The organism is Streptomyces sp. NPDC059957 (assembly GCF_042730015.1).
In the GTDB taxonomy this organism is placed as follows: Bacteria; Actinomycetota; Actinomycetes; order Streptomycetales; family Streptomycetaceae; genus Streptomyces.
Genome location: NZ_JBHWMB010000032.1, coordinates 1 through 54,619 on the forward strand (window position 1 = coordinate 1; position 54,619 = coordinate 54,619).

A 54,619-nucleotide genomic window follows, 5' to 3' on the forward strand; every position below is an offset into this window, starting at 1 on the left:
GCCCGCACCCCGCGCACGGCGGCCGGCGCTGCCGGCGAAGCCACCCCGCCGACGCCGGCCGAAGCCCCGGCGAACCCGTCCGAAGCGCCCCCGGCCCGCCCGGTACGCCGCTCCCGCTCGGTCGCTGACGGCTCCGCGAGCCAGGCGGAACCCCCGGCCACGAGTGCAACCCCGCCCCCGGAGGCTTCGTCCGAAGCGGCCCCGGCCCGCCCGGTGCGCCGCTCCCGCTCGGTCGCTGACGGCTCCGCGAGCCAGGCCGCCGCAGCTCTGGCCGAGGCCGAGGGCACGCCCGCGGCGGAACCCCAGGCCCCGGCCCGCCCGGTACGCGGCAGCACGGACGCCCCCTGGCACAACCCGAAGCCCGCCTTCGACACCCCTGAGACGACCCCGGCGGCTCCGGCCGAACCGGCTACGCCCGGCGAACCGGCGGCTCCCGCCGCCCCAGCCGACCAGGCGGCCCCAGCCGACCAGGCAGCTCCGGCTGACCAGGCGGCCCCGGCCACCCCGGCGGGCTCCGGCGAGCCCGCGCCCGAGCCCGCGTCCGACTCCGAGCAGGAGCCCGGGTCCAAGTCCGCCCCCAAGGCGGACCCCTCGGACACGGACCCCACCCCCAACGACCCCACCGGAGGCGCCGCGTGAACGACGTCCTCGACGTCGCCCTGCGGCTGATCGTCGTCTTCGCCGTCTTCCTCGTGCTCCCGCTCGTCGTAGGGCAGATGGAGCACAAGGTGATGGCCCACATGCAGGGCCGGCTCGGCCCCATGTACGCCGGCGGCTTCCACGGCTGGGCCCAGCTCGTCGCCGACGGAGTCAAGTTCGCGCAGAAGGAAGACATCGTCCCGGCCAACGCCGACCGCCGCGTCTTCCAGATCGCCCCCGCCGTCGCGCTCCTCCCGTACCTCTTGGTGCTCCTCGCCATCCCCATCGGCCCCGGCGAGGGCGCCATCGGCCAGGTCATCGACGCCGGGATCTTCTTCGCGCTCGCCGTCATGGGCGTCGGAGTGCTCGGCTCGCTCATGGCCGGCTGGGCCTCCGCGAACAAGTTCTCCCTCCTCGGAGGCCTCCGCACCGCCGCCCAGCTGCTCGCCTACGAGCTCCCCATGCTGCTCGCGGCGGCCTCGGTCGCCATGGCCGCCGGAACGGTGTCGCTCCCCGGCATCGTCGGCGCCTTCGAGTGGTGGTGGCTGCCCTGGCAGATCGTCGGCGGGCTCGTCTTCTTCACCGCCGGCCTCGCCGAACTCCAGCGGCCCCCCTTCGACATGCCCGTCGCCGACTCCGAGATCATCTTCGGCGCGTACACCGAGTACACCGGCCTGCGCTTCGCGCTGTTCCTGCTCGCCGAGTACGCCGGCATCGTCGTCCTGTGCGCCCTGACCACCGTCCTCTTCCTGGGCGGCTGGCACGGCCCCTTCGGCGGCGAGGACTTCGGCTGGGTCTGGACCCTGCTCAAGATCGCCGCGCTGTCCTTCGTGGTGATCTGGCTCCGCGTGAGCTACCCCAGGCTGCGCGAGGACCAGCTCCAGAAGCTCGCCTGGACCGTACTCATCCCGCTCGCGCTCGCCCAGATCGCGCTCACCGGCATCGTGAAGGTGGCGATCCAGTAAATGCCCCCCATCCCCGGCTCCGGCCTCGCCAAGGGCCTGGCCGTCACGCTGCGCACGATGACGAAGCGCTCGCACACCGCCCAGTACCCCGAGGTGCAGCCCGAACTCCCCCCGCGCTCGCGCGGGGTCATCGGCCTGTTCGAGGAGAACTGCACGGTCTGCATGCTGTGCGCGCGCGAGTGCCCCGACTGGTGCATCTACATCGACTCCCACAAGGAGACGCTCCCCGCCGCCGCCCCCGGTGGCCGTGAGCGCAGCCGCAACGTCCTCGACCGCTTCGCCATCGACTTCTCCCTCTGCATGTACTGCGGCATCTGCATCGAGGTGTGCCCCTTCGACGCGCTGTTCTGGTCGCCGGAGTTCGAGTACGCCGAGACCGACATCCACGAACTGACCCACGAGCGCGACAAGCTGCGCGAGTGGATGTGGACCGTCCCGGCCCCGCCCGCCCTGGACCCGGCAGCCGAGGAGCCCAAGGAGATCGCGGCCGCCCGCAAGGCAGTGGAGAAGGCGGAGACCGCAGCCGCGGCAGCCGCCGCCGCTGCCGCGACGCTCGACACCCCGGCCCCGGAAGGAGACGCGTGATCACCGCAGCCGCCCAAGGCAACGGCTTCCTCTCCCCGAGCGGCGTCGAGATCGCCTTCGTCCTCGTCGGCCTCGCCACCCTCGGCGCGGCCGTCGTCACGGTCACCACCAAGCAGCTCGTGCACGCCGCCCTGTGGCTGGTCGTCGCGCTCGGCGGGGTCGCCGTCGAGTACCTGCTCCTGACCGCCGAGTTCATCGCCTGGGTCCAGGTACTGATCTACCTCGGTTCCGTGGTCGTCCTCCTCCTCTTCGGGCTGATGCTCACCAAGGCCCCCATCGGCCGCTCACCGGACGCAGACTCGGGCAACCGCCCGGTCGCGCTCGGCGTCGCCCTCGTCGCGGCCGCCGCGCTCGTCTGGGTGGTCGTCGACGCCTTCCGCACCACCTGGATCGACCTCGACGGACCCGCCCAGGGCTCCACCAAGGTCTCGGGAGAGATCCTCTTCCGGCACTGGGTGCTGCCGTTCGAGGCGCTGTCCGTCCTCCTCCTCGCGGCCCTGATCGGCGCCATCGTGCTGTCCCGCAAGGACACCCCCGACAGTGCGCCCCCGGCCGCGAACCCCGCCGCGCCCGCCACCGACAAGAAGGGGCAGCGCTGATGCACCTCGCCTACCCCGCCGTGCTGGCGGCTCTCCTCTTCTGCACGGGCCTGTACGGAGTGCTCGCCCGCCGCAACGCCATCCTGGTCCTGATGTCCGTCGAGCTGATGCTCAACGCCGTCAACCTCAACCTGGTGGCCTTCGACGTCTGGCTGCGCGACACCCTGCACGCCGGCCAGGCCCTCACCCTCTTCACCATCGCCATCGCCGCCGCCGAGATCGGCATCGGCCTCGCGATCGTGCTGATGGTGTACCGCAACCGGGGCACCGCGGACGTCGACCGACTGCGCGACACCGCCGAGGGCCACGAGCCGGACGGCTGGAACCCGGCCGGCGCGAACCCGGACAGCGCGAACCCTGCGACCGGAGCCGCCGCGTGAGCACCCCGACCCTCGCCGTACTGGTCCCCCTCCTGCCCTTCCTGGGCGCGCTGGCGGGACTGCTGCTCGGCCGCACCGCCCCAGGCTTCGTCAAGCCGCTCGCCGTCCTGCCGACGCTGGCCGCCGCCGTCCTCGCCGTCCTGGTCGCCTTCCGCCAGGGCGGCGGCAAGGCGATCGACACGGCGACCGAGCTGACCCCGACCGGCTCGGTGCCCATCGAGCTCTCGCTCCACCTGGACGGCTTCGCCGTCATGGTGGCCGTCCTCGTGGGCGTCGTCGCCACCTGCGTGCAGATCTACTCGACGGCGTACCTGCGCGAGGACCCGCGCTACCCCTCCTACGCCGCCCTGGTCTCGCTGTTCACCTCCGCCATGCTGCTCGTCGTCTACTCCGGCGACCTGATGGTGCTGCTGGTCGGCTGGGAGATCATGGGCATCTGCTCGTACTTCCTGGTCGGCCACTACTGGGAGACCGAGGCGGCCCGCTCCGCCTCCCTGAAGGCCTTCCTCGTCACCAAGCTGGGCGACGTCCCCTTCCTCATCGGTCTGTTCGCGCTCGCCACCGACGCCGGGTCCTTCCGGATCACCAAGATCCTGGGCACCGTCGCCGCGGGCGGGCTCGACCACCCGACGCTCATCGCGCTGCTCCTGCTGGCCGGAGTCGCGGGCAAGTCCGCGCAGTTCCCGCTGCACACCTGGCTTCCGGACGCCATGGCGGGCCCCACCCCGGTCTCCGCGCTGATCCACGCCGCGACGATGGTCGCCGCCGGTGTCTACTTCGTGGCCCGCCTCCTCCCCGTCTTCGCGGCCTCCCGTGCCGCACTGGTGGTCCTGGCCGTCATGGCGGCCGTAACGATGGTCGGCTCCGCCCTAGCCGCCTTGGCCCAGGACGACATCAAGCGGGTGCTCGCCTACTCCACGATCGGCCAGCTCGGCTACATGACCGGGGCCCTGGCCGTCGGCGACCGCGCGGCCGCCGTCTTCCACCTCCTGTCCCACGGCGCCTTCAAGGCGCTCCTGTTCCTCGGCGCCGGCGTGATCATCCACGCCGCGGGGACCAACTCCCTCGCCGCCATGTCCCGCATGGACGGCCTGGCCAAGCGCATCCCCGACGCCTTCTGGACGATGACGATCGCGCTGCTCGCGCTCGCCGCCTTCCCGCCCTTCGCCGGCTTCTTCTCCAAGGAAGCCGTCCTCGTCGCCGCCGAGCACACCGCCGGCGGCCACTCGGAGCTCGCCCCGAGCGCGGCCGGCTGGGTGGTCCTCGTCGCCGGCGTGCTGACCGCCCTGCTCACCGCCGCCTACGCCACCCGGCTGTGGCTGATGGCCTTCCGCGGCCGGGGCGCGGCCGCCCCCGACCACGGCAAGGAGCCCGTCGCCATGACCGGCGTGCTGTGGCTGCTGGCCGTCCCGTCCGTCGGCTTCGGCCTGCTGGCCGGCCCCCTCGCCGACTTCTTCGAAGGCCGCGAGCTCACCCCGTCGCTGACGACCTCGGTCCTCGGCACCGGCGCCGCCGCCGTCGGCGCGGTGCTCACCTACGCCCTGTGGCAGCGCGCCAAGGCCCAGACCGCCCTCGCCCCGGCCGGAGCCGGCCCCGCCAAGGTGCCCGCCACCGCCGCGGTGCCCGCGTCCGTCACAGCCGCCGAGTCCGCCGCGGAGACCCCCGAAGTCGCCGAGGTCACCCACGACCACCCCGTCGTCCCGGCCGGCCCCGCCCCCGACCCCGGCCGCGCGCTCCTCGGCCCGCTCCACCGGCACGCCGCCGTCGGCTTCCACCTCGACGCCGTCTACGACCGCCTCTTCGTCCGCCCCGTCCGGGCCGCCGCAGCCCTCGTACGCTTCCTCGACCGCGAGGTCGTGGACTCGTACGTCCGTGGCGCCGGCCTCGGCCCCCGGCTGCTCGGCGGCCTCGTACGCCGCGCCCAGACCGGCAACGTGCAGAGCTACCTGAGTGCCCTGCTCGCCGGCGCCGTGGTCCTGGCGATCGCCACCGCCGTCCTCGCCAACGTCAACGCCGGATCGTGAGCCGTGAGTCAGCCGTGATTGATATCAGCCCGTCCGTGATGCAGTTCCTTCTGGCGTTCGTCGTGGCCGGACCCCTCGTCGGCGCGGTCGCCGCCCTCCTGCCGGCCCCGCCCGGACTGAAGGGCAAGAGCCCCGAACAGGCCGTACTGCGCCACGGCGTGACCGTGACCGGTGCCATCCTCGCCGCGGCGATCGTCCTCGCCGTGGGCTTCGACCACGACGCCCCGTCCCGCTTCCAGGCGACGACGGACATCAGCTGGATCCAGGCGCTGAACGTCCGGATCCACCTCGGCATCGACGGCATCTCGCTCCCCCTCCTCCTGATGACCGCGCTGCTGTTCTTCCTCTGCGCGCTCTACAGCTACTTCAAGCTCCCCGCGGGCCCCTCCGCGAAGGCGTTCGTCGCCCTGCTCCTGGTCCTGGAGTCGGGCACCCTCGCCACCTTCGCCGTCCTCGACCTGCTGCTGTTCTTCCTCGCCTTCGAGATGGTCCTCATCCCGATGTACTTCCTCATCGCCCGCTGGGGCGGTGCTCAGCGGCAGGCAGCCGCCTGGAAGTTCATCCTCTACACCCTCCTCGGCTCCGTCGTCATGCTGCTCGGCCTGCTGCTGATCGGACTGAACAGCGGCACGTTCGACATGGTGGCACTCGCCTCTGACAACGGCCGCGAACTGTCCCACACCACCCAGGTCCTGGCCGTTCTGGCCATCGGGATCGGCCTCGCCGTGAAGACCCCGATGTGGCCGCTGCACAGCTGGCTGCCGGACGCCCACACCGCCGCCCCCACCGTCGGTTCCGTCCTCCTCGCGGGCGTCCTGCTGAAGATGGGCACCTACGGGTTCGTCCGGATCCTGCTGCCCGCCACCCCCGACGGCATGGCCACCTTCGCCCCGTACCTGGGCGCCTTCGCCGCCGTGGGCATCGTCTACGGATCCCTGGCCTGCCTCGCCCTCGCCCGCAAGGGCAACAAGGGCGACCTCAAGCGCCTCATCGCGTACTCCTCCGTCGGCCACATGGGCTTCGTGCTGCTCGGCATCGCGTCCATGACCCCCACCGGCGTCAACGGCGCGCTCTTCGCCAACGTCGCGCACGGCCTGATCACCGGCCTCCTCTTCTTCCTGGTCGGCGCCCTCAAGGACCGCTACGGCACGGCCGACCTCGACACCCTCGCCGGAGCCACCGGAGCGGCCCTCTACGGCCGCGCCCCCCGCTTCGGCGCCCTCCTCGCCTTCGCCGCCATCGCCTCGCTCGGCCTCCCCGGCCTGGCCGGCTTCTGGGGCGAGATGCTGGCCCTCTTCGGCGCGTTCGACCCCGCCGACGGCCTGTCCCGGCCCGCGTTCCTCACGTACATGTCCGTCGGCGCGTTCGGCACCCTGCTCACGGCCGCCTATCTTCTGATCGTCGTACGGCGGGTGTGCATGGGCGACCCGAAGGCCGCGCGCGAAAGCGCCGCCGCCCCCGTGGTCCTCGCGGACATCCAGCGCTACGAGTACGCCGCCTGGACCCCGCTCGTCGCCCTCACCCTCCTCGCCGGCCTGTGGCCCGCGGTCCTCCTCGGCCTCACCGACCCGGCCGTCCAGAAGCTCCTCGCCGGAGGGAACTCATGACGGTCCTCAGCCCCATCACCAGCACCGCCGTCGCCGCCGCCGGCGGCCCCAACATGGTCCAGTCCGTCGACTGGCTCGCCATCGCGCCCGTCGTCATCACCGCCGCCGTCGGCCTCCTCGTCCTGGTCGCCGACCTCTTCCTGCCGGAGCGCCGCAAGCCGCTGCTCGGCTGGATCTCCGTCGCCGGACTGGCAGCCGCGACTGCCACCCTGCTACCGCTGCGCGCCGGCGACCGCAGCACCTTCTGCCTCACCGGACCCGGTACGGCCGACCCCGGCGCGTGCAGCTACGCCGCCGACCACTTCGCGCTCGTCGTCCAGTTCCTCGTCCTGGGCGGCGCACTGGTCACCGCACTGCTGTCGGTCACGGCCGTCCGCGAGGCGCGCATGCCGGCCGGCGAGTACTGGTTCCTGCTGCTCTCCTCCGCAGCCGGCGCGGCCCTGCTGCCCGCCTCCCGCGACCTCGCCACCCTGATCGTGGCCCTCGAAGTCGCCTCGCTGCCCGCCTTCGCCCTCGTCGGCATGCGGCGCGGCGACCGGCTCTCCTCCGAGGCCGCCCTCAAGTTCTTCCTGTCCTCGGTCACCGCCACCGCCGTGTCCCTGATGGGCGTCAGCTTCGTCTACGCCGCCACCGGCTCCCTGCACCTCACCCAGGTCGCCGACCGGCTCGAAAGCGTCCCCGGGCAGCTCGACACCCTCGCCATGGCCGGCGTGGCGCTCACCCTGGTCGGCTTCGCCTTCAAGACGGCCGCCGTCCCCTTCCACTTCTGGGTCCCGGACACCTACGTCGGCGCCCCGCTGCCCGTCGCCGGATACCTGTCGGTCATCGGCAAGGCCGTCGGCTTCACCGGGCTCATCCTCGTCACCGTGATCGCCTTCCCCGCGTACTCCGACGTCTGGGGCCCGGCCCTCGCCGTCCTCGCCGCGCTCACCATGACCCTCGGCAACGCGGCGGCCCTGCGCCAGTCCGCCGACCGTCCCGGCGGCGCCGTACGGCTGCTCGCCTGGTCCTCCGTGGGCCAGGCCGGCTACCTGCTGGTCCCGATCGCGGCCGCCGCCTACGCCGGCCGCGACCAGATCGGCTCCACCGTCGCCTACGCCCTCATGTACGCCGCCGTGAACCTCGGCGCCTTCGCCGTGGCCGCCCTGGTGGCCCGTACGAAGCCCCTCCACCGGCTCTGCGACTACCGGGGCCTGTACGCCGAGAGCCCGCTCGCCGCCCTCGCGATGGCCTTCTTCCTGCTCTGCCTGGCCGGCCTGCCGCCGGGCATCATCGGCCTCTTCGCGAAGGTCACCGTCTTCCGCTCGGCGGTCGACGCGGGGCTGGGCTGGCTCGCCGTGGTCATGGCCGTCAACGTCGTGATCGCGCTGTACTACTACCTGCGCTGGACCGCCCTGCTCTTCCGCGCCCCCGACGGCGACGCGGCCCACGAGGGCGCCCAGGAGGGTGCCCAGAAGGGCGCGCAGCCCCGTACGGGGACCCCCTGGCCGGTCACGGCGGCCATCGTGCTCACCGCCGCCACCGCCCTGGTCCTCTCGGGCGCCCCGCAGCTCGTGCTGCGCTTCGCGACGGGCAGCCTCTTCCCGCTGTAGAGAGCTGCGCGGAGCGCTGCGGGGAAGCATGCCGAAGGGCGGCCGGAGCCCGTTCGGGCCCCCTCAGGGCCCCCTCAGGGCCCTGTCCGAGCCGTGGCCTGCACCGCGCCCGTAACCCGTACGGCCCAACCTCCACCGCGCCCGCCGCGGACCCGCCCCCCGGTCCACCGGGGCGGCGGGGCCTGGCGCGCCCGGGGAACCTGCCGCGCTCACCTCGCGTTGACCAGGAAGGAAGGGTCCACTGGACCGTAGGCCCTCCGATCTCCAGATCCTGGACGGGTCCCCCTGCCGCACCACTTGGAGGGCGCACCGTGCACCGCCGGCACAACGGGCTGAAGACCGCCGTACTCCTCGGTGGTCTGTCGGCCCTCATCATCCTCATCGGCAGCTTCTTCGGCCGGGGCGGCCTGATCGTCGCCGTCTTCGTGGCCCTCGGCACCAACGCGTACGCGTACTGGAACAGCGACAAGCTGGCTCTACGCGCGATGCGTGCCCGCCCCGTCAGCGAGTTCGAGGCCCCCGAGCTCTACCGCATGGTGCGCGAGCTCTCCACCTCCGCGCGCCAGCCCATGCCCCGGCTCTACATCTCCCCGACAGAGGCCCCCAACGCCTTCGCCACCGGCCGCAACCCGCGCAACGCCGCGGTCTGCTGCACCGAGGGCATCCTGCGGATCCTCGACGAGCGGGAGCTGCGCGGGGTCATCGGCCACGAGCTCAGCCACGTCTACAACCGCGACATCCTCATCTCGTCGGTCGCGGGCGCCCTCGCCTCCGTGATCATGTTCCTGGTCAACTTCGCCTGGCTGATCCCCATCGGCCGCTCCAACGACGACGAGGGCCCGGGGCTCTTCGGCATGCTGCTGATCATGATCCTGGGCCCGCTGGCGGCCTCCGTGATCCAGCTCGCCATCAGCCGCTCGCGCGAGTACGAGGCGGACGCCTCCGGGGCCCAGCTCACCGGGGATCCGCTCGCCCTGGCCAGCGCCCTGCGCAAGCTGGACGCAGGAACCAAGCAGCTCCCGCTGCCGGCCGAGCCGCGACTGGAGACCGCGAGCCACATGATGATCGCCAATCCCTTCCGTCCCGGCGAGGGATTGTCCAAGATGTTTTCCACGCACCCCCCGATGGCCGAGCGCATCGCCCGGCTCGAACAGATGGCAGGACGCAGCCGGTGAAGACCATCCTGAACGTCATTTGGCTCGTCCTCAGCGGAGTCTGGCTCTTCCTGGGCTACTGCCTGGCGGGTGTGATCCTCTGCATCACCATCATCGGAATCCCCTTCGGCATCGCCTCGTTCCGCATCGCCGTGTACGCCCTGTGGCCCTTCGGGTACACCGCCGTCGAGCGCCGTGACGCGGGCGCCGCGTCCTGCGTCGGGAACGTGCTGTGGCTGGTCCTCGCGGGCTGGTGGCTGGCCCTGGGCCACATCGTCACCGGCATCGCGCTGTGCCTCACGATCATCGGCATCCCGTTCGGCATCGCCAACTTCAAGATGGTCCCGCTGTCCCTGCTCCCGCTGGGCCGTGAGATCGTCCCCACGGATGCCCCGTTCGCCTCGCGCTGAGCAGCGACGAGCCCGGATCAGGTTTCTCCACTCGTATTAAAGTTCCGGGTTGCGGACGAGTGACGCGGACGAGCGGCACGCACGACGGGCAGGGAAGAACCGATGTCGACTGAGCCCTCCGAGCCCTCTGGGCCTTCCGAGTTCTCCGAGCCCTCCGAGCTCCCCACGACCCTCTCGGTGGTCGTGCCGATGTACAACGAGGAGGACGCGCTGCCGGCCCTGGTCGGCAGGCTGCGCCCGGCACTCGACGCCATGGCCGTCCGGTACGAGGTCGTCGCCGTCGACGACGGCAGCAAGGACCGCACCGCGGAACTGCTCACCGAGTTCCAGGCCAAATGGCCCGAGCTGCGGATCGTGCGGCTGCGCGGGAACTCCGGCCACCAGGCCGCCCTCACGGCGGGCCTGCACAGCGCCTCGGGCGCGTACGTGGCCAGCATCGACGCGGACCTCCAGGACCCGCCGGAGAAGATCCCTGAGATGCTCGACCTGGCCCGCGCTGACGGCCTCGACATCGTCTACGGGGTCCGGGCCGACCGCAGCACCGACACCGGGTTCAAGCGGCACACGGCCGGCGCGTACTACTGGCTGGTGCGCCGCCTCGTCGGCAAGCAGGTGCCCGCGCAGGCGGGCGACTTCCGGCTGCTGAGCCGCGCGGCCGTCGACGCGGTCAAGGCCATGCCCGACCAGCACCAGGTGTACCGCCTGCTCGTGCCCTGGCTCGGTTTCCCCAGCGGCCAGGTCACCTACCAGCGCGAGGAGCGGGTGGCGGGCGAGACCAAGTACCCGCTGAGCAAGATGCTCCGCCTCGGCGTCGACAGCGTCATCAACTTCTCCGCCGCCCCGCTGCGCCTGGCGACCTGGCTGGGGGTGGCCAGCTTCTTCGGCTGCCTGCTGATGGTGGGCGCCACCCTGGCGATCTACCTGGAGGGCAAGACCGTCCCCGGCTGGACCTCGCTGTTCATCGTGATGCTGTTCCTCGGCGGGGTGCAGCTGATCTGCGTCGGCCTGCTCGGCGAGTACATCGGCCGCATCTACACGGCGGTGCAGCGCCGGCCCACCTTCTTCGTCGGGTACGACTCGCACGCCGCCGCGGCGCGGGACACGGAACGCCAAGCGGACTGAGACCCCGCCGTCAGCGGCTGAAAATCCCAGGTCAGGGGGATTGTCAGTGGGGGGTGTCACTCTGTGTGCATGGATGACACCGAGCAGTTGCTGAAGCAAGTAGCCGGTCGTGCGCACAGCTCCCACCAGGGGCGGTACGGGACCACCGGCGCCCCGTCCGCGCCCCTTCCGGCGCCCCTGGCCACCGCGGAACTGCGCCTGGCCGAGGCCGCCCTGGGCTTCGCCCTGCCGCCCCTCCTCGCGGCCCTCCACACCCGGGTCGCGGACGGCGGCTTCGGCCCCGAGTACGGCCTGCTGTCCGTGGAGCGCGCCGTCGCCGAATACACCGCGATGCGCGCGTCGGCCTGGCGCTGGCCCGAGGGGGTCCTGCCCATAGCCGACTTCGGCTGCGGCCTGCGCGCCTGCGTGGACTGCCGCTCGGAAACCGCCCAAGTGCTGCTGTTCGAACCGAACTCGGGCGATCCGGCCCTCGCCTGGTTCCTCGAATCACCCGCACTCGCCGACTGGCTGCGCGGCTGGCTCGACGGCAGCGCCTGGTTCAGCGAGGAATCGGGCGCGGGGGAGGAGTGGGACCTGGAGCTGACCCCCTGGGCGGACTTCAGAGCCCGGGTGTGAGCCGCCGGCGCACGCCGTAGGCCAGCGCGCCCAGCGCCAGCACCGAAGCCCCGGCGATCGTCGACGCGGCGGGCAGCGCGCAGGCCAGCACCACGCAGCCGGACAGCCCCACCGCTGCCACGGCCCGGTCCTTGACACCTGAATCGAGAGTCCACGCGGAGGCGTTCGCGATCGCGTAATAGGCGAGCACGCCGAAGGAGGAGAAGCCGATCGCGCCCCGCAGATCGGTGGTGGCCGCGAGCACCGCCACCACCGCGCCCACCGCCAGCTCGGCGTGGTGCGGCACCTGATGCCGGGGATGTACGGCGGCCAGCGCGCGCGGCAGGTGGCCGTCCCGGGCCATCGCCAGGGTGGTCCGCGACACCCCGAGTACGAGTGCCAGCAGCGAGCCCAGCGCCGCCAGGGCCGCGCCCACCCGGACGACGGGAGTCAGTCCGGGCCAGCCGGCCGCGCGCACGGCATCGGCCAGCGGAGCCGCCGACCGCCCCAGCCCGTCGGCTCCGAGCACCGACAGCGCCGCCACCGAGACCGCGGCGTACACGAGCAGGGCGATCCCCAGGGCGAGGGGCACCGCTCGCGGGATCGTGCGCTCCGGGTCACGCACCTCCTCGCCCAGGGTGGTGATCCGGGCGTAGCCCGCGAAGGCGAAGAACAGCAGCCCGGCGCCCTGGAGCAGCCCGGCGGCGGCCCAGTCCGAACCGTCGAGACGGCCGGCGTCGGCCTCGCCGGAGGACAGGCACGCCACGACGACCCCGGCCAGGACGGCCAGCACCACCGCCACGATCACCCGGGCGATCCGGGCGGACTTCTGCACCCCGCCGTAGCTCGCGGCGGTCAGTGCCACCACCGCGGCCACGGCCACCGCGTGCTGCTGCCCGGGCCACGCGTAGGCCCCGACCGTGAGGGCCATCGCCGCACAGGAGGCCGTCTTGCCGACGACGAAGCCCCAGCCGGCCAGATATCCCCAGAAGGGCCCGAGCCGTTCGCGCCCGTACACGTAGGTGCCGCCCGAGGAGGGATACCGGGCGGCCAGCCGTGCCGACGAGTGCGCGTTGCAGTAGGCCACCAGGGCGGCGACCGCGAGCGCCGCGAGGAGCGCCCCGCCCGCAGCCCGGGCCGCCGGGGCCAGTGCGGCGAAGATCCCGGCGCCGATCATCGCCCCGAGCCCGACGACGACAGCGTCGAAGACACCCAGGGTGCGCTTCATCTCGGTCGGCATGGCGCTGGCGCTGGAGCTGGAGTTCATGGCGGTCACGGCCGGAGGGTACCCGGGCTAGGTGACGCCTTCCCTGCCGGGGACGGGCGTGCGGCTGCGCTCCCAGCCGTCCAGCGCGGTCAGGCAGGCGTGGTCGAGGTGGCGCAGCCCGCTCAGGTCGAGGCGGACGGCACCGCCGCGGGGGAGCGCGTCCAGCTCGTCGAGCAGTTTGGGCAGCCGCAGGAAGCTGGCGTTCCCCAGGATCCGCACGCGCAGTTCGTCGCCCTCCCACACCGGCTCGAGGTGGACGTGGGAGGTCTCCCAGGCCGCCTTGGCGACGGCGAGCCCCAGCCCGGCGAGCACCCCCTCGAAGAGGTTCGTGGCCACGATCGCCGAGGCCGTCGCCACCAGGACGACCGCCTCGCCCCGGTGCGACCGCCACAGGGCGGCCACCGCCCGCACCGGCAGCAGCTTCCAGCCGGCGTGCAGCAGCACCCCGGCGAGCGCGGCGAGCGGGACGGACTCCAGCAGTCCGGGGACGGCCACGGCGAACAGCAGCAGCCAGCCGCCGTGCAGGATCCGCGAGGCCCGAGTGCGGGCGCCGGCCTCGACGTTGGCGGCGCTGCGGACGATGACGGCGGTCATCGGCAGAGCCCCGAGCACCCCACAGAGGGTGTTGCCGACGCCCTGGGCGACCAGTTCGCGGTCGTAGTCGGTCCGGTCCCCGTCGTGCATGCGGTCCACGGCAGCGGCGCTGAACAGCGTCTCGGCGGAGGCGATCAGCGCGAGCGCCACCACGGTCCCCACGGCCCCCACGGAGGCCAGCACTCCGAAGTCCTCCCAGTCGGGCGGGGTCACGGCCGACAGGACGCCCGTGACCCGGACCCGCTCCACGGGCAGCCGCAGCAGTACGGCCACGGCGGTCGCGGCCGCGACCCCGACGAGCGCCCCCGGTACGAGCCGCAGCCGGTCGGGCAGCCGCCGCCAGACCGCCAGGACCGCGACGGTCCCGGCCCCGAGTGCCACGGCGGTCCAGTCGGCGCGCCCGCCGAGCTCCAGGACGCCGGCCAGCTTCTCCAAGGTCCGCGCCGGGGCCTGCGCATCGGCCAGCGCGTACAGCTGACCGGCGATCAGCACGAGCCCGATGCCGGCCAGCATCCCGTGCACGACGGCCACGGAGATCGCCCGGAACCACCGCCCGAGCCGCAGCACGCCCATGCCCAGCTGCACCAGGCCGGCGGCCAGGACGAGTACGCCGAGTGCGGGCAGCCCGTAGGCCCGTACGGCCTCGTAGACGAGCACGGTGAGCCCGGCGGCCGGGCCGCTCACCTGGAGGGAACTGCCCCGGAACCAGCCGGTGACCAGCCCGCCCACCACCCCGGTGAGGATCCCGAGTTCGGCCGGCACCCCGGAGGCGACGGCCACTCCGACGCAGAGCGGTAGCGCGACCAGGGCGACCACCACGGACGCCCCGAAGTCTTCACGTAACGTGCCGGCCCCAGGCATGCGGGAACCCCCTGTCGAGGCGGTGACGGACACCCCTCACCCTGGTGGGCGCACTCCCCGCCGCCCAAGTGCACACGGAGGACGCCACGGGCGCGTACGCCGCTCACGCCCGGCACACACCCACCGAGCGCCGGTCCCGCGACACCGGCCGCAAAACCGCCCGAGACGCCGCCCGCGGTCGCCCCCGCGGAGGCACCTGCCGCACGCGCCCCCCGCCGCAACGACCGCGGCCCGGCGGTCCTCGAAGGACCGCCGGGCCGGCGTGCGGGCTGAGCCGAGGCCCAAGCCGGTGATCAGCGGTAGTTCACGTACTTACTGCTCGCGTCTCTGACCTGCACTCGACCTCGGAAAGGGGGTCTGACGTGCAGAAACCACTGTCAGTAGTTGTCATCGTTTCTCAGCGTTATCCGTCACGTTGTGCCCTCGATGTGCCCTCTCGGGCACGGGACCCACCGGGGCGCCGCCTCTCCACAGCCTGTGGAGCACGACGGCGCCGCCCGGTGGTTGCACACCGAACGGCGCCTTGATCCGACACCCCTCGTATCAGGGAGCCAGACCCATGCCAGAACGTACACGCCTGCCCGACGCGGACACCCGCGCCCTGCTCCAGCAGATCGCCGCCCGGTTGATCGCCGAGCGCCCGCAGCACCCGATGCGGGAGAGCATCCGTACCGCGCTCGTCATCACCTTCGCCGCCCGCCGGCACGGCTACGGCACCGCCCGCGCCGAGCACGCCGAGGAGCAGCTCCTCGCCTTCGCGCCGGCCGTCGAGGTGGGCACCACCCGCAAGCAGTACGCCGCCGAGCTCCGCCAGGCCGCCGGCGGTGACCAGTGACTGGCGTCCGCACCGTCACGGTGCCCACCCTCGACGGCGGACCGGTCACCATGCCCGAGCCGTCATGGTGCGCTGGCCACCCGAACGACCCCACCGGCTACCGGGTAGACCTGCACCACTCGGCGCCGGTACCCGTGCCCGAGGGGCTCATCGGCGTGGACGCCGAGCTCGTCGAGTTCCCTTTCGGCCGGCGCCCCGTGCCGCTCAGCGTCTATGTCGAGCTCGTCGCGCCCGGCGCGACGCTGGACCCGGACGGCCTGCGGGAGTTCGCCGCGGGCCTGGCCGCGCGGGCGGCGCTGCTCGTCGAGTTCGCCGACCGGCTGGCCACGCTCCGCGCCGGGGGTGCCTGGTGACTACACCGCCGAAGGCCGGCAAGCGCATGTCCGTCCGCGTGGACGACACCCTGTCCGACGACCTCGCGATCGTCATGCGGACCGGTATGACGGCGTCGGACGCGGTCCGCTTCGCGGTGGCGTTCCTGGCGCACGGGTACGCGTGGGTGTGGGAGTCCGGGCTCTACCCGGACGGCGTCCCACCTCAGCGTATGGCGGTCCGGGTGCCCCCGTATGACGGCGACCCGACGGCCCCGGCCACGCGTATGACGGACAGCCCCGGAGCGGCGTAGCCGTGCTCCTCGCCGTGTTCTTCGCCGCGGCGACGGCGGTCGGGTTCGTGGGGCTCACCCTCACGGACCCGACCCGCGCCCGCGGCCCCTACGCGCTACCCGCTCTCGGGACGTGCGCGTTCATCCTGCTGCTCGCCGCGCTCGGCGCGGCCCTCCTCCACTGAGGACCCCATGAACATCGTCACCATCGGCGGCGTCACCGTCGGCCTCGGCATCCTCGTCCACTACGTGACCGGGTGGTGGCCCGGCACGAAGCCCCTCCGCAAGGACCCGGTGAAGCACGCCGCCGCGCTTCTGCCGTTCCTCGTCTCGTGGGCCTACGGCGTGCTGACCATCCTCGGCGTCGGCGGCCTCATCGGATGGATCGCCGACACCACCTTGTGGATCTCTAATTGGCTCGGTGACGTCGCCCTCGTCTGGGGCGTCGGGGGCCAGGCTGGCCAGAACATCGCCCGGGTCACCTACCTGCCGCTCACGCAGACGGGGGGCGCCCTGGTGCTCATCTTCACCGTCGGCCTGGTGGCCGCGGTCAAGAAGTCGAAGCACGGGGCGGACATCAAGCGCGGCGCCTGGTGCGGGATCTGCCTCGGCACCTCGGCCGGAGTCGCCGGGTTCGCCGCGGTCCCGCTCGCCCAGGCCGTGAACTGGCTGGGCGGCACGGTCTACGGGGCCCTCGCGTGAGTGCACCCGACGAGGAGGAGCCGGAGCCGAGCCGCACGGCCGGCGGGTGTGTCCTCACCGTCGCCGCCGGGGTGCCCCTGGCGGCCGTGTTCGCGGTGTCCCCCGACGCGGGAGTGCTCACCGTGTGGGGCCTGGTGGTCGCGGGGTGCGGCTGGCAGTACCGACGCGGGCTGTCCGATTCGTCTGCCACTCCCCCACCGCTTCCGGATCCCCCTCTCCGAGACGAGTACGCAGGTCAGATTGTGCGCGTCGATCGGGTGGAGCGGGGCCCGGAAGGGGTTATGTGCACGGTCCACGTGGTTCGGGAGGAGGTGAACCACTCATGATCCGTGCCCTGTTGAGCCTCCTCGGCGCCGAGTACTGCGTGCCCTGCGGCTGGTGGTCCAAGCCCTACTGCGGGCACTGACCCGCCGTTCTGCAACTAGGTGCACAAGGGCCCCCGATGCGTGTGGATCGCATCGGGGGCCCAGTCATGGGGGCTGCCCTACACGGGCGGGCGGCCGGGAGTCGGGGTGGGCGGCGGCGACGGCAGCGGCGGACCGGGGTCCGGCGGCGTCTGCGGGCTTCCGGAGCCGTGCCTACCCATCTCCAGGGTCATCTTCAGTTTCCTTCCGTTGAGCTTGTAGATGCCGTACGGGGGGAACAGATCGACGCGGGCCAGGTAGCCAGCCTCCGCGCACGGGATGCACAGCAGATCGCGACCGTGAGCGTGCGCGGCGGTACGGGCCGCTTGGACCGGCCCCCGCCAACAGGCCTCGCACGTGGTGACGTCCGTGGCGGACGTGTCGAACTCCACGGTGATCACGTCCACATCTCCGGCTCCTCGGAAAGGCCGGCCCGGCGGATCGCGGCGACCGTCCGCTCGAGCCAGCCGAGCGCGATCGGCGCGGAGCCCGCCACGGTCGGGTAGTGGTGCACGAACACGCCGAGCCGGGCGCCCACGGCGTAGTAGGCCTCGGTGTTCTCGAGGAGCGCGTGGACGCCCTTGTCGACGATCTCGGAGGGCACGAGACGCTCGTCGCTCTCGGCCGCCGCGATGTAGAACTTGAGCGTCTCCACGATGACCTGCTCGGCATACACCCAGCCGAAGTCCGGCTCGTTGCGGGCGAGCGTCGCGGTGACCGTCATGAACTCGTCGGCGTCGAGAAGGGCGCGGGCGTTGCGTTCACCGGGCGCAGCGGTGAGCACGCTGCCGATGACAGCGGGCGTCGGAGGGGCTTCGCCCTTGCCGGCGCTGCACGGCGGGGGCGGGGCGGGGCTGGACATAGCGGTCTCCTTCGATGAGGGAGTGCAGGGTCAGCGGACGGCGATGTTGAGCAGGGGGCAGGCGTGGCTACAGGGACCGTCGGGCCGGCCCGTTCACTGCTCGGCCAGGAAGCGGTGGAAGTTCCGTACGGTGCGGGCCAGCGCGCGGGCGTGGTTCCAGTTACCCAGGGGGCTGTCGGTCGGGCCTTCGACGGTGAGCATGCGCCAGTCGCCCCGCGCCGCGGCCGTCGTCTCGTCGCGCGGAACGTCGTCGAGGAGGGACTCGCCGTAGCGCAGCAGGTCATCCACGAGCGAGGCGATCGTGACCTCGTCCGGCTTGTCGTTGTACGGAACGAGGGCCCTCGATACGAGGGCCTTGCCCGTATCCAGATCGGCGCGCGTGCTGGTCATGCCGGTGCTCCCTAGCGTCGTCAGCGGGTGGTCCTCAGAGCCTGACGAGGGGCCGTACGCGGCGGCCACGAATGTGCACCGATGTTCACGCAGAGACCCGATTCGGACGACCTTGCGGACGTCCTCTTGACCGCTCAACCTGCGGCCATAACTGTGGTGTTCATCCGTGCACAACCCGAGCAACGGAGGACACCATGGCGCTACGTTTCGTGGGCATCGACCCGAGCAGCAGCGACGGCGAGAGCCCTACCGTGTGGGTCGACGAGGAGCACCAGGAGCTCGTCTTCCAGGGCTGGCTTCCCAGCCCCGAGCTGGAGGCGGAGTGCGCGGCCCTGGAGCTGCCCGGCCACGGGGCCGGCATCCCGAAGGGAGAGGCCGTGGTGCGGATCCCCGCACGCATGGCGCACATGATCAGGGAGGCCTGCGATGCCCTTGAACGTCCCTAGCTGGCCCGACCTCCTCGGCGCCGCCGAGCACTCGGTCGTCCACCTGGAGACCCGCGATGCCTACGCGGTCGACTACGAGACCGGCCCGTTCGCGGACTGGCGCGCCGGACACCGCCACGACCCTGCCGACCAGGCAGCGTGGTGGCGGCCCTGGCTCGACCTCATCGGCTCCACCGTCGCCCGCGGGGTCACCGTGCGCCGGGCCCGCATCGTCTCCGAGCCGGTCAGCGAGTATACCCGCTTCCTGTACGACGGGACGTTCACGAACGTCGCCGCCGGCGAGGACGTTCGCTGGCTTCCCCGACGTCAGGCGAGCGACATCGCGCTCCCGGGCAACGACTTCTGGCTCATCGACGGGCGCCTCATCCGCTGGAATCACTTCTCCGGCGAAGGGGTGTCTGCCGGCGGCGAGATGAGCGAGGACCCGGCCGCGGCGAAGCTCTGCGCGGACGCCTTCGAGGCCGTATGGGCCAGGGCGACCCCGCACTCCAGCTTCGAGATCAGGTAGGCGGAGCCCAGCTCATGTCCGTGTCCCCGTCATCCGCGGCTCAGGCCGCACGCCGCAGCGTGGCCGATCGGTTGCGTGAGCTACGTGCGGAAGCGGGACTCAGCGGCGGCGAGCTGGGCGACCGCTGCGGCTGGACGCATTCCAAGTCCTCGCGCATCGACAACGCCCGTACGCCTCCCACCCCGGACGACATCCGCCGGTGGTGCGAGGCGTGCGGCGCGGTCGGCCAGGCCCGCGACATCATCGCGCAGTCGCAGAACGCCGAGTCCCTGTACACGGAGTGGCGCCGCCGGTCCCGGAGCGGCCTGAAGCAGCTGCAGCACAGCTACGTGCCCCTGTTCCGTTCCACGCGGCTGTTCCGTGTGTACTCCGCCACGCTCCTGCCGCACTTCGTCCAGACCGAGGGCTACGCCGTCGGCCTGCTCACGGCGATCAGCGAGTTCCGGGAGATCCCCAACGACGTAGCCGAGGCAGTCGCCGCCCGCATGCAGCGGAACCTGATTCTGCGCGAGCCCGGCCGCCGGTACGTCCTCCTCGTCGAGGAGGGCGCACTACGTCACCAACTGGCGGCCGCCGACGCTATGGCCGCTCAGCTCGGCTACCTGATGACCGTGGGGGCGATGCCGTCCGTGAGCCTAGGCATCATCCCCATGGCCACCCGCGAGCGCTCCCAGTGGCCGCTGGAGACGTTCCACATGTACGACGACACCCTCGTGTCGGTGGAGCTCCTCTCGGCCCGCGTCACGGTCACGCAGCCGAGCGAGATTGCCCTCTACGAGAAGGCGTTCGCGGCGCTCCAGCAGATGGCCGTGTACGGCGCTGATGCCCGCGCACTGATCATGGAAGCCGTGGCCGCGCTGCGTTGACCGGCACGCACCTGATTTCTCAGGGCCGTGTAGCACGGAAGTGCCCGGCCCCCGGTGCGGTAGGGGCCGGGCACGGGCGCAGCCGTCAGGCGGCTGCTGGTCCGGGCGGGTTGTCGCGGCTCAACTGGGCCAGCCGTCGGGGATCCGCTGAACAGTCCTCCGCGTGGTGCATCGCGTAGCGCTCGGGGCCGATGCCCTCCATCGAGGCACCGGACAGGCAGTGGCCATCGGGGGTCACCCCTTCCTGCTCGGGCGTCACGTACAGCAGCGCCACCGTCTTGCGCTGGCCGTTGAACTCCGGCCGCGCGGTGCAGCGCTCGAAGGCCTCGCCGCCCCTCCGCCACCCGGCGACACGCGCCCCGTACAGCTCGCCGGGGATGAAGACGTTCCGGTCCCTCCGGTACGCCAGTGCCGCGGCGTTGGCCGCGGCCCGGCAGGCGGACGTCCGCGCGTCCTGCCACTCGGTGCACTCCTGCACGTGGGCCCGCCAGGCCTCCGCGGCGTCCACCTCGACGGGCGCCATCACGCGGCCCGCCGACGCAGGAGCTCCACTTGCCGCTGCCGCGCCCCCGTCTCGGCCCGCCGGCGCAGCACCGCGGCCGCCTGGCGGCCGGTCAGCCGCTTCGCCCCCGGCGCTCCCTGCCGCTCGCGGTAGCGGCGCACCGCCACCTCCAGGTTTCCGGCCTCGGCCAGCGCCCGGACCTCGTCGAGGTCCATGCCCGCCCCTGCGGCCAGGGTCATGAAGGGGTGACTGCCCATCTCTACGCTCATCGTTCGCTCCTCTGTTGGTGTGCTCGGCGGCGGCTTCACCGGCGCCTCGCTCGGGGGTGCTGCACTGAGGGCCGCACGACGGTCCCTCCGGCACTGCTGGCACGTGCGCTCTCCGGCCGGCAGAGACTTCGTTGCGGTCCAGATCAAGCGCCCGCAGGTACCCGCGCACGGGGTGTCCGGCTTCCTCGGCATGAGGCCTCCTTCAAAATCAACCGGCCCGGTGTCGTTCACTCGGGCACCGCCAAGTGCTTCATCCACTCCTCCTCGTCGCCGTCGAGCAGCACCTCCATCAGCTCCCGCAGCGCGCGAACCGCAGCCACGCCAGCGGTGCCGCCGGCCTCCGCCGTGCGAGCCAGGTTCAGCGCCATCTCCCGCTCGACGTCCGCGTTGCCGATGTCCGCGTACGCCGCGCGCACCACCCCGACGAGGGGCCCGTCCGCGACCGGCCCGGCGCCGTCGAGGTGGGCTCGGATCGCCGCCACCGCGAACGCGGACATCGAGGTCCGGTGCTCCTTCGCGACGCCCTCCAACTGGTCGCGCAACTCCTGAGGGACCCGCAGAGAGAGCGTCATCGTGGCCGCCATCACGGGGCCTCCAATCGGTCGGTGTGACATCTGAATCCGCCGGATGCAAATTCCAGAAAGCTTGGGCGTGGGCTGGGACAAGATCAATCCCAAAAAATCGGGGGCTTCCTCGCGCGCGAAGAGCGGGGAACCGGATCACGGCCACTGGGCAAGGCCTTCCTTGCGAAGGTCTGCGGCCGCGGTCGGGTCGACGAGGGCGAGCGCGTCGGCGAAGAGCACGGGCCACCACGTCGGGCCGCCGGGGGTGGTGAGGACGAACACGTCCTCGCGCTGGGCTCCTTCGGGCTGGCGGTCGATGGCTGCCATCACGTTGCGGTAGGGCACGGTCTTGGCGACGACGATGACCGCGGCCACGTCGAGGATGCGGCCGGCGAGGCGGACGGCGCCGGGGCGTTCGGTGCGGAGGACGGTGGGGCTGCCGTTGTCGACGTAGGCCATCCAGCTGGGGATGTCCTCCAGGTTCTGCATGAGGCGGCCGAGGGTGTCGGGCGGGCTGGTGATCAGGTAGTGGTCCTGTGCGTCGAGGTGCGCTGCGATGCGCTCCAGTGCGTCGGGCCGGGGGATGAGTTCGTGGGTGCTGCTGATGTTCATGAGGGGCTCCAGACGGGTTTTGTCTCGCATCTCGTCTCACGTCTCACCCTTAAGGGGGGTGAGACGAGACGAGACTTCTCGCGAGTGGTTGAGACGCGTGAGACTTTCGGGCTACGGCGACTCCCTCGCCGCTGCGGGAAGGGCGTAGATCGGCCGCTTCTCGGTGCCGATATTTCGGAGCGATCCCCTGTTGACCAGGGAGTTCAGCGCGCGGTACACCGAGGCCTTCGGTACGTCGGTCACGGCCATGAGGTTGGTCGCGGTCGCGCTCGTTGTCTCAAACGAGTCCCGCATGGCGGCGAGGATGACCTCTTCGTTCTTGGTCATCTCGTCGCCGCTGGGCGTCATGCTGCGGGCGGCGAGAACGACGGACTGTCCGACCGGCGTGAGGCGCAGCCACACCGTCTCGAAGGCGTCTTCATCCTTCTGCTTGTCGCTGTGGACCTCGACGTACTCCCCATCCTTGGTGACCTTGATGACGCTGGTGGCGGCGCCCTCGAAGGCGCTGGCGCCGCGCATGTCGAGGCCGTTCTTGCCGGAGTGGTGGACCATCAGCACGCACGCGCCGCAGGCCTGCCGGATCTGATCCGCGGCGTCCACGACCTTGGACATCTCGCCGTTGCTGTTCTCGTCCGCGCCCACGGTCACGCGGGCCTGCGTGTCGATGATGACCAGGGCCGGGGCCATCTCCTTGATGAGGGCGACGAGGGCCTGGCGGTCGATGCCGTTGAGTAGCTGCACGGCCATCGGCAGGAAGGTGACGTTCTGCATGGTCACGCGGAAGGCTTCCTCCCATGCCCTGACGCGCTTCCTGATGCCTGAGGCGCCCTCGGCGACGAGGTAGAGCACGGGGCCCGTCGAGACGCTCCGGTACTGCCAGGGCAAGCCGCTGCCGATGCAGCCAGCCCAGTCGAGGGCGACGAACGACTTAGCCGAGCCGGGCTTGCCGTACAGCCAGGCGAGGGAGTCCATGTAGAGGACGCCGTCGATGAGCGGTACGGGGTCCGCGATGCCGTCGAGGCCGGCCGAGTCGACGAGCGCGGCCCGTAGCTCGGCGAGGCGGGCCTGCATGGGGTTCTCGCTCGGTTCCTCCGGCCGCGCGCGCTCGACCGGGCTGGCGGGTGCCACGGGCTCGGTACGGGGCTCGGGCACGACCAGCCCAGAGAAGTCGTTGCGGGTGTCCGCACGGGCGACGGGCGGCCACGGGTGCCGGGGCTGTGCCATGCCGGCGCGGAGCCCTGACTCGATGGTGGCGAGCGCGCGGCCCTCGGGGTGGTTGCCCGCGCGGGCGGCCGAGAGGAGCGTCTCGCGTGCCTCGCCCTCGCTGAGCGCTCCGGCGCCCACCAGCGTGCCGAGGCTGAACGCGGCCGTGTTGATCGCGGTGTTCTGCTCGCCGTTGGCCGCACGGGTGATCGCGTCGCACTCCGCCTGCACGACCTTGCGGGTGTACGCGTCGTGCCGGTCGCTCGGGATGACGATGTTCGTCGCGGGCCCGGCCGGGACGGAGGCGCGGGCCTGGAGGGCTTCGAGGAGCCAGGCCGGCGCCATGACGGGGGGCTGTTCGTGGTCCTCCAGCGTGTAGACGACGCCGGTCGCGTGGACGGAGCCGAGGCCGATGACGTACGCGTTCCCGGCGCGCACGTCCCCGTCGAACTTGCCCTTCAAGGCGCCGAGCCCGTTGCCGAGCTTGGCCTCGGCCGGGGCCCAGTAGTAGTCATGGTGGCCCTTCGCGGTGTGCACGCGCATGGTGGGCGCGTGCACGTGGCCGAGCGCGCCGGCGGTGTCCTCCAGGGCGCGGGGCCTGTCACTGTCCATGACGAGGAGCTGCTCGCCGTTCGGGCCGGCGCAGCCGCCTACGTAGACGCCGACGTTGCGCGGCGCGCCGCTGAACAGCCGCCGCACATGCTGCTCGTCGCGACGTGTGGCCCGGGTGAACGGCTCTGCGGGGTGCTTGCCGCGGTCGGTGCAGGTGTCCGGGTCGTGGCCCTGGCCGATGCCCGCGCAGCGCTCCGCGCCGGGGTGGTCCGCGGCGAACACCACGAACTCGCGCTCGGCGAGCCACAGCGCCCCGGCGAGGGGAGTCTCGACCGAGGCGCGGGGCTCGGTGGCGTTCATGGTCAACGTGCGTTCTCCGTCTTGTCCGTCGCGACGTGCTCGGCGAGGGCGAGGACGTCGGCGACCCAGCGGCGGGCGGCGGCGCGGGTACTGATCGCGCTCGGCTGCTCTTCGAGGCTGGCTCTGATCGATCCGAGGGCGAGCTCCCGGCGGGCACGCTCGCGGCGGGCCTGGACGAGGAGCTCGTCGGTGTACGGGCACTGCGGCCAGTCGCCTCCGGGGATCCCGGAGGGCCCCGGCGCCGTGGTGGCGCCGGGGGTCCGGGGGGAGGTGCGGGAGGTCACCGACCGGCCTCGACGTTGGTGACGAGGGCCTCCACGGCGTCCAGGTGGGCCCGGAGCTCGGCGATCCGGCTGCGGGCCTCGGTGGGCGTGAGGTCCTCGTCCAGGAGGCCGATCTTGACGCCCTTGCCCCAGTCGATGATGTTGACGGGCAGGACTTCGCGGCCGTAGGCGTCCGCGCAGGTCGCCGACATGCAGGCGCTCATGTGGTCGTCGTGGTCGCCGGTCTCGACGCACCAGCCGTGTACCTCGCACGGTGCCGTCGGAGCGTTCGAGCGTTGGAGCACCGCGAGGACTTCGGCGAGGACGGCCGGGGTGTCTCCGGCTTTGCGGATCTCCCGGGCCACGGCGTCGAGGAAGGCGCAGTAGTTCTCGTCCTGGCCTTCCTTGGCTTCCTCGATGCCGCTCAGGACCCACTCGGCGTGGGGCGTCAGGGTCGGGGGCGCCGGGGGGAGGTCAGCGAGCAGGGGGTGCACCTTGCCCGTCGGGGCGGTGGCCGCGGCGAGCGCACTGGTGATGTTGGTGGCGGTCGTGGCAGTCTTCATCTTGAAGCTCCTTCACGGCCGCGCATATGGGACTGCGAATCCCGCGCGGCCGTTCGGCTGTTCTGGATTGGGACGGCGGTGCTTCGTGGCCCCCGGCGTACAGGTGTTGACGCACCTGCTGGGGGCCGTCTTCATGCGGCGATCGTCTGGTTGTCGAGCCAGGCCTCCACGTCCGCCCAACGGGCGCGGAGGTGGCGGCCGACCTTGATGAACTTCGGGCCGCTCCCGCGGCTGGACCACTGGTAGACCGTGGCGAGCGGGACGCCGCAGTACTCGGCGACGTCCTGCGCCGTGGCCAGTGGGCGGCGGGACGAGGGTGCGGTGGGACGGGCGGAAGGCTTCACACGACGCTCCTGGTCGTAGATTCGACGAACGGGCTCGCCTTATCGACGCATGCCACAGCTTGCCGCGCCCACTTGCCACTCGTCAACCCGCCGCGTACATTCGTCGTTATGACGAGTTCAACGACTGTGAGCGACGTCGTCGCCGAGCGCGTGAAGGAAGTCCGCAAGCGCCGTGGGCTAACCGCCGTTCAGCTCGCCGAGCGCTGCGCTGCCATCGGTGTTCCCGAGTTGACACCGCAATCCGTGTCTAACATCGAGACCGGGCGTCGCGACAAGGCCGGCGCCCGGCGGCGGTACGTGACCGTGGACGAGCTCGTCGCTCTTGCCGTGGCACTCGAAGTGGCCCCCGTGCACCTGCTGGTGCCGCCGCACCCGTCCCCTCGCTGGGACGGGGGGCAGCACGATCCCAACGACGAGGCTGCGTACCGGCTTACGCCCACGCGGACCGAGCCGTCGTTCATGGTCCGGCGTTTCATCAGAGGCGAGACCCCTCTGCCAGGCATGGACGAGAGGGCCTTCTACTCCGAGATCCCTCCGCAGGAGTTCGCCCCCCTGCTCGGGAAGGATGACCCTCGTGGCGCAGGTCTATGACCGGTGGCACCTCTCCCGGCCTCGCAAGGACGCGGAGCAGTGCGCCGAGCACTCCAGCAAGACCCGCGCGCTCGTGGCCAGCAAGGACCACGGCAAGGGGAAGCGCTGGCAGGTCCGTTGGCGGGACGCGGCTGGTGAGCAGCAGAAGGAGAACTTCACCAAGCGCAGCCAGGCCGACACCCGGGCCGCGACGATCGAGGCCGACCTCGCCCGCGGGCTGTACGTCGACCCGGCGGCCGGCAAGGAAGGCTTTCAGGCGGTCGGCGAGCGCTGGCGGACCGGCGCTGTGCACCGCGACAGCACAGCCGAGCGCGTGGACCGAGCGCTCAGACTGCACGTGTACCCGCTGCTGGGGAACAAGCCGATCGTCTCGATCCGGCCCTCAGAGATCCAGTCCTGGATCAAGAACCGCTCACAGGTCCTCGCGCCGACCACGCTGAAAGTCACCTACGCGTACGTCGTCACGATCTTCCACACCGCCGTGCGCGACCGGATCATCGCGATCAACCCCTGCGACGGGGTGCGCGTCCCCGACGTGCGCCGGCCCGAGGTCGTGCCGCTCCACCCGGCGGCCGTGAAGGCCCTCGTTGCGGCGGTGCCAGCGTGGTACCAGGCGCTCACCCTGCTGGCCGCCGGCGCTGGTCCCCGCCAGGGCGAGACCTTCGGGCTGGAGGTCGAGCACGTCGACTTCCTGCGGCGCGAGATGAAGATCTGTCAGCAGCTCGTAGGGCCGGACAAGGGGGAGCCGTACCTCGGTCCGCCGAAGACGCACGAGTCGTACCGGACCGTGCCGCTCGCGAAAGCGGTAGTGGATGGGCTGGCCGCCCACCTGGCGCGGTTCCCGGCCCGCGAGGTGGAGATCTGGGACCGGACCGATCCGCGGAAGCCCCACCTGCGGAAGGCCAAGCTGCTCTTCGTCAACGAGCAGCGGGAGGCGATCCGCCGGGGCGCCTGGTCGCACATCTGGGACGTCGCTACACGCAACGCCAACGTCGCCCTCGCCGCGCAGTACGAAGCCGCTCACGCGCGCTGGGTGGGCGCCGGGCGCCCGGAGGGTGAGGAGCCGTCACCGGTCGAGGTCCCTGTCGGCGCGACGATGCACGACCTGCGGCACTTCTACGCCTCGCTGCTGATCAAGCACCGCGAGAGCGTGAAGACGGTTCAGCGCCGTCTCGGCCATTCCAAGCCCTCGATCACGCTCGACATCTACACGCATCTCTGGCCCGACGAGGAGGACACAACGCGTGCCGCCGTCGAGGCGGTCCTCGGCGATGTGCCCGCGTTGTGCCTTCCAGCCAAGGCCCTGTGACCTATGCGCAGGTCAGAGGCGTTGTTCAGCGGTAGTTCACGAACTGGATCGCGAAGTCCAGGTCCTTGCCCTTGAGGAGGGCCTGGACTTCCTGGAGGTCGTCGCGGCTCTTGGAGCTGACGCGCAGCTCCTCACCCTGGACCTGGGCCTTGACGCCCTTGGGGCCCTCGTCACGGATGATCTTCGCGACCTTCTTGGCGTTCTCCTGGGAGATGCCCTCTTCGATCGTGGCGAAGATCTTGTACTCCTTGCCGGACAGCTGCGGCTCACCGGCGTCGAGCGCCTTGAGGGAGATCCCGCGCTTGACCAGCTTGGTCTCGAAGACGTCCAGGACGGCCTTGACGCGCTCCTCGGAGTTCGCCTCCATCAGGATCTTCTCGCCGGACCAGGCGATCGTGGCGCCGGTGCCCTTGAAGTCGTAGCGCTGCGAGAGCTCCTTGGCGGACTGGTTGAGGGCGTTGTCGACCTCCTGCCGCTCGACCTTCGAGACGATGTCGAAACTGGAGTCGGCCATGTGCTGTGGCTCCTTGAAGTCGGTAGTGACGGCCCCGAAGGGCGCGGCCGGACATCCCCGGACCGCTCCGCAAAGCCTAGCCACCGCGCCCACGTCCGGTGCTGATCAATCCGGTGGCGAAGCACCCCCGGTCATCGGGTATCGTTTACGTCGTTGCCACGGAGCGCCGCCGCAAGGCGGAAAGATGGCAGCGATCTTGGCGGTGTGCCCGAGTGGCCAAAGGGAGCAGACTGTAAATCTGCCGGCTCAGCCTACCCAGGTTCGAACCCTGGCGCCGCCACGCGAGTGAAACCCTCGCCCATTGCAGAAATGCGATGGGCGGGGGTTTTCTCGTACACCCGGAACCGGGACGCCCCACGGAAAACCACTGGGCGGCGAAGCGGACAAGGGCGCATGCTGTCCGCATGATCAGTATCAGCATCAGCGGCCGAAAGGGCCATGGCGCGTAAGGCGCCCTCGCAGGTCCGGTCGGACCTGCCACGCCGGACGTCCCGAGAGGGCGACCGAGCCGTCGTTCCGGGCGTCTCCTCCCGCACCCTTGTGGAAATCGCCCGCGTCGAACGCCACCGGTACGAGCCGGGCGCTGCCTACCGGGCACTGTCCGCCTGGCGCGCGACGGTGTACGGCAGAGGACCGTCGTGGATCCTCTACCCGAGCTGGGACGACGACTACCCCTGCTGCCAACCCATATGGGGCGGCGATCACCGGGAGACCTTGGAGGTCTTCTGCCTCTCCCTGCCCCGTCACGCCGTGCGGGAGCTGCGGGCCGTACTCGCGCCGCTCGACGCGCGGTTCCTCGCCCGGACGCTCCCCGATCCGTACGCCCCGCCGGGGGATCCGTGGTGGCGGCGTCGGCTGGAAAGGGCCTGAGGGGCCTGACGGAGAGGGCACGGGCGCGGGGTGAGCCCATCGGGCGGATCGTGCGTACCGATGTGGGGCCCCGGTCGTTCATCCGGCGTGAAATGGACTTTTGACACACGCGGAAAGGTCGGCGGCGGGGTGCTCCTCGCCCTGCTCGGAGCGGGGATCCCGGCCCTGGTCGGAGCGGCGCTGGACAGTGATGTGGGGCATCCCTACCAGGAGACCCGGCTCTACTTCGGCACCGAGCGGCCGGACGGCCGGCCGCCGGTCGGGGAGCGGGAGTTCATGGGGTTCCTCGAACGGGAGATCACCCCCGCCTTCCCCGAGGGGCTGACCCTCCAGGACGGGCGCGGCCAGTGGCAGCGGGACGGGAAGATCATCCGTGAGATCTCGTACGAGGTGGTGCTGCTGTACCCGGAGCAGGAGGCCGACGAGCGCGGCGCGCGCATCGAGCGGATCCGGGAGGCGTACGAGAAGCGGTTCGAGCAGGATTCCGTCGGGCGCTCCGACGACCGGCTGACCGCCGACTTCTGATCGTTCGGCTGGTCGGCTGGTCGGTCGGTGGCCGGCAGGCCGGTCGGTGGCCGGCAGGCCGGTCGGCTGACCGGGCGACCGGCGGTCCGTGGCCGGGTGTTCCCCGGCCGGCTTCCGGCCGGCCGGGGCACTGCGGGACGGCCTAGTTGCCCGCCATGTCCTTGACCGCCACCGGGACCGGGGTCGAGCCCCCGATCAGCTCCAGGGTGAGGCCCGCAGTCGCCGGGGTCTCGATCAGCTCGGCGAGCACCTCCGCCACGTCGTCGCGGGTGACCGGCCCACGGCCCGTCTGCGCCTCCAGGCGGACCAGGCCCGTACCCGCGTCGTCGATGAGCGAGCCCGGGCGCAGGATCGTCCACTCCAGGCCCAGACGGGTGCGGACGTGCTCGTCGGCCTCGCCCTTGGCGCGGAGGTAGGCGTCGAAGACCTCGTCGCCCTCGCGGCGGGTGTCCGCGCCCATCGAAGAGACCATCAGGAAGCGGCGCACCCGGGCCCGTTCGGCGGCGTCCGCGAACAGCACCGCCGCGCCCCGGTCCACCGTGTCCTTGCGCCCGGCCCCGCTGCCGGGCCCCGCGCCCGCCGCGAACACCGCGGCGTCCGCGCCCTGCAGGATGCCCGCCACGTGCTCGACGGACGCCGATTCCAGGTCGCACAGCACCGGTTCGGCGCCCGCCTCCCTGAGGTCGTCGCCCTGTGCCGGATCGCGGATGATGCCCGCGACCTCGTACCCGCGCGCGGCGAGCAGGCGCTCCAGCCGCAGCGCGATCTGACCGTGTCCACCCGCGATGACGATGCGCATGCCACGACCGTACGACGAGCCGGGCGCCCGCGCCCGGGAACATGCGGTGAACCCTCAGGGACCGGGCTCCATACGGCCCTGCCGGGGCAGGTCCAGGGCCACCGCGACGGCGGAGTCGCAGTACTCCCGTACGGCACTCGTCCGGGCTACCACCCGCCCGCGGTGGATCACGATCCGGCTGTACGCGAGGGACAGCACGCTCGCGATCCGCTCCCCCCGCACGGCGAGCAGCTCCGCCGGGAAGCCGGCCTCCACCCGCACCTCCGGCAGGCCCATCGCCTCACGGGCCGCGCCGGCGACCGAGTGGTAGGCCTCGGCTGCGCGGAGCCCGCCCTGGGAGGCCAGGAGGTACGCGGCTTCGAGCGGGTCCCCGCGCCCGACCGGGTTGCCCGCGTCGCGCAGGGCCCCGCTGCCGGCCGCCACACGGACCCCGGCGGCGCGCAGCAGCCGTACGGGGGCGGTGCGCAGGCCCCGGCGCTCCAGGGCCGCGCAGTCGCCCTGGGGGAGGCAGGTCACCCCTACGCCGGCGGCCGCCAGCTGGTCGGCGGCCCGGGTCGCCACGTCCAGCGGGAGCCGCGACAGACCGCCGCAGGGCCCGATGGAGACCCCGGGCCGCAGCCCGCCGGCCATGGCCGCGAGCCGGGACAGGCGGGCGGGGTCGTCTCCGTCGGTGTGGAGGTCGACGGGGCAGCCGTGTTCGGAGGCCAGCTCCAGTACGGCTTCGAGGAAACCGGTGGGGTCGGGGTCGAGGTCGGGGCAGCCGCCGATGACGGATGCACCCATCTTCACGGCGTCCCGCAGCATGGCCAGCCCGTCGGCCCCGGCCACCCCGGTGAGCAGCCGGGGCACGGCGACGGTGGTGAGATCGGTGAGCCCGCGCAGGGAGCGGCGGGCCTGGAGCACGGCTTCCAGGGGGCCGAGGCCGTGCACGTCGCCGATGCGCACGTGGGACCGGACGGCCGTGGCGCCGTGCCCGAGCTGGAGCAGGGCCGCCTCGGTGGCGCGCCGCTGCACCTCGTCGGGGGAGTAGGAGACGGGCCCCTCGCTGTCCGCGGTCAGGGCGGTGTCCCCGTGGGAGTGGGGCTCGGCGGGCGCGGGGAGCAGGAGGTAACCGGTGAGGTCGACGCGGGCCCCCGAGGCTGCGGGCAGGCTGCCTGCCGTCCCGACGGCCTGGATCCGGCCGCCGCCGAGGCGGACGTCGACGGCGCGGCCGTCGGTGAGGCGGGCACCGGTGAGGAGCAGGGTGCCGGCCTCGGGGGCCGGGCCCTGGCCGCCCTGGGCACCCTCGGGGCCGGGCCCCTGCCCCTGGCCATGCCCTTGGCCATGACCCTGGCCCTGGCCGCTGCCGGGGCGGTTGCGCGGGGAGTGGGACGGCTGCTGCGGCGGGCTGTCGGACATCGCGCTCCTGCGGTGGCTCGGGCGGTTCCTGGAGCCGTGGCCGCGGCCCGCGGCCCAAGATCACGCAGCGTGCTCAGAGCCTAGGGGGCCGGGGTGCCCGCTTCGCGGAAGAGGGCAATAGTCGTACCGGTGCGTCTGGGTGGGCCGTCATGTGGGCCGTGATGCGGGCCGTCATGCGGGCCGTCATGTGGGCCGTGATGCGGGCCGTGACGTGGACCTCGATGGCGAGCGCGTCCCCAGGGGCCGGAATCGAAGCCGAACAGGTGAGGGTCTCCACCGAGGGTCTCTGTCGAAGGGCTCCGCCGGAGGGCGCCGCCGGAGGGCTCCGCCGAGGTCGGGCGCGGCTTCGTGGTGACTCAGCGTGGGAATCGGGCGGGCGAGGGCGTCCGCGGGTGTGATGCCGGACACTTTTCGGGGCGAAACATGCCTGGAGGGGGTCCTGAGGCGCGTCGCGCGCCGATCAAGAAAGGTGCCGGCGGCGCTCGGAGCCCAGGCCCCGCAAAGGATTTGGGCGATCGGCGGGCAACCGTGTAATGTCTTCCTCGCTCGCCCCAATAGCTCAGTCGGTAGAGCGTCTCCATGGTAAGGAGAAGGTCTGCGGTTCGATTCCGCATTGGGGCTCTGGTGAGAGAGGTTCCCCACCCTCGGGTGGGGAGCGGATCTCATCAAAGCGGCGTAGCTCAGTCGGTAGAGCAAGCGGCTCATAATCGCTGTGTCACCGGTTCAAATCCGGTCGCCGCTACACCCAGTAGCCGATTGCGGGGTCGGTCTCCCGATCGGCTACTCTTTTATGCGTTCATCCGTCCCTAATGTCCGTCAAGGAGCACTCACGTGGCTGCCACCGACGTCCGCCCGAAGATCACGCTGGCCTGCGTGGAGTGCAAGGAGCGGAACTACATCACCAAGAAGAACCGGCGTAACAACCCGGACCGTCTTGAGATGAAGAAGCACTGCCCGCGTTGCAACTCGCACACCGCGCACCGCGAGACCCGCTAGTCCTTAGCGAAGTCTCGTTCAACAGGCACAGTCATGAGGTCGTCCCCTTCATTTAGGGGGCGGCCTTATGTCGTTTCGACAGATCGTTTTGACAGATCGTTTCAGCAAGGAGGTAGGGAGTCATGGCGCTCGACCAGTCCTTCGTGGGGCGGAGCTACCCGCCCACCGATCCGTACGAGGTCGGCCGGGAGAAGATCCGCGAATTCGCGGTCGCCGTGGGTGACGCCAATCCGGTGTACACGGATCCCGAGGCAGCCAAGGCGTTCGGTCACCAGGACGTGATCGCCCCGCCGACCTTTGTGTTTGCCATCACGTTCGCGGCGGCCGGCCTGGTCGTCGACGACCCGCAGCTGGGGCTGGACTACAGCCGCGTCGTGCACGGCGACCAGAAGTTCGCGTACACCCGTCCCGTGCGGGCCGGTGACCGGCTGACTGTGATCTCTACCATCGAGTCGATCAAGTCGCTCGCGGGCAACGACGTCATCGACATCCGCGGTGAGGTCCACGACGAGTCCGGCGAGCACGTGGTGACCGCCTGGACGAAGCTCGTCTCCCGGGCGCCCGAGCCCGCCGCCGCTCCCGCCGCCGCCGGTTCCGCTCCCGAGGAGGCCTGAGATGGCTGCCCAGATCCAGTACGACGAAGTCGAGGTCGGCACCGAGCTGCCGGGGGCGTCCTTCCCCGTCACGCGGGCGACGCTGGTGCGGTACGCGGGTGCGTCGGGCGACTTCAACCCGATCCACTGGAACGAGAAGTTCGCCACCGAGGTCGGCCTGCCCGACGTGATCGCCCACGGCATGTTCACCATGGCCGAGGCGGTCCGCGTGGTGACCGACTGGGTGGGCGACCCGGGTGCGGTCGTCGAGTACGGGGTGCGGTTCACGAAGCCGGTCGTCGTACCGAACGACGGGCAGGGCGCGCTGATCGAGGTCACGGCCAAGGTCGCGGCGAAGCTGGACGACAACCGGGTACGGGTCGACCTGACGGCCATGAGTGCCGGGCAGAAGGTGCTGGGGATGTCGCGCGCGGTGGTCGCTCTCGCGTAAGGAACCCCCGGGTGCACTACCGACAAGGCCCTGACCGCCGAGGAAACTCGCAGGTCAGGGCCTTTTTGGTGGCCGCTTCCGGTTTCGGCTTGTCAAGTTAGTGATTGAGTACTAACTTCGAAGCATGGCAAGGATGAGTGCGGATGAGCGGCGCGAGAGCGTCATCCTGGCGGCGATGGGCGAGTTCGCCCGGGGCGGGTACTACGGGACCTCCACCGAGGCGATCGCCAAGCGGGTCGGGGTGTCCCAGCCCTACCTGTTCCGCCTCTTCCCGAACAAGCAGGCCATCTTCCTGGCCGCCGCCGCGCGCTGCATGGAGGACATCCGGCTCGTCTTCGAGGAGGCCGCCAAGGACCTCCCGGTCGAGGGCGAGGAGGCGGTCGAGGTGCTCGGCGCGGCGTACATGAAGCTCATCGCCGATCAGCCCGAGAAGCTGCAGATGCAGCTTCAGACGTATGTGACCGTCGCCGCCGCCGAAGCTGCTGGGGAGCCGGAATTCGGCGAGATGGTGCGGGCTGCATGGATGGAGCTGTGGGACACCGTCCACGTACCGCTCGGGGCGGACGTGGACGCGACGAGCACCTTCCTGGCCTACGGAATGCTGATCAACACGCTGTCCGCCATGGGGTTCCCGCCCCAGCATCGGGTCTGGGACGGCTGCTACCCGGGTCTGCGGCCCCAGTAGGGCCGACGGGGACCGGTGTGCTGACCGTGTGAGTCCGCCGGCCGGGGCTGCCACCCCGGCGGTGCGGGGCTCAGCTCTGCCCGTTGAAGTTAGTGATCAATAACTAGTTTTGGGGGAATCGTGCAAGACGCCAAGCTTCGGGGGCCCGCGGTCTGGGCACTCGTCATCACCGGCGCCGCCAGCTTCATGGCAGCGCTCGACAACCTCGTCGTCACCACGGCGCTCCCGTCCATCCGAGAGGACCTCGGCGGGAAGCTGGAGGACCTGGAATGGACGGTGAACGCGTACACGCTCACCTTCGCCGTCCTGCTCATGTTCGGCGCGGCCCTCGGTGACCGGTTCGGCCGCCGGCGGCTCTTCATCGCCGGTACGGCCGTGTTCACCGTCGCCTCCGCCGCCGCGGCCATGTCGCCCGGCATCAACGAGCTCATCGCCGCCCGAGCCGTCCAGGGCGTCGGCGCGGCGATCATGATGCCGCTCTCGCTCACGCTGCTGACCTTCGCCGTCCCCGCTGCCCGGCGCGGAATGGCCCTCGGCATCTACGGAGCCGTCACCGGCCTCGCCGTCGCGAGCGGCCCCCTCATCGGCGGCAGCCTCACCGAGCACATCTCCTGGCAGTGGATCTTCTGGCTGAACGTCCCGATCGGACTGGCGCTCATGCCGCTCTCCCGGATGCGGCTCGGCGAATCCACCGCCCCGCAGGCGAAGCTCGACCTCCCGGGCACCCTGCTCATCAGTGGCGGGCTCTTCGGCATCGTCTACGGACTGGTCAACGCCAACGCGCACGGCTGGACCAGCATCTCCGTACTCACCTCGCTGCTGGTGGGGGCCGCACTCGTGGGCGGGTTCATCCACCACGGCTTCCGCAACACCAACCCGGTGCTGCCCATGCGGCTCTTCCGCGACCGGGGCTTCTTCGGCATCAACATGGCGAGCCTGCTGATGTTCGTCGGGATGTTCGGCTCGATCTTCCTGCTGAGCCAGTTCCTCCAAGGCGTCCTCGGCTACTCGCCCACCGAAGCAGGGCTGCGCATGCTCCCCTGGACCGCCATGCCCATGATCGCCGCGCCGATCTCCGGGATCCTCTCCGACCGGATCGGCAGCCGCCCCGTCGTGGTCGCCGGGCTCGCCCTCCAGGCCATCGGCCTCGGCTGGTTCGCCGTGATCCTGAGCACCGAGGTCTCCTACGCCTCCCAGCTCCCGGCGCTGATCATCAGCGGCATCGGGATGGGCCTGTTCTTCGCCCCCGCCTCCAACGCCCTCATGTCCACCGTGGCCCCCGCCGACCAGGGCAAGGCCGCCGGTGCCAACAGCGCCCTGCGCGAAGTCGGCGGAGCCCTCGGCGTCGCCGTCCTCGCCTCCGTCTTCTCCGCCCAGGGCGGCTACCAGTCCGGACGGTCCTTCACCGACGGCACCGTCCCCGCCCTCTGGATCGGCGCCGCGGCCGTCGCCGTGGCGGCCGTCCTGGCGCTGCTGCTCCCCGGCCGGGTCCAGGAGAAGGCCCGGGCCGCGGAGGCCCTGCCGATGGAGGACCGCCCGACGGAGGACCGCCCGACGGAGGACCGCCCGACGGAGGACCGCCCGACGGGGGACCGGCCCGCGGACGACCTGGGTGCGGCCCCGGCCGGCGGGCGCGCCCCCGAGAAAGTGGCCGTCTGAGCGGGTCCCGCTCGCCGGCCGGTGCCCGCGCGGCGGCCGGCGGGGGGACCGCAGCCGCCGCACCGCACGAAGTTCCGTACGGACACGTCCGCGAGAGGAAGGCCCGTCATGCCCGACATCCCCTGGTCCACGCCCACCCGGCCCGCCCCCGGCGACGAGGTCTACGTCATGGCCTCCCGCTTCGAGACCGCGAGCCTGACCGGAGCCCTGAGGTTCTTCCTCAAGTCGCCCGGCATCGTCCTCCAGATGCGCAAGGCCCCCGGAGCCCACGGGGTCGCCCTGCGGGCCCGGGTTCTGCGCCGCACCTTCCTGACCCTGTCCGCCTGGGAGGACCGGGCCGCGCTCTACCGCTTCGCGGGCAGCGAACCGCACCGTTCCAGCGCCCGGTCGGCGGCCGCCTACACGAAGGAGGCCGGGTTCGTCTTCTGGACCGTCCCGGCGAGCGAGCTCCCCATCAGCTGGGCCGAGGCGGAGCGCCGCCTCGCCGAGCAGGCACGCAAGCAGGAGCAGAAGGAGAAGGAGCGGGAGAAGGAGAAGGAGTCGTAGGCGGAGGGGGGTCGGGGCGGGCCGCAGAGGCCCCGTACGGCCCTGCTGTACGCGTACGGTCCGTGGCCCCGCCTGGTCCGGGGGACGCGGACCGTACTCTTGTCCACGTGCAGGAACTCCACGACGCCCCCCTCGCCCCGCTGACCACCTTCCGGCTCGGCGGCCCCGCCGCCCGGCTGGTCACCGCGACCACCGACGCCGAGGTCGTCGCCACCGTGCGCGCCGCGGACGAGAGCGGCACCCCGCTCCTGGTCATCGGCGGCGGCAGCAACCTGGTCATCGGCGACCAGGGCTTCGACGGCACCGCCCTGCGGATCGCGACCACCGGGTTCGCGCTCGACGGGACGCGCCTGGAGCTCGCCGCCGGTGAGAACTGGAGCGAGGCCGTCGCCCGCGTCGTCGACGCCGGGCTCGCGGGCGTCGAATGCCTCGCCGGGATCCCCGGCTCGGCCGGCGCCACCCCGATCCAGAACGTCGGGGCGTACGGCCAGGAGGTCTGCGACACGATCACCGAGGTCGTCGCCTACGACCGCACGCGCGGGGAAACGGTCACGCTCCCGGCCGCCGAGTGCGCGTTCTCGTACCGCGACAGCCTCTTCAAGCACCAGCCCGACCGGTACGTCGTCCTGCGCGTCCGGTTCGCCCTGGAGGACGCGGGCGGCCTGTCCGCACCGGTCAAGTACCCCGAGACGGCCCGCGCCCTCGGCGTCGAGGCCGGCGACCGGGTGCCCGCCGCCCAGGCCCGCGAGACCGTCCTGCGGCTGCGCGCCGGCAAGGGCATGGTCCTCGACCCCGCCGACCACGACACCTGGTCCGCCGGCTCCTTCTTCCACAACCCGATCCTCGGCGACGAGGCGTACGCCGCCTTCCTCGCCCGCGCGCAGGAGCGGCTCGGCCCCGAGACCGCCCCGCCCGCGTACCCGGCCGGAGAGGGCCGTACGAAGACCAGCGCGGCCTGGCTGATCGACAAGGCCGGCTTCACCAAGGGCTACGGCGAGGGCCCCGCCCGGATCTCCACCAAGCACACCCTCGCCCTCACCAACCGGGGCGAGGCCACCACCGAAGACCTCCTCGCCCTGGCCCGCGAGGTCGTCGCGGGCGTCCACGCGGCCTTCGGCGTCACCCTGGTCAACGAGCCGGTGACGGTCGGCGTCAGCATCTGAGGAGTCCCGGCCCGCCCATGCTCTGTCCCCTGCACGGGGCCGGTACGGACCCCACCCGGCTGGTGGGACGCACGATCGACAAGGTCGTCGCGTCCTGGCACATCAGTGACGGCGAACGCTCCGAGGCTCCCCTCGACGTCTGGCTCCTCGACAGCGACGGGGAGTCCACCCGCATCACCACCGGGTCCGACGCCTGTCTCATCGTGGAATCCGAGTCCCCGCACGAGCCCTACGACATGGGGGAGTGGGGCCGCATCGAGGTCGGCGAGGACCTCGGAGAGCACCCCTTCCTGCGCCACCTCGGCGAGACCGTGGAATCGGTCGCCGAGTTCGCGCTGCCCGCGCAGGGGCGCACCCACCTGGAGATCGGCTTCCCGGACGGCGCGCGGGTACGGGCCGACTGCCACGAGGGCGACCTGCGGCTCACGCGCTGACGTGCGCCGCCCCCCCTTACGAGGCGATCCAGTGGTCGATCCCGGACAGCAGCTTCTCCTGTACGCCGACGGGCGCCGCACTGCCGCGCACCGACTGGCGGGCCAGCTCGGCCAGCTCCGCGTCGGTGAAGGCGTGGTACCGGCGGGCGATCTCGTACTGGGCCGCGAGCCGGGACCCGAAGAGCAGCGGGTCGTCCGCACCGAGGGCCATCGGCACCCCGGCCTCGAAGAGGGTGCGCAGCGGGACGTCCTCGTGGCGCTCGTACACCCCGAGGGCGACGTTGGACGCCGGGCAGACCTCACACGTGACCTGCCGGTCGGCGAGCCGCTTGAGCAGGCGGGGATCCTCGGCGGCCCGTACGCCGTGCCCGATGCGGGCGGCGTGCAGATCGTCGAGGCAGTCGCGGACGGAGGAGGGGCCGGTGAGCTCGCCGCCGTGCGGGGCCGCGAGCAGCCCGCCCTCGCGGGCGATGGCGAAGGCCCGGTCGAAGTCGCGGGCCATGCCGCGGCGCTCGTCGTTGGAGAGCCCGAATCCGACGATGCCGCGGTCGGCGTAGCGGACGGCGAGCCGGGCCAGGGTGCGGGCGTCGAGGGGGTGCTTCATGCGGTTGGCGGCGATGACGACGCGCATGCCGAGGCCGGTCTCGCGGGAGGCGGCGTCCACGGCGTCGAGGATGATCTCGACGGCGGGGATCATCCCGCCGAGGAGGGGGGCGTAGGAGGTGGGATCCACCTGGATCTCCAGCCAGCCGCTGCCGTCCCGTACGTCCTCCTCCGCGGCCTCGCGGACCAGGCGGCGGATGTCGTCGGGCTCGCGCAGGCAGGAACGGGCGGCGTCGTAGAGCCGCTGGAAGCGGAACCAGCCGCGTTCGTCGGTGGCGCGGAGCTTCGGTGGCTCGGCGGAGGTGAGGGCGTCCGGGAGGCGGACGCCGTACTTGTCGGCGAGCTCCAGCAGGGTCGACGGACGCATCGAACCGGTGAAGTGCAGGTGGAGGTGGGCTTTCGGCAGAAGCGTGAGGTCGCGTACGTGCTCCATTTGTTGATCCTGCCGCACTTGTCACCCGATCGGCAGCCCGATTCCCTGAACGGGTCCTTGCCCGAACGTAAATCCGGGGCTGCGGGGAGCCGCTGCGCAGGGTCTGGGGCGGAGCCCCAGGCAGCTCCGGAAACGCCTGTGCGGCGGTTCCCCGGGAGGGAACCGCCGCACAGGTCGGGCTGCGAACCGCCGAAGGCTCAGGCCTTCGCCTCCGCCAGGAGCTTCTGGATGCGGGAGACGCCCTCGACCAGGTCCTCGTCGCCCAGGGCGTAGGAGAGGCGGAGGTAGCCGGGGGTGCCGAAGGCCTCGCCCGGGACGACCGCGACCTCGGCCTCGTCCAGGATCAGGGCCGCGAGTTCGACGGAGGTCTGCGGGCGCTTGCCGCGGATCTCCTTGCCGAGGACGTCCTTGACCGCCGGGTAGACGTAGAAGGCACCCTCGGGGGTCGGGCAGAAGACGCCGTCGATCTCGTTCAGCATCCGCACCATCGTCTGGCGGCGGCGGTCGAAGGCGGTGCGCATCTCGTGGACGGCGTCCAGGTTGCCGGAGACGGCGGCCAGCGCCGCGACCTGGGCCACGTTGGAGACGTTGGAGGTGGCGTGCGACTGGAGGTTGGTCGCGGCCTTGACCACGTCCTTCGGGCCGATGACCCAGCCCACGCGCCAGCCCGTCATGGCGTACGTCTTGGCGACGCCGTTGACGATGATGCACTTGTCGGCGAGCTCGGGAACGATCGCCGGGAGGGAGACGAACTTCGCGTCGCCGTAGACCAGGTGCTCGTAGATCTCGTCGGTCAGGACCCACAGGCCCTTCTCGACGGCCCAGCGGCCGATCGCCTCGGCGTCGGCCTCGGAGTAGACGGCGCCGGTCGGGTTCGACGGGGAGACGAAGAGGACGACCTTCGTGCGCTCGGTGCGGGCCGCTTCGAGCTGCTCGACGGAGACCCGGTAGCCGGTGGTCTCGTCGGCGACGACCTCGACCGGGACACCGCCCGCGAGACGGATCGACTCCGGGTACGTGGTCCAGTACGGGGCCGGGACGATGACCTCGTCACCCGGGTCCAGGATGGCCGCGAACGCCTCGTAGATCGCCTGCTTGCCGCCGTTGGTCACCAGGACCTGGGACGCGTCGACCTCGTAGCCGGAGTCGCGCAGCGTCTTCGCGGCGATGGCGGCCTTCAGCTCGGGCAGACCGCCGGCCGGGGTGTAGCGGTGGTACTTGGGGTTGCGGCAGGCCTCGACCGCGGCGTCGACGATGTAGTCCGGGGTCGGGAAGTCGGGCTCACCCGCTCCGAAACCGATCACCGGACGCCCGGCGGCCTTGAGGGCCTTGGCCTTGGCGTCGACGGCGAGGGTGGCGGACTCGGAGATGGCACCGATACGGGCGGATACGCGGCGCTCGGCGGAAGGCGTTTCAGAGGTCATGCGGCCAATCGTCCCAGACGCGAAACGAGCGCCGCACTCCGTTTCAGTTACCGGACGGACGCTCTCCGGACGATGCTGTTCGACGTCAGGGCCCGGACCACGTACACTCAACCGTCGTTGGCCCTGCCAAACGCTGCAGAGCGTGAGCACACCGTGCACTCGTCTGGATGCGGTAGGTTGGGACACGCAAAGGGTCGTAGCTCAATTGGTAGAGCACTGGTCTCCAAAACCAGCGGTTGGGGGTTCGAGTCCCTCCGGCCCTGCTCCACACTCCTTCTCGGAAGTGTGTGCGCAGGTACGTACTTAGATGCAGTGCCGTGCGGCGCAACCGGGCGCGGCTACGGCCACGACCCGGATTCAGGTGAGAGACGTGACGGACGCCCTGGGCTCCATCGACATGCCTGACGCCGAGGATGACACTCGCGAGAAGAAGGCCCGCAAGGGCGGCAAGCGCGGCAAGAAGGGCCCTCTGGGTCGTCTCGCGCTGTTCTACCGCCAGATCGTCGCGGAACTCCGCAAGGTTGTATGGCCCACTCGCAACCAGCTGACGACGTACACCTCTGTGGTGATTGTCTTCGTCGTCATCATGATCGGTCTGGTGACCGTGATTGACTATGGGTTCCAGGAAGCCATCAAGTTCGTCTTCGGCTGATCCCCGCGGAGGGCGGCGCCTTGATGGGTGCCGCCCGTTTTCGCATGTTCGACCACCTTTTGTATCCAGGAAGAAGCAGCCACCGTGTCTGACCCGAACCTGAACGTGAGCCCCGACTCCGTCGAGTCCGTCGAGGACGAGCTCGACATCGTCGAGGCTGCAGACGCTGTGGACCCGGACGAGGCCGAGCTCGCCGACGCCGAGGCGGGTGTCGCCGCCGAAGAGGCCGCGCTGCACGTCGAGGGCGAGGTCGACGCCGAAGCTGACTCCGACGACGCTGACGAGGACGCCGACGAGGCTGACGTCGCCGAAGAGGCCGAGGAAGAGGCCGACGAGGCTTCCGACGACGCCGTCGAGGCCGAGGCCGACGACGCGGAGGCCATCGATGCCGCCGACGTAGAGCCCGCCGAGCCCGTCGACCCCATCCAGGCCCTGCGCGAAGAGCTGCGCCTCCTGCCCGGCGAGTGGTACGTCATCCACACCTACGCCGGCTACGAGAAGCGCGTGAAGGCGAACCTGGAGCAGCGCGCCGTCTCGCTCAACGTCGAGGACTTCATCTACCAGGCCGAGGTGCCCGAGGAAGAGATCGTCCAGATCAAGAACGGCGAGCGCAAGAACGTCCGGCAGAACAAGCTGCCCGGTTACGTTCTCGTCCGCATGGATCTGACGAACGAGTCCTGGGGCGTCGTCCGCAACACCCCGGGTGTCACCGGCTTCGTGGGCAACGCGTACGACCCGTACCCGCTGACCCTGGACGAGATCGTCAAGATGCTCGCTCCGGAGCTGCAGGAGAAGGCCGCAAAGCTGGCAGCGGAAGAGGCCGGTCTGCCGGCGCCCGCCGTCAAGCGCGCCATCGAGGTCCTGGACTTCGAGGTCGGCGACTCGGTCACCGTCACCGACGGCCCGTTCGCGACGCTGCAGGCGACGATCAACGAGATCAACCCGGACTCGAAGAAGGTCAAGGGTCTCGTCGAGATCTTCGGCCGCGAGACCCCGGTCGAGCTCAGCTTCGACCAGATCCAGAAGAACTGATCCAGCTCGGATCGACGCCTTCTGACTCACGCTTCCGGACAGGTCAGATTGCCCCCTTGCGGGCGGTCTGACCTGCTCGGTTTTCAGCCTCGCACCGATACCCGTTATCGTGGTGCGGTATGCCTCCATCCGGATGACCGGATTGGCGGCGAAAACTCTCACTAGGACCCGGAGAGAGCAATGCCTCCCAAGAAGAAGAAGATCACGGGGCTTATCAAGCTCCAGATCAAGGCCGGTGCGGCCAACCCGGCTCCGCCGGTCGGCCCCGCGCTCGGTCAGCACGGCGTCAACATCATGGAGTTCTGCAAGGCCTACAACGCCGCGACCGAGTCGCAGCGTGGCATGGTCGTGCCGGTGGAGATCACGGTCTACGACGACCGCTCCTTCACCTTCATCACCAAGACGCCGCCGGCCGCGCGCCTCATCCTGAAGAGCGCCGGCGTGGAGAAGGGCTCTGGCGAGCCGCACAAGACGAAGGTCGCGAAGCTTACGCGTGACCAGGTCCGTGAGATCGCCACGCTCAAGATGCCTGACCTGAACGCCAACGACATCGACGCGGCCGAGAAGATCATCGCCGGCACCGCGCGTTCGATGGGCATCACGGTCGAAGGCTGATTCAGCCACCCCAGCACCACAGTGGTAGGGCCAAGCGCTGGTCCGCACCACGACTCCACACCTGAAGCCACAACACAGGAGCAGAAGTGAAGCGCAGCAAGACTCTCCGCGCTGCGGACGCCAAGGTCGACCGGGAGAAGCAGTACGCCCCGCTCGAGGCCGTCCGTCTCGCCAAGGAGACCTCCACCACGAAGTTCGACGGCACCGTCGAGGTCGCTTTCCGCCTGGGTGTAGACCCGCGCAAGGCCGACCAGATGGTCCGCGGCACCGTGAACCTCCCGCACGGCACCGGCAAGACCGCCCGGGTCCTGGTCTTCGCGACCGGTGACCGTGCTGCGGCCGCGGAAGCCGCCGGCGCCGACATTGTCGGCGACGACGAGCTCATCAACGAGATCGCCAAGGGCAACCGCCTCAACGAGTTCGACGCCGTTGTCGCCACGCCGGACCTCATGGGCAAGGTCGGCCGCCTCGGCCGCGTGCTCGGTCCCCGTGGCCTGATGCCGAACCCGAAGACCGGCACCGTCACGATGGACGTCGCGAAGGCTGTCACCGAGATCAAGGGTGGCAAGATCGAGTTCCGCGTCGACAAGCACTCGAACCTGCACTTCATCATCGGCAAGGTCTCCTTCTCCGATGAGCAGCTGGTCGAGAACTACGGCGCGGCCCTGGACGAGATCCTTCGTCTGAAGCCGTCCGCCGCGAAGGGCCGCTACATCAAGAAGGCCGCCCTCAGCACCACCATGGGCCCCGGCATCCTGCTGGACTCCAACCGCACCCGGAACCTCCTCGTCGAGGAAGACCCGGCCGCGGTCTGATCAGCCCCGGGCCTCCGGGCTCTGAGCCTCACGGCTCGCTGAACGGCCGAATCCGGGCCCTTCGTCCCCTTCCCAGGGGGCGGGGGGCCCGGATTTTTTTGTCCGTGGACGTCGCCGGCCCGGTCCGGCCCGGTCCCTAACCTGCTCGACAGCCGATCCCCACGTGGTTCACAGTGAACTGCCTGCGATGTGCAGGCAGTTCGTGATGGTTCCGCAGCGCAGTGCCAAGGGGTGGGGAATGAAGACGAAGTCCGTATGGACGCGGGCCGGTGTCTCGGTGGCCGCGGTCACCGTCATGGTCGGCGTCGCGGGATGTCAGGACGGCGCCACGAAGGCCGCGGACGAGCCCGTGGCCCAGTCTCCGGCCTCGGCGAAGCAGAGCCCCGCCGAGGCCGTCCAGGCCGCCTACAAGAAGACGGCGGCGGCGAAGTCGGCCAAGGTCCGGATGACGATGTCGCTGCCGGCGGACAGCAAGGCCGGTGGCGGCACGATGGAGATTTCCGGGGTCCAGGGGTGGGATCCGGCCGTCATGGACATCACCGTGAAGGGCTCGATGTTCAAGGAGCTCGCCGGCGCGGGCGGCGGGGAGATCCCCGACGCCATTCGCATGGTGATCGCGAACAACGTCATGTACATGGACATGGGTACCGCGAACGCCGCCCAGCTGGACGGCAAGCGCTGGCTGAAGCTGGACCTGAAGGCCGCCGCGCAGGCCGGGGGCGACGACCCCGTCGGCTTCGGCGGTATGGACGGCCTGGGCAACCTGAACCAGGACCCCGCCCAGCAGATCGCGCTGCTGCTCGACTCGAAGAACCTCAAGCACGTCGGCAGCGAGCAGGTCGAGGGCGTCAGCGCCGAGCGATACCAGGGCACGCTGAGCTTCGAGGAGATGCTCGCCGCCAACGAGTCCTCCAAGGTGCTCTCAGAGGCCGACCGCGCGAAGCTGGTCGAGAGCGTCAAGAAGGCCGGCCTCAAGGGCTACGACACGAACCTCTGGGTCAACAAGGAGGGCTACCCGGTCCGCATGACCGTCTCCATGGAGATGGCCGGCGGCAAGCTGGACCTGGACGCCCACTACTCCGACTACGGCTCGGCGGCCACCGTGCAGCCCCCGGCAGACAGCGAGACCTTCGACCTCTTCGGGATGCTGAAGGAGATGGGCGGGGCGGGCTCGGGGGCCTGACCCCGGCCGCCCGCCGGCCCAGGGCTGACCGATTTGCCTGACCGGCGAACGGTCACGTACTCTTCCGGAGAAGCCAAAGACCGCTGGTCGTTGCCGTGCCCGCAAGGGGGCGGTGGCCGAAGGATCCGCTAACCGCGGACGTCCTGCGCAGGTGTTCAAGGAAAGTTCCCGGACTCGTTCTGGTTGAGCTACGCCCTGGCGCCCGCGCCGGGGCGTTTCGTATTTACGGCGCCTTCTGAGCGGTCCTCATCACCCGGAAGGAGGCCGACGCACTATGCCGACGCCCAACAAGGCTGCCGCGGTAGCCGAGCTCACGGACCAGTTCCGCGACTCGAACGCCGCCGTGCTGACCGAGTACCGGGGTCTCACCGTCGCGCAGCTCAAGACGCTGCGTCGCTCTCTCGGTGAGAACGCCCAGTACGCCGTGGTGAAGAACACGCTGACCAAGATTGCGGCCAACCAGGCCGGGATCACCGCACTGGACGAGCACTTCGCTGGTCCCACCGCGGTCGCCTTCATCACCGGTGACCCGGTGGAGTCGGCGAAGAGCCTGCGTGACTTCGCCAAGGAAAACCCGAACCTCATCATCAAGGCGGGTGTCCTTGATGGTAAGGCGCTCACCGCCGATGAGATCAAGAAGCTTGCGGACCTCGAGTCCCGCGAGGTTCTGCTCAGCAAGCTGGCCGGCGCGTTCAAGGGCAAGCAGTCTCAGGCTGCCTCGCTCTTCCAGGCGCTGCCGTCGAAGTTCGTCCGCACTGCGGAAGCGCTTCGCGTCAAGCTCGCCGAGCAGGGCGGTGCCGAGTAATTCGGCTCGCGCACTGATCCACGCCGCCTAGTGCGTGGGTCAAAGCGGGCCGTTACGCCCGCCTCTATATACATCCGGCACCTGCCGATTTAGTGGAAGGATCGCCCATCATGGCGAAGCTCAGCCAGGAAGACCTGCTCGCTCAGTTCGAGGAGCTCACCCTCATCGAGCTCTCCGAGTTCGTGAAGGCGTTCGAGGAGAAGTTCGACGTCACCGCCGCCGCGGCCGTCGCCGTTGCCGGTCCGGGTGCCCCGGCCGCCGCTGAGGCCGTCGAGGAGCAGGACGAGTTCGACGTCATCCTCACCGGTGCCGGCGACAAGAAGATCCAGGTCATCAAGGTCGTGCGCGAGCTGACCTCCCTCGGCCTGAAGGAGGCCAAGGACCTCGTCGACGGCGCTCCGAAGCCCGTCCTCGAGAAGGTCGCCAAGGAGGCCGCTGACAAGGCTGCCGAGACCCTCAAGGCCGCCGGCGCCACCGTCGAGGTCAAGTAACACCTCTGAGGCCTCTCTGAGGCCTCAACCAAGGGCGATCACCCGTAAGGGTGGTCGCCCTTTGGCGTACCCGGAGTGCCTGATTTGCCCCCGTCTCGTTGGGGAGTAGGGTGATCTTCGTTGCTCTGCGGCAGGGTCCTTCGATGATCCGCTCGGAGCAGGGGGCCTTGACGAACGGGACGCGGCGCGCAATTCTCAGATCCGTCGCGAGATGGGCAGACTCGATCCGAGATCCGAGGCATGGATCGGGCCCGCATCGGGCATGGATCGACTACGAAGAGGGCAGTACTGTTACGCGCTCTGTATGCGAGAGCCGAACCGTTGGACGCAGTTGAAACGACATGGGGAAGGCCTGTTGCCGGTTTCCGGAAACCTGGTCTGGACATCAGTGAGCCTAGTGGCTACACTGACCCTTTGCGCTGCCTGTTAGCTGCCCCCTGCCCGTCGCCAGGGGCATGCCCACGCATGAGCACACTTGATTGAACGGCCCTGAGCTGGTCCTTTTGACCAGATGGGGGGCGCTTGTCTTCTGTGTCAGCTGGGACCGGTACGCGCGTAGTGAGTCCGAGCCCTCGGAAGGACCCCCTCTTGGCCGCCTCGCGCAACGCCTCGACCAATACGAACAACGGTGCCAGCACCGCCCCGCTGCGCATCTCCTTTGCAAAGATCAAGGAGCCCCTCGAGGTTCCGAACCTCCTGGCGCTGCAGACCGAGAGCTTTGACTGGCTGCTCGGCAACGCCGCCTGGAAGTCTCGCGTCGAGTCGGCGCTTGAGAGCGGACAGGACGTTCCCACCAAGTCCGGTCTGGAAGAGATCTTCGAGGAGATCTCGCCGATCGAGGACTTCTCCGGGTCGATGTCGCTGACGTTCCGCGACCACCGTTTCGAGCCGGCGAAGAACTCGGTCGACGAGTGCAAGGACCGCGACTTCACGTACGCGGCGCCGCTTTTCGTCACTGCCGAGTTCACGAACAACGAGACCGGAGAGATCAAGTCTCAGACGGTCTTCATGGGCGATTTCCCGCTCATGACCAACAAGGGCACCTTCGTCATCAACGGCACCGAGCGTGTCGTCGTGTCGCAGCTCGTCCGTTCCCCCGGTGTCTACTTCGACTCCTCCATCGACAAGACGTCCGACAAGGACATCTTCGCCGCCAAGATCATCCCTTCCCGGGGTGCCTGGCTCGAGATGGAGATCGACAAGCGCGACATGGTCGGTGTTCGCATCGACCGCAAGCGCAAGCAGTCCGTCACCGTCCTCCTGAAGGCTCTCGGCTGGACCACCGAGCAGATCCTCGAGGAGTTCGGCGAGTACGAGTCCATGCGCGCCACCCTGGAGAAGGACCACACCCAGGGCCAGGACGACGCGCTGCTCGACATCTACCGCAAGCTGCGTCCCGGCGAACCGCCGACCCGCGAAGCCGCTCAGACGCTGCTCGAGAACCTCTACTTCAACCCGAAGCGCTACGACCTCGCGAAGGTCGGCCGCTACAAGGTGAACAAGAAGCTCGGCGCCGATGAGCCGCTGGACGCCGGCGTGCTCACCACCGACGACGTCATCGCGACCATCAAGTACCTGGTCAAGCTGCACGCCGGTGAGACCGAGACCGTCGGTGAGTCGGGTCGTTCGATCGTCGTCGAGACCGACGACATCGACCACTTCGGCAACCGTCGTCTGCGCAACGTCGGCGAGCTCATCCAGAACCAGGTCCGTACGGGTCTGGCTCGTATGGAGCGCGTCGTCCGCGAGCGGATGACGACCCAGGACGTCGAGGCGATCACGCCGCAGACCCTGATCAACATCCGGCCGGTCGTCGCCTCCATCAAGGAGTTCTTCGGCACCAGCCAGCTGTCGCAGTTCATGGACCAGAACAACCCGCTGTCGGGTCTCACCCACAAGCGCCGTCTGTCGGCGCTTGGCCCGGGTGGTCTGTCCCGTGAGCGGGCCGGCTTCGAGGTCCGAGACGTTCACCCGTCGCACTACGGCCGCATGTGCCCGATCGAGACCCCTGAAGGCCCGAACATCGGTCTGATCGGCTCGCTCGCGTCCTACGGCCGCGTCAACGCGTTCGGTTTCGTCGAGACCCCGTACCGCAAGGTCATCGAGGGTGTCGTCACCGACGAGGTCGACTACCTGACGGCCGACGAGGAAGACCGCTTCGTCATCGCCCAGGCCAACGCCGGCCTGTCCGACGACATGCGCTTCACCGAGAACCGCGTGCTGGTTCGCCGTCGTGGTGGCGAGATCGACTACATCGCCGGCGACGACGTCGACTACATGGACGTCTCCCCGCGCCAGATGGTGTCCGTCGCCACCGCGATGATCCCCTTCCTGGAGCACGACGACGCCAACCGTGCCCTCATGGGCGCGAACATGATGCGCCAGGCCGTTCCGCTCATCAAGGCGGAGGCGCCGCTCGTCGGCACCGGCATGGAGTACCGCTGTGCGGTCGACGCCGGTGACTCGATCCGTGCGGAGAAGGACGGTGTCGTCCAGGAGGTCTCGGCCGACTACATCACCGTCGCCAACGACGACGGCACGTACACCACGTACCGCGTCGCCAAGTTCTCCCGCTCGAACCAGGGCACCTCGGTCAACCAGAAGGTCATCGTCAACGAGGGTGACCGGATCATCGAGTCCCAGGTCCTCGCCGACGGTCCTGCGACCGAAGAGGGCGAAATGGCCCTCGGCAAGAACCTGCTCGTCGCGTTCATGCCCTGGGAAGGTCACAACTACGAGGACGCGATCATCCTGTCGCAGCGCCTCGTACAGGACGACGTCCTCTCCTCGATCCACATCGAGGAGCACGAGGTCGATGCCCGTGACACCAAGCTGGGCCCCGAGGAGATCACCCGGGACATCCCGAACGTCTCCGAGGAGGTCCTGGCGGACCTCGACGAGCGCGGCATCATCCGCATCGGTGCGGACGTAGTCGCCGGCGACATCCTGGTCGGCAAGGTCACGCCCAAGGGCGAGACCGAGCTGACCCCGGAAGAGCGCCTGCTCCGCGCGATCTTCGGTGAGAAGGCCCGCGAGGTGCGTGACACCTCGCTCAAGGTTCCTCACGGTGAGATCGGCAAGGTCATCGGTGTCCGCGTCTTCGACCGCGAGGAGGGCGACGAGCTTCCCCCGGGCGTGAACCAGCTGGTCCGCGTCTACGTCGCCCAGAAGCGCAAGATCACCGACGGTGACAAGCTCGCCGGCCGCCACGGCAACAAGGGTGTCATCTCCAAGATCCTTCCGATCGAGGACATGCCCTTCCTTGAGGACGGCACGCCGGTCGACATCATCCTGAACCCGCTGGGTGTCCCGTCCCGAATGAACCCGGGACAGGTCCTGGAGATCCACCTCGGCTGGCTCGCCAGCCGCGGCTGGGACGTCTCCGGCCTCGCGGAGGAGTGGGCCGAGCGACTGAAGGTCATCGGCGCCGACCGCGTCGAGCCCGGTACCAACGTCGCCACCCCGGTGTTCGACGGTGCCCGCGAGGACGAGATCTCCGGCCTCTTCGAGCACACCATCCCGAACCGCGACGGCGACCGCCTGGTCCTCCCGTCCGGCAAGGCGCGTCTGTTCGACGGCCGCTCCGGCGAGCCGTTCCCGGAGCCGGTCTCGGTCGGCTACATGTACATCCTGAAGCTCCACCACCTGGTCGATGACAAGCTCCACGCTCGGTCGACCGGTCCGTACTCGATGATCACGCAGCAGCCGCTGGGTGGTAAGGCGCAGTTCGGTGGCCAGCGCTTCGGTGAGATGGAGGTGTGGGCGCTTGAGGCTTATGGCGCCGCTTACGCCCTCCAGGAGCTCCTGACCATCAAGTCCGATGACGTGACCGGCCGCGTGAAGGTCTACGAGGCCATCGTCAAGGGCGAGAACATCCCCGAGCCGGGCATTCCCGAGTCCTTCAAGGTGCTCATCAAGGAAATGCAGTCGCTCTGCCTCAACGTGGAGGTGCTGTCCTCGGACGGCATGTCCATCGAGATGCGCGACACCGACGAGGACGTCTTCCGCGCGGCGGAGGAGCTCGGTATCGACCTGTCCCGGCGTGAGCCGAGCAGCGTCGAAGAGGTCTGACGGGCCTGACGGGGGGCTCGCTCAAGAGCCCCCCGTCATCCCCGGGACCGTTCAGACCATGATTGAGACTCGACCCCGAAAGAGGGATTGACGCACAGTGCTCGACGTCAACTTCTTCGACGAGCTGCGGATCGGCCTTGCCACCGCGGACGACATCCGAACCTGGTCCCACGGCGAGGTCAAGAAGCCGGAGACCATCAACTACCGCACCCTCAAGCCCGAGAAGGACGGACTCTTCTGCGAGAAGATCTTCGGTCCGACCCGGGACTGGGAGTGCTACTGCGGTAAGTACAAGCGTGTCCGCTTCAAGGGCATCATCTGTGAGCGTTGTGGCGTCGAAGTCACGCGCGCCAAGGTGCGTCGCGAGCGGATGGGCCACATCGAGCTTGCCGCTCCCGTCACCCACATCTGGTACTTCAAGGGCGTCCCGTCGCGCCTCGGATACCTGCTGGACCTCGCGCCGAAGGACCTCGAAAAGGTCATCTACTTCGCCGCGTACATGATCACGTTCGTGGACGACGAGCGCCGCACCCGCGACCTCCCGTCCCTGGAGGCGCACGTCTCCGTCGAGCGCCAGCAGATCGAGAACCGACGCGACTCGGACCTCGAAGGCCGTGCCAAGAAGCTCGAGACCGACCTGGCCGAGCTCGAGGCCGAGGGCGCCAAGGCCGACGTACGCCGCAAGGTGCGCGAAGGTGCCGAGCGCGAGATGAAGCAGCTCCGTGACCGCGCCCAGCGCGAGATCGACCGCCTCGACGAGGTGTGGGCCCGCTTCAAGAACCTCAAGGTCCAGGACCTCGAGGGCGACGAGCTGCTCTACCGCGAGCTGCGCGACCGCTTCGGTACGTACTTCGACGGCTGCATGGGCGCCGCGGCGCTCCAGAAGCGTCTGGAGTCCTTCGACCTCGACGAAGAGGCCGAGCGCCTCCGCGAGATCATCCGTACCGGCAAGGGCCAGAAGAAGACCCGTGCGCTCAAGCGCCTCAAGGTCGTCTCCGCGTTCCTGCAGACCAGCAACAAGCCCAAGGGCATGGTTCTGGACTGCGTGCCGGTGATCCCGCCGGACCTGCGTCCGATGGTGCAGCTGGACGGTGGCCGCTTCGCGACCTCCGACCTGAACGACCTGTACCGCCGCGTGATCAACCGCAACAACCGTCTGAAGCGCCTCCTGGACCTCGGTGCCCCCGAGATCATCGTGAACAACGAGAAGCGCATGCTTCAGGAGGCCGTCGACGCCCTCTTCGACAACGGTCGTCGTGGTCGTCCGGTGACCGGTCCCGGCAACCGCCCGCTGAAGTCCCTGAGCGACATGCTCAAGGGCAAGCAGGGTCGATTCCGTCAGAACCTTCTCGGCAAGCGCGTGGACTACTCCGCGCGTTCCGTGATCGTCGTCGGTCCCCAGCTGAAGCTGCACCAGTGTGGTCTGCCCAAGGCCATGGCGCTGGAGCTCTTCAAGCCGTTCGTGATGAAGCGCCTGGTCGACCTGAACCACGCGCAGAACATCAAGTCGGCGAAGCGCATGGTCGAGCGCGGCCGCACGGTCGTCTACGACGTGCTCGAAGAGGTCATCGCCGAGCACCCGGTTCTGCTGAACCGTGCGCCCACGCTGCACCGCCTCGGCATCCAGGCCTTCGAGCCCCAGCTGGTCGAAGGCAAGGCCATCCAGATCCACCCGCTCGTCTGCACCGCGTTCAACGCGGACTTCGACGGTGACCAGATGGCCGTGCACCTGCCGCTTTCGGCAGAGGCGCAGGCCGAGGCCCGCATCCTGATGCTGTCCTCGAACAACATCCTGAAGCCGGCAGACGGTCGTCCCGTCACCATGCCGACCCAGGACATGGTGCTGGGTCTGTTCTTCCTCACCACCGACGGCGAGCTCCGTGACGTCAAGGGCGAGGGCCGTGCGTTCGGCTCGACCGCCGAGGCGACCATGGCGTTCGACAACGGCGAGCTGGCTCTCCAGTCGGCCGTGGACATCCGCTTCCCGGTGGGCACCATCCCGCCGCGCGGCTGGGTGGCCCCGATCGCCGAAGAGGGCGAGCAGGAGTTCCAGCCGGGCGACAGCTTCCGTCTGAAGACGACCCTGGGTCGCGCGCTCTTCAACGAGCTGCTGCCCGAGGACTACCCGTTCGTCGACTACTCGGTGGGCAAGAAGCAGCTCTCCGAGATCGTCAACGACCTGGCGGAGCGCTACCCCAAGGTGATCGTGGCGGCGACGCTCGACAACCTGAAGGCGGCCGGCTTCCACTGGGCGACCCGTTCGGGCGTCACCGTGGCCATCTCCGACGTCGTCGTGCCCGAGGCCAAGAAGGCCATCGTCAAGGGCTACGAGGAGCTGGACGAGAAGGTCCAGAAGCAGTACGAGCGCGGTCTGATCACCAAGGACGAGCGCACGCAGGAGCTCATCGCGATCTGGACCAAGGCGACCAACGAGGTTGCCGAGGCGATGAACGCGAACTTCCCCAAGACGAACCCCATCTTCATGATGGTTGACTCGGGTGCCCGAGGAAACATGATGCAGATGCGACAGATCGCCGGTATGCGTGGTCTGGTGTCGAACGCGAAGAACGAGACCATCCCGCGTCCGATCAAGGCGTCCTTCCGTGAGGGCCTCACCGTTCTGGAGTACTTCATCTCCACGCACGGTGCCCGTAAGGGTCTGGCGGACACCGCCCTGCGTACCGCCGACTCGGGTTACCTCACCCGTCGTCTGGTGGACGTCTCGCAGGACGTCATCATCCGCGAGGAGGACTGCGGCACCGAGCGCGGCCTGAAGCTGAAGATCGCCGTTCGCGGCGAGGACGGCGTGCTGCGCAAGGCCGACGACGTCGAGACCTCGATCTACGCCCGCATGCTGGCCGAAGACGTCGTCATCGACGGCAAGGTCATCGCGCCGGCCAACGTCGACCTCGGTGACGTGCTCATCGACGCCCTGGTCGCCAACGGCGTCGAGGAGGTCAAGACCCGCTCGGTCCTGACCTGTGAGTCCGCGGTCGGCACCTGTGCCTTCTGCTACGGACGCTCGCTCGCCACCGGCAAGCTGGTCGACATCGGTGAGGCGGTCGGCATCATCGCCGCCCAGTCCATCGGTGAGCCCGGTACCCAGCTGACGATGCGTACCTTCCACACCGGTGGTGTGGCAGGTGACGACATCACGCAGGGTCTGCCGCGTGTCGTCGAGCTCTTCGAGGCCCGTACCCCGAAGGGTGTCGCCCCGATCTCCGAGGCCGCCGGCCGCGTGCGGATCGAGGAGACCGAGAAGACGAAGAAGATCGTCATCACGCCCGACGACGGCAGCGAGGAGACGGCCTTCCCGATCTCCAAGCGCGCCAAGGTCATCGTCGGCGAGGGCGACCACGTCGAGGTCGGCCAGAAGCTGACCATGGGTGCCACCAACCCGCACGACGTGCTGCGCATCCTCGGCCAGCGTGCGGTCCAGGTCCACCTGGTCGGCGAAGTCCAGAAGGTCTACAACTCGCAGGGCGTGTCGATCCACGACAAGCACATCGAGATCATCATCCGGCAGATGCTGCGCCGCGTGACGATCATCGAGTCCGGCGACGCGGAGCTCCTGCCGGGCGAGCTGGTCGAGCGGTCGAAGTTCGAGACCGAGAACCGTCGTGTGGTCACCGAGGGCGGTCACCCCGCCTCCGGCCGTCCGCAGCTGATGGGTATCACCAAGGCCTCGCTCGCGACCGAGTCCTGGCTGTCGGCGGCGTCCTTCCAGGAGACGACCAGGGTTCTGACGGACGCGGCGATCAACGCCAAGTCCGACTCCCTGATCGGCCTCAAGGAGAACGTCATCATCGGTAAGCTCATCCCGGCCGGTACGGGCCTCGCCCGCTACCGCAACATCCGGGTCGAGCCGACCGAGGAAGCCAAGGCCGCGATGTACTCGGCCGTCGGCTACGACGACATCGACTACTCGCCCTTCGGCACCGGCTCCGGCCAGGCTGTCCCGCTGGAGGACTACGACTACGGCCCGTACAACGGCTGAGCTCGTTAGCTAGTACGAGGAAGCCCCCCGCCGCTCCGAGAGGAGAGGCAGGGGGCTTCTTCGTGTCGTGAGCCGGGTCCGGCCGGGATCAGGCCCCGGTGCGCCGGCGGCGCAGGCTCGTCATGGTGACCGAGGCCAGGGCCAGGAGGCCGAGGGTGGCGCCTGCCAGGCCGGGGGTGAGGCCCTTGGGGCGGAAGGTGCAGGAGACCTTGGACGTGCCCTGCGGGATGTCCAGGGAGACCAGGCCGTGGAAGCTCTGCACGGGGGCCGAGCACTGCCAGCCGGGGACGGCGGTCATCGCGAAGACGGCGGTGCCGGAGGACGCCTTCGGGAGGGTGGCCTCGATGGTGTGGCCGCCCGCGCTGACGTGGGTGGCGCCCGTGGCCGTGAGGCGGGCGACCGTCGTGGCGAGCGCGGCCCGGTCCAGGCAGCCGACGGGGTGGGCGCCGGCGCTGCCGCCCCGGGTACGGGTCCGCACGGTGACGTCGACCCGTCCGGAGGCGGGCACCTCGCCCAGGCGCAGCACCCCGGCCGTCCGGTCCTCCAGGGGCCTCTGGGTGCCCGCGTAGGAGACGGTGCCGTACAGCCGGGGCGAGTACCAGAAGGCTTCGGAGCCGGGGGCGCACCGGGCGGTGTACCGCTGCTTCGTGGCGCTGCCGCCGCGGGTGACGGGCGGGACCCGGTAGACGGTGGCGCCGAGGACCTGCTCCTGGTGGGCGTAGAC

The 54,619-nt window shown here is 70.2% G+C and carries 59 protein-coding genes, 4 tRNA genes and 1 pseudogene (1 of these 64 cut by a window edge); 45 read left to right on the plus strand and 19 right to left on the minus strand.

The features are described from left to right. The 12 genes and pseudogenes from ACFWBW_RS21855 to ACFWBW_RS21910 form a co-directional block, all read left to right on the plus strand. Positions 1–639 (plus strand): annotated as a pseudogene (locus ACFWBW_RS21855) (hypothetical protein); the annotation flags it as partial. Beyond that, the gene (locus ACFWBW_RS21860) at positions 636–1,604 is read left to right on the plus strand and encodes an NADH-quinone oxidoreductase subunit H (protein WP_385374886.1); all 969 of its coding nucleotides are present in this window, start codon (positions 636–638) and stop codon (positions 1,602–1,604) included. The pseudogene ACFWBW_RS21855 and the gene ACFWBW_RS21860, both read left to right, overlap by 4 nt. Continuing rightward, a complete protein-coding gene (locus ACFWBW_RS21865) occupies positions 1,605–2,189 on the plus strand; it encodes an NADH-quinone oxidoreductase subunit I (RefSeq protein WP_327254449.1) in 585 nt (194 codons plus the stop codon). Continuing rightward, positions 2,186–2,788 (plus strand): NADH-quinone oxidoreductase subunit J, encoded by a 603-nt coding sequence (locus ACFWBW_RS21870; protein ID WP_385374888.1) that lies wholly within the window; start codon positions 2,186–2,188, stop codon positions 2,786–2,788. The genes ACFWBW_RS21865 and ACFWBW_RS21870 overlap by 4 nt, the downstream gene beginning before the upstream one ends. Then, a complete protein-coding gene (gene nuoK / locus ACFWBW_RS21875) occupies positions 2,788–3,168 on the plus strand; it encodes an NADH-quinone oxidoreductase subunit NuoK (RefSeq protein WP_385374890.1) in 381 nt (126 codons plus the stop codon). The genes ACFWBW_RS21870 and nuoK overlap by 1 nt, the downstream gene beginning before the upstream one ends. Then, positions 3,165–5,192 (plus strand): NADH-quinone oxidoreductase subunit L, encoded by a 2,028-nt coding sequence (locus ACFWBW_RS21880; RefSeq protein WP_385374892.1) that lies wholly within the window; start codon positions 3,165–3,167, stop codon positions 5,190–5,192. The genes nuoK and ACFWBW_RS21880 overlap by 4 nt, the downstream gene beginning before the upstream one ends. A 38-nt stretch (positions 5,193–5,230) precedes the next feature. After that, complete coding sequence (locus ACFWBW_RS21885; protein WP_385375003.1) at positions 5,231–6,799, plus strand: NuoM family protein; 1,569 nt, start codon at positions 5,231–5,233, stop codon at positions 6,797–6,799. Beyond that, positions 6,796–8,391 carry an NADH-quinone oxidoreductase subunit N gene (locus ACFWBW_RS21890; RefSeq protein WP_385374894.1) on the plus strand — a complete coding sequence of 532 codons (1,596 nt, stop codon included), beginning with the start codon at positions 6,796–6,798 and terminating at the stop codon, positions 8,389–8,391. The genes ACFWBW_RS21885 and ACFWBW_RS21890 overlap by 4 nt, the downstream gene beginning before the upstream one ends. 311 nt (positions 8,392–8,702) lie before the next feature. Then, positions 8,703–9,566, plus strand: coding sequence for a zinc metalloprotease HtpX (gene htpX, locus ACFWBW_RS21895; protein WP_385374896.1), 864 nt, complete (start codon positions 8,703–8,705; stop codon positions 9,564–9,566). Next, positions 9,563–9,955 carry a YccF domain-containing protein gene (locus tag ACFWBW_RS21900; RefSeq protein WP_327305117.1) on the plus strand — a complete coding sequence of 131 codons (393 nt, stop codon included), beginning with the start codon at positions 9,563–9,565 and terminating at the stop codon, positions 9,953–9,955. The genes htpX and ACFWBW_RS21900 overlap by 4 nt, the downstream gene beginning before the upstream one ends. Positions 9,956–10,057: 102 nt before the next feature. Further along, positions 10,058–11,077 (plus strand): glycosyltransferase family 2 protein, encoded by a 1,020-nt coding sequence (locus ACFWBW_RS21905; protein WP_385374898.1) that lies wholly within the window; start codon positions 10,058–10,060, stop codon positions 11,075–11,077. Positions 11,078–11,146: 69 nt separating this feature from the next. Beyond that, positions 11,147–11,692 (plus strand): SMI1/KNR4 family protein, encoded by a 546-nt coding sequence (locus ACFWBW_RS21910; protein ID WP_385374900.1) that lies wholly within the window; start codon positions 11,147–11,149, stop codon positions 11,690–11,692. Here ACFWBW_RS21910 and ACFWBW_RS21915 read toward each other — a convergent pair. Both ACFWBW_RS21915 and ACFWBW_RS21920 read right to left on the minus strand, forming a co-directional pair. Then, the gene (locus tag ACFWBW_RS21915; protein ID WP_385375005.1) at positions 11,676–12,938 is read right to left on the minus strand and encodes an APC family permease; all 1,263 of its coding nucleotides are present in this window, start codon (positions 12,936–12,938) and stop codon (positions 11,676–11,678) included. The genes ACFWBW_RS21910 and ACFWBW_RS21915 overlap by 17 nt on opposite strands. A gap of 27 nt (positions 12,939–12,965) precedes the next feature. Beyond that, positions 12,966–14,393, minus strand: a complete 1,428-nt coding sequence (locus ACFWBW_RS21920; RefSeq protein WP_385374902.1) for a SulP family inorganic anion transporter — start codon at positions 14,391–14,393, stop codon at positions 12,966–12,968. Positions 14,394–14,952: 559 nt separating this feature from the next. On the opposite strand from ACFWBW_RS21920, the gene ACFWBW_RS21925 reads away from it, so the two are divergent. The 5 genes from ACFWBW_RS21925 to ACFWBW_RS21945 are packed head-to-tail and all read left to right on the plus strand — an operon-like array spanning position 14,953 to position 16,534. Continuing rightward, the gene (locus tag ACFWBW_RS21925; protein ID WP_385374905.1) at positions 14,953–15,228 is read left to right on the plus strand and encodes a hypothetical protein; all 276 of its coding nucleotides are present in this window, start codon (positions 14,953–14,955) and stop codon (positions 15,226–15,228) included. Then, positions 15,225–15,581 carry a DUF6907 domain-containing protein gene (locus ACFWBW_RS21930; protein ID WP_385374907.1) on the plus strand — a complete coding sequence of 119 codons (357 nt, stop codon included), beginning with the start codon at positions 15,225–15,227 and terminating at the stop codon, positions 15,579–15,581. Before ACFWBW_RS21925 ends, ACFWBW_RS21930 begins: the two co-directional genes overlap by 4 nt. Further along, positions 15,578–15,853 carry a hypothetical protein gene (locus ACFWBW_RS21935; protein WP_385374909.1) on the plus strand — a complete coding sequence of 92 codons (276 nt, stop codon included), beginning with the start codon at positions 15,578–15,580 and terminating at the stop codon, positions 15,851–15,853. The genes ACFWBW_RS21930 and ACFWBW_RS21935 overlap by 4 nt, the downstream gene beginning before the upstream one ends. A 2-nt stretch (positions 15,854–15,855) precedes the next feature. Beyond that, entirely contained in the window at positions 15,856–16,017 is a 162-nt protein-coding gene (locus ACFWBW_RS21940) for a hypothetical protein (RefSeq protein ID WP_385374911.1), read from the plus strand. Positions 16,018–16,024: 7 nt separating this feature from the next. After that, on the plus strand, positions 16,025–16,534 hold the full coding sequence (locus ACFWBW_RS21945) for a hypothetical protein (RefSeq protein ID WP_385374913.1): 510 nt from the start codon (positions 16,025–16,027) through the stop codon (positions 16,532–16,534). Positions 16,535–17,018: 484 nt separating this feature from the next. Here the strand turns inward: ACFWBW_RS21945 and ACFWBW_RS21950 are convergent, their stop codons facing one another. From ACFWBW_RS21950 to ACFWBW_RS21960, 3 genes are all read right to left on the minus strand, one after another. Further along, positions 17,019–17,339, minus strand: a complete 321-nt coding sequence (locus ACFWBW_RS21950) for a hypothetical protein (protein WP_385375007.1) — start codon at positions 17,337–17,339, stop codon at positions 17,019–17,021. Next, positions 17,336–17,800: a hypothetical protein gene (locus ACFWBW_RS21955; protein ID WP_385374915.1), complete on the minus strand. Its 465-nt coding sequence runs from the start codon at positions 17,798–17,800 to the stop codon at positions 17,336–17,338. The genes ACFWBW_RS21950 and ACFWBW_RS21955 overlap by 4 nt, the downstream gene beginning before the upstream one ends. A gap of 93 nt (positions 17,801–17,893) precedes the next feature. Further along, positions 17,894–18,190, minus strand: a complete 297-nt coding sequence (locus ACFWBW_RS21960) for a DUF6415 family natural product biosynthesis protein (protein ID WP_385374917.1) — start codon at positions 18,188–18,190, stop codon at positions 17,894–17,896. A gap of 194 nt (positions 18,191–18,384) precedes the next feature. On the opposite strand from ACFWBW_RS21960, the gene ACFWBW_RS21965 reads away from it, so the two are divergent. From ACFWBW_RS21965 to ACFWBW_RS21975, 3 genes are read left to right on the plus strand one after another with little or no spacing between them, the layout of a single operon-like run. Continuing rightward, positions 18,385–18,636 carry a hypothetical protein gene (locus ACFWBW_RS21965; protein WP_385374919.1) on the plus strand — a complete coding sequence of 84 codons (252 nt, stop codon included), beginning with the start codon at positions 18,385–18,387 and terminating at the stop codon, positions 18,634–18,636. Next, complete coding sequence (locus tag ACFWBW_RS21970; protein WP_385374921.1) at positions 18,617–19,144, plus strand: DUF6879 family protein; 528 nt, start codon at positions 18,617–18,619, stop codon at positions 19,142–19,144. The genes ACFWBW_RS21965 and ACFWBW_RS21970 overlap by 20 nt, the downstream gene beginning before the upstream one ends. Before the next feature lie 14 nt (positions 19,145–19,158). Further along, positions 19,159–20,010 (plus strand): Scr1 family TA system antitoxin-like transcriptional regulator, encoded by an 852-nt coding sequence (locus ACFWBW_RS21975; RefSeq protein ID WP_385374923.1) that lies wholly within the window; start codon positions 19,159–19,161, stop codon positions 20,008–20,010. Positions 20,011–20,095: 85 nt separating this feature from the next. Here ACFWBW_RS21975 and ACFWBW_RS21980 read toward each other — a convergent pair whose 3' ends face one another. The 8 genes from ACFWBW_RS21980 to ACFWBW_RS22015 all read right to left on the minus strand — a co-directional run bounded on the left by ACFWBW_RS21980 (position 20,096) and on the right by ACFWBW_RS22015 (position 25,241). After that, complete coding sequence (locus ACFWBW_RS21980; protein ID WP_385374924.1) at positions 20,096–20,536, minus strand: hypothetical protein; 441 nt, start codon at positions 20,534–20,536, stop codon at positions 20,096–20,098. Further along, the gene (locus ACFWBW_RS21985; protein WP_385374926.1) at positions 20,533–20,781 is read right to left on the minus strand and encodes a hypothetical protein; all 249 of its coding nucleotides are present in this window, start codon (positions 20,779–20,781) and stop codon (positions 20,533–20,535) included. The genes ACFWBW_RS21980 and ACFWBW_RS21985 overlap by 4 nt, the downstream gene beginning before the upstream one ends. 227 nt (positions 20,782–21,008) lie before the next feature. Next, on the minus strand, positions 21,009–21,353 hold the full coding sequence (locus tag ACFWBW_RS21990) for a hypothetical protein (RefSeq protein WP_385374928.1): 345 nt from the start codon (positions 21,351–21,353) through the stop codon (positions 21,009–21,011). A gap of 147 nt (positions 21,354–21,500) precedes the next feature. Continuing rightward, the gene (locus ACFWBW_RS21995; RefSeq protein ID WP_385374930.1) at positions 21,501–21,956 is read right to left on the minus strand and encodes a hypothetical protein; all 456 of its coding nucleotides are present in this window, start codon (positions 21,954–21,956) and stop codon (positions 21,501–21,503) included. A 111-nt stretch (positions 21,957–22,067) separates the two neighbouring features. Then, positions 22,068–24,071, minus strand: a complete 2,004-nt coding sequence (locus ACFWBW_RS22000; protein ID WP_385375009.1) for an AAA family ATPase — start codon at positions 24,069–24,071, stop codon at positions 22,068–22,070. Between the two features lie 2 nt (positions 24,072–24,073). Continuing rightward, positions 24,074–24,355, minus strand: a complete 282-nt coding sequence (locus ACFWBW_RS22005) for a hypothetical protein (RefSeq protein ID WP_385374932.1) — start codon at positions 24,353–24,355, stop codon at positions 24,074–24,076. Next, on the minus strand, positions 24,352–24,897 hold the full coding sequence (locus ACFWBW_RS22010) for a hypothetical protein (protein WP_385374934.1): 546 nt from the start codon (positions 24,895–24,897) through the stop codon (positions 24,352–24,354). Before ACFWBW_RS22010 ends, ACFWBW_RS22005 begins: the two co-directional genes overlap by 4 nt. A gap of 131 nt (positions 24,898–25,028) precedes the next feature. Beyond that, entirely contained in the window at positions 25,029–25,241 is a 213-nt protein-coding gene (locus tag ACFWBW_RS22015) for a helix-turn-helix transcriptional regulator (protein ID WP_385374936.1), read from the minus strand. A 108-nt stretch (positions 25,242–25,349) separates the two neighbouring features. On the opposite strand from ACFWBW_RS22015, the gene ACFWBW_RS22020 reads away from it, so the two are divergent. Both ACFWBW_RS22020 and ACFWBW_RS22025 read left to right on the plus strand, forming a co-directional pair. Then, positions 25,350–25,832: a helix-turn-helix domain-containing protein gene (locus ACFWBW_RS22020; protein ID WP_385374937.1), complete on the plus strand. Its 483-nt coding sequence runs from the start codon at positions 25,350–25,352 to the stop codon at positions 25,830–25,832. Further along, positions 25,816–27,141 (plus strand): tyrosine-type recombinase/integrase, encoded by a 1,326-nt coding sequence (locus ACFWBW_RS22025; RefSeq protein ID WP_385374939.1) that lies wholly within the window; start codon positions 25,816–25,818, stop codon positions 27,139–27,141. The genes ACFWBW_RS22020 and ACFWBW_RS22025 overlap by 17 nt, the downstream gene beginning before the upstream one ends. Positions 27,142–27,166: 25 nt before the next feature. Here ACFWBW_RS22025 and ACFWBW_RS22030 read toward each other — a convergent pair whose 3' ends face one another. Then, positions 27,167–27,655 (minus strand): YajQ family cyclic di-GMP-binding protein, encoded by a 489-nt coding sequence (locus tag ACFWBW_RS22030; protein ID WP_243333311.1) that lies wholly within the window; start codon positions 27,653–27,655, stop codon positions 27,167–27,169. 198 nt (positions 27,656–27,853) lie between these two features. Here ACFWBW_RS22030 and ACFWBW_RS22035 point away from each other — a divergent pair. The 3 genes from ACFWBW_RS22035 (at position 27,854) to ACFWBW_RS22045 (ending at position 29,050) form a co-directional block, all read left to right on the plus strand. Beyond that, a tRNA-Tyr gene (locus tag ACFWBW_RS22035) sits at positions 27,854–27,935 on the plus strand. A 260-nt stretch (positions 27,936–28,195) separates the two neighbouring features. After that, positions 28,196–28,525 (plus strand): hypothetical protein, encoded by a 330-nt coding sequence (locus ACFWBW_RS22040; protein WP_385374941.1) that lies wholly within the window; start codon positions 28,196–28,198, stop codon positions 28,523–28,525. Positions 28,526–28,612: 87 nt separating this feature from the next. After that, the gene (locus ACFWBW_RS22045) at positions 28,613–29,050 is read left to right on the plus strand and encodes a DUF3574 domain-containing protein (RefSeq protein ID WP_385374943.1); all 438 of its coding nucleotides are present in this window, start codon (positions 28,613–28,615) and stop codon (positions 29,048–29,050) included. 142 nt (positions 29,051–29,192) lie between these two features. Here the strand turns inward: ACFWBW_RS22045 and ACFWBW_RS22050 are convergent, their stop codons facing one another. Both ACFWBW_RS22050 and ACFWBW_RS22055 read right to left on the minus strand, forming a co-directional pair. Beyond that, a complete protein-coding gene (locus ACFWBW_RS22050; RefSeq protein WP_385374945.1) occupies positions 29,193–29,849 on the minus strand; it encodes an SDR family oxidoreductase in 657 nt (218 codons plus the stop codon). Positions 29,850–29,903: 54 nt separating this feature from the next. Then, entirely contained in the window at positions 29,904–31,247 is a 1,344-nt protein-coding gene (locus tag ACFWBW_RS22055) for an amidohydrolase family protein (protein WP_385374946.1), read from the minus strand. A gap of 548 nt (positions 31,248–31,795) precedes the next feature. On the opposite strand from ACFWBW_RS22055, the gene ACFWBW_RS22060 reads away from it, so the two are divergent. From ACFWBW_RS22060 to ACFWBW_RS22105, 10 genes are all read left to right on the plus strand, one after another. Then, positions 31,796–31,868 (plus strand) — tRNA-Thr (locus ACFWBW_RS22060). Between the two features lie 48 nt (positions 31,869–31,916). Then, positions 31,917–31,989: transfer RNA gene (locus ACFWBW_RS22065), tRNA-Met, on the plus strand. 89 nt (positions 31,990–32,078) lie between these two features. Continuing rightward, positions 32,079–32,243 (plus strand): 50S ribosomal protein L33, encoded by a 165-nt coding sequence (gene rpmG / locus ACFWBW_RS22070; protein WP_003956487.1) that lies wholly within the window; start codon positions 32,079–32,081, stop codon positions 32,241–32,243. Positions 32,244–32,365: 122 nt separating this feature from the next. Beyond that, a complete protein-coding gene (locus ACFWBW_RS22075; RefSeq protein WP_385374948.1) occupies positions 32,366–32,857 on the plus strand; it encodes a MaoC family dehydratase N-terminal domain-containing protein in 492 nt (163 codons plus the stop codon). A gap of 1 nt (position 32,858) precedes the next feature. Next, positions 32,859–33,287, plus strand: coding sequence for a MaoC family dehydratase (locus ACFWBW_RS22080; protein ID WP_385374950.1), 429 nt, complete (start codon positions 32,859–32,861; stop codon positions 33,285–33,287). A 124-nt stretch (positions 33,288–33,411) separates the two neighbouring features. Then, the gene (locus ACFWBW_RS22085; protein WP_385374952.1) at positions 33,412–33,972 is read left to right on the plus strand and encodes a TetR/AcrR family transcriptional regulator; all 561 of its coding nucleotides are present in this window, start codon (positions 33,412–33,414) and stop codon (positions 33,970–33,972) included. A 120-nt stretch (positions 33,973–34,092) separates the two neighbouring features. After that, on the plus strand, positions 34,093–35,631 hold the full coding sequence (locus ACFWBW_RS22090; RefSeq protein ID WP_385374953.1) for an MFS transporter: 1,539 nt from the start codon (positions 34,093–34,095) through the stop codon (positions 35,629–35,631). A gap of 108 nt (positions 35,632–35,739) precedes the next feature. Further along, the gene (locus tag ACFWBW_RS22095) at positions 35,740–36,177 is read left to right on the plus strand and encodes a DUF3291 domain-containing protein (RefSeq protein ID WP_385374955.1); all 438 of its coding nucleotides are present in this window, start codon (positions 35,740–35,742) and stop codon (positions 36,175–36,177) included. Positions 36,178–36,284: 107 nt separating this feature from the next. After that, entirely contained in the window at positions 36,285–37,340 is a 1,056-nt protein-coding gene (locus ACFWBW_RS22100) for a UDP-N-acetylmuramate dehydrogenase (protein ID WP_385374957.1), read from the plus strand. A 17-nt stretch (positions 37,341–37,357) separates the two neighbouring features. Then, positions 37,358–37,774 (plus strand): hypothetical protein, encoded by a 417-nt coding sequence (locus ACFWBW_RS22105; RefSeq protein WP_385374959.1) that lies wholly within the window; start codon positions 37,358–37,360, stop codon positions 37,772–37,774. 16 nt (positions 37,775–37,790) lie between these two features. Here ACFWBW_RS22105 and ACFWBW_RS22110 read toward each other — a convergent pair whose 3' ends face one another. Then, a complete protein-coding gene (locus ACFWBW_RS22110) occupies positions 37,791–38,810 on the minus strand; it encodes an adenosine deaminase (protein WP_385374961.1) in 1,020 nt (339 codons plus the stop codon). A 197-nt stretch (positions 38,811–39,007) separates the two neighbouring features. Then, entirely contained in the window at positions 39,008–40,234 is a 1,227-nt protein-coding gene (locus ACFWBW_RS22115) for a pyridoxal phosphate-dependent aminotransferase (RefSeq protein WP_266955932.1), read from the minus strand. A gap of 190 nt (positions 40,235–40,424) precedes the next feature. Here ACFWBW_RS22115 and ACFWBW_RS22120 point away from each other — a divergent pair. From ACFWBW_RS22120 to ACFWBW_RS22165, 10 genes are all read left to right on the plus strand, one after another. Continuing rightward, positions 40,425–40,497 (plus strand) — tRNA-Trp (locus ACFWBW_RS22120). Between the two features lie 107 nt (positions 40,498–40,604). Then, positions 40,605–40,886, plus strand: a complete 282-nt coding sequence (gene secE / locus ACFWBW_RS22125) for a preprotein translocase subunit SecE (RefSeq protein WP_243333337.1) — start codon at positions 40,605–40,607, stop codon at positions 40,884–40,886. A gap of 84 nt (positions 40,887–40,970) precedes the next feature. Beyond that, complete coding sequence (gene nusG, locus ACFWBW_RS22130) at positions 40,971–41,918, plus strand: transcription termination/antitermination protein NusG (RefSeq protein ID WP_385374963.1); 948 nt, start codon at positions 40,971–40,973, stop codon at positions 41,916–41,918. Between the two features lie 180 nt (positions 41,919–42,098). Continuing rightward, the gene (rplK, locus tag ACFWBW_RS22135) at positions 42,099–42,533 is read left to right on the plus strand and encodes a 50S ribosomal protein L11 (RefSeq protein ID WP_053682632.1); all 435 of its coding nucleotides are present in this window, start codon (positions 42,099–42,101) and stop codon (positions 42,531–42,533) included. Between the two features lie 86 nt (positions 42,534–42,619). Beyond that, on the plus strand, positions 42,620–43,348 hold the full coding sequence (rplA, locus tag ACFWBW_RS22140) for a 50S ribosomal protein L1 (protein ID WP_243333339.1): 729 nt from the start codon (positions 42,620–42,622) through the stop codon (positions 43,346–43,348). Positions 43,349–43,586: 238 nt separating this feature from the next. Further along, on the plus strand, positions 43,587–44,531 hold the full coding sequence (locus tag ACFWBW_RS22145) for a hypothetical protein (RefSeq protein ID WP_385374965.1): 945 nt from the start codon (positions 43,587–43,589) through the stop codon (positions 44,529–44,531). A 274-nt stretch (positions 44,532–44,805) separates the two neighbouring features. Continuing rightward, positions 44,806–45,336: a 50S ribosomal protein L10 gene (gene rplJ / locus ACFWBW_RS22150; protein WP_215023401.1), complete on the plus strand. Its 531-nt coding sequence runs from the start codon at positions 44,806–44,808 to the stop codon at positions 45,334–45,336. Positions 45,337–45,446: 110 nt separating this feature from the next. Next, entirely contained in the window at positions 45,447–45,827 is a 381-nt protein-coding gene (rplL, locus tag ACFWBW_RS22155; protein ID WP_385374967.1) for a 50S ribosomal protein L7/L12, read from the plus strand. Positions 45,828–46,415: 588 nt separating this feature from the next. Further along, a complete protein-coding gene (rpoB, locus tag ACFWBW_RS22160; protein WP_243333342.1) occupies positions 46,416–49,898 on the plus strand; it encodes a DNA-directed RNA polymerase subunit beta in 3,483 nt (1,160 codons plus the stop codon). 97 nt (positions 49,899–49,995) lie between these two features. Continuing rightward, positions 49,996–53,895: a DNA-directed RNA polymerase subunit beta' gene (locus tag ACFWBW_RS22165; RefSeq protein ID WP_243333344.1), complete on the plus strand. Its 3,900-nt coding sequence runs from the start codon at positions 49,996–49,998 to the stop codon at positions 53,893–53,895. A gap of 88 nt (positions 53,896–53,983) precedes the next feature. On the opposite strand, the gene ACFWBW_RS22170 is transcribed toward ACFWBW_RS22165, so the two are convergent. Next, positions 53,984–54,619, minus strand: partial view of a YfhO family protein gene (locus ACFWBW_RS22170; RefSeq protein WP_385374970.1) — the end only. It continues 1,839 nt past the right edge of the window; only the last 636 of its 2,475 coding nucleotides appear in the window; the start codon falls outside the window, past its right edge; it ends in the stop codon at positions 53,984–53,986.

What these genes read in the sequence shown, in the direction of transcription:
- ACFWBW_RS21865 (WP_327254449.1), top strand. Translation starts at nt 1,605, where the DNA reads ATGCCCCCCATCCCCGGCTCCGGCCTCGCCAAGGGCCTGGCCGTCACG.
- nuoK (WP_385374890.1), top strand. Translation starts at nt 2,788, where the DNA reads ATGCACCTCGCCTACCCCGCCGTGCTGGCGGCTCTCCTCTTCTGCACG.
- ACFWBW_RS21885 (WP_385375003.1), top strand. Translation starts at nt 5,231, where the DNA reads ATGCAGTTCCTTCTGGCGTTCGTCGTGGCCGGACCCCTCGTCGGCGCG.
- ACFWBW_RS21890 (WP_385374894.1), top strand. Translation starts at nt 6,796, where the DNA reads ATGACGGTCCTCAGCCCCATCACCAGCACCGCCGTCGCCGCCGCCGGC.
- ACFWBW_RS21905 (WP_385374898.1), top strand. Translation starts at nt 10,058, where the DNA reads ATGTCGACTGAGCCCTCCGAGCCCTCTGGGCCTTCCGAGTTCTCCGAG.
- ACFWBW_RS21910 (WP_385374900.1), top strand. Translation starts at nt 11,147, where the DNA reads ATGGATGACACCGAGCAGTTGCTGAAGCAAGTAGCCGGTCGTGCGCAC.
- ACFWBW_RS21915 (WP_385375005.1), bottom strand. Translation starts at nt 12,938, where the DNA reads ATGAACTCCAGCTCCAGCGCCAGCGCCATGCCGACCGAGATGAAGCGC.
- ACFWBW_RS21920 (WP_385374902.1), bottom strand. Translation starts at nt 14,393, where the DNA reads ATGCCTGGGGCCGGCACGTTACGTGAAGACTTCGGGGCGTCCGTGGTG.
- ACFWBW_RS21925 (WP_385374905.1), top strand. Translation starts at nt 14,953, where the DNA reads ATGCCAGAACGTACACGCCTGCCCGACGCGGACACCCGCGCCCTGCTC.
- ACFWBW_RS21945 (WP_385374913.1), top strand. Translation starts at nt 16,025, where the DNA reads ATGAACATCGTCACCATCGGCGGCGTCACCGTCGGCCTCGGCATCCTC.
- ACFWBW_RS21955 (WP_385374915.1), bottom strand. Translation starts at nt 17,800, where the DNA reads ATGTCCAGCCCCGCCCCGCCCCCGCCGTGCAGCGCCGGCAAGGGCGAA.
- ACFWBW_RS21960 (WP_385374917.1), bottom strand. Translation starts at nt 18,190, where the DNA reads ATGACCAGCACGCGCGCCGATCTGGATACGGGCAAGGCCCTCGTATCG.
- ACFWBW_RS21965 (WP_385374919.1), top strand. Translation starts at nt 18,385, where the DNA reads ATGGCGCTACGTTTCGTGGGCATCGACCCGAGCAGCAGCGACGGCGAG.
- ACFWBW_RS21970 (WP_385374921.1), top strand. Translation starts at nt 18,617, where the DNA reads ATGCCCTTGAACGTCCCTAGCTGGCCCGACCTCCTCGGCGCCGCCGAG.
- ACFWBW_RS21975 (WP_385374923.1), top strand. Translation starts at nt 19,159, where the DNA reads ATGTCCGTGTCCCCGTCATCCGCGGCTCAGGCCGCACGCCGCAGCGTG.
- ACFWBW_RS21985 (WP_385374926.1), bottom strand. Translation starts at nt 20,781, where the DNA reads ATGAGCGTAGAGATGGGCAGTCACCCCTTCATGACCCTGGCCGCAGGG.
- ACFWBW_RS21990 (WP_385374928.1), bottom strand. Translation starts at nt 21,353, where the DNA reads ATGACGCTCTCTCTGCGGGTCCCTCAGGAGTTGCGCGACCAGTTGGAG.
- ACFWBW_RS21995 (WP_385374930.1), bottom strand. Translation starts at nt 21,956, where the DNA reads ATGAACATCAGCAGCACCCACGAACTCATCCCCCGGCCCGACGCACTG.
- ACFWBW_RS22000 (WP_385375009.1), bottom strand. Translation starts at nt 24,071, where the DNA reads ATGAACGCCACCGAGCCCCGCGCCTCGGTCGAGACTCCCCTCGCCGGG.
- ACFWBW_RS22010 (WP_385374934.1), bottom strand. Translation starts at nt 24,897, where the DNA reads ATGAAGACTGCCACGACCGCCACCAACATCACCAGTGCGCTCGCCGCG.
- ACFWBW_RS22020 (WP_385374937.1), top strand. Translation starts at nt 25,350, where the DNA reads ATGACGAGTTCAACGACTGTGAGCGACGTCGTCGCCGAGCGCGTGAAG.
- ACFWBW_RS22030 (WP_243333311.1), bottom strand. Translation starts at nt 27,655, where the DNA reads ATGGCCGACTCCAGTTTCGACATCGTCTCGAAGGTCGAGCGGCAGGAG.
- ACFWBW_RS22050 (WP_385374945.1), bottom strand. Translation starts at nt 29,849, where the DNA reads ATGCGCATCGTCATCGCGGGTGGACACGGTCAGATCGCGCTGCGGCTG.
- ACFWBW_RS22055 (WP_385374946.1), bottom strand. Translation starts at nt 31,247, where the DNA reads ATGTCCGACAGCCCGCCGCAGCAGCCGTCCCACTCCCCGCGCAACCGC.
- ACFWBW_RS22075 (WP_385374948.1), top strand. Translation starts at nt 32,366, where the DNA reads ATGGCGCTCGACCAGTCCTTCGTGGGGCGGAGCTACCCGCCCACCGAT.
- ACFWBW_RS22080 (WP_385374950.1), top strand. Translation starts at nt 32,859, where the DNA reads ATGGCTGCCCAGATCCAGTACGACGAAGTCGAGGTCGGCACCGAGCTG.
- ACFWBW_RS22085 (WP_385374952.1), top strand. Translation starts at nt 33,412, where the DNA reads ATGGCAAGGATGAGTGCGGATGAGCGGCGCGAGAGCGTCATCCTGGCG.
- ACFWBW_RS22095 (WP_385374955.1), top strand. Translation starts at nt 35,740, where the DNA reads ATGCCCGACATCCCCTGGTCCACGCCCACCCGGCCCGCCCCCGGCGAC.
- ACFWBW_RS22105 (WP_385374959.1), top strand. Translation starts at nt 37,358, where the DNA reads ATGCTCTGTCCCCTGCACGGGGCCGGTACGGACCCCACCCGGCTGGTG.
- ACFWBW_RS22110 (WP_385374961.1), bottom strand. Translation starts at nt 38,810, where the DNA reads ATGGAGCACGTACGCGACCTCACGCTTCTGCCGAAAGCCCACCTCCAC.
- ACFWBW_RS22115 (WP_266955932.1), bottom strand. Translation starts at nt 40,234, where the DNA reads ATGACCTCTGAAACGCCTTCCGCCGAGCGCCGCGTATCCGCCCGTATC.
- rplK (WP_053682632.1), top strand. Translation starts at nt 42,099, where the DNA reads ATGCCTCCCAAGAAGAAGAAGATCACGGGGCTTATCAAGCTCCAGATC.
- ACFWBW_RS22145 (WP_385374965.1), top strand. Translation starts at nt 43,587, where the DNA reads ATGAAGACGAAGTCCGTATGGACGCGGGCCGGTGTCTCGGTGGCCGCG.
- rplJ (WP_215023401.1), top strand. Translation starts at nt 44,806, where the DNA reads ATGCCGACGCCCAACAAGGCTGCCGCGGTAGCCGAGCTCACGGACCAG.
- rplL (WP_385374967.1), top strand. Translation starts at nt 45,447, where the DNA reads ATGGCGAAGCTCAGCCAGGAAGACCTGCTCGCTCAGTTCGAGGAGCTC.